Origin of the sequence: Streptomyces sp. NPDC048171 (assembly GCF_043202655.1) — a bacterium.
In the GTDB taxonomy this organism is placed as follows: domain Bacteria; phylum Actinomycetota; class Actinomycetes; order Streptomycetales; family Streptomycetaceae; genus Streptomyces.
Genome location: NZ_JBIDAU010000008.1, coordinates 1 through 43,507 on the forward strand (window position 1 = coordinate 1; position 43,507 = coordinate 43,507).

42 protein-coding genes and 2 pseudogenes are annotated in these 43,507 nt (G+C 73.4%); 26 read left to right on the plus strand and 18 right to left on the minus strand.

What is annotated here, in order from left to right:
* A pseudogene (locus tag ACGF3J_RS22495) lies at positions 1-209 on the minus strand (cytochrome ubiquinol oxidase subunit I); the annotation flags it as partial.
* 9 nt (positions 210-218) lie between these two features.
* On the opposite strand from ACGF3J_RS22495, the gene ACGF3J_RS22500 reads away from it, so the two are divergent.
* A complete protein-coding gene (locus ACGF3J_RS22500; protein ID WP_393854528.1) occupies positions 219-812 on the plus strand; it encodes an RNA polymerase sigma factor in 594 nt (197 codons plus the stop codon).
* The gene (locus ACGF3J_RS22505) at positions 805-1,809 is read left to right on the plus strand and encodes a CU044_5270 family protein (protein WP_393854529.1); all 1,005 of its coding nucleotides are present in this window, start codon (positions 805-807) and stop codon (positions 1,807-1,809) included. The genes ACGF3J_RS22500 and ACGF3J_RS22505 overlap by 8 nt, the downstream gene beginning before the upstream one ends.
* A 16-nt stretch (positions 1,810-1,825) precedes the next feature.
* On the opposite strand, the gene ACGF3J_RS22510 is transcribed toward ACGF3J_RS22505, so the two are convergent.
* Positions 1,826-2,191: a nuclear transport factor 2 family protein gene (locus tag ACGF3J_RS22510; protein WP_161325938.1), complete on the minus strand. Its 366-nt coding sequence runs from the start codon at positions 2,189-2,191 to the stop codon at positions 1,826-1,828.
* Between the two features lie 173 nt (positions 2,192-2,364).
* Between ACGF3J_RS22510 and ACGF3J_RS22515 the strand changes: the two genes are divergently transcribed.
* Entirely contained in the window at positions 2,365-2,649 is a 285-nt protein-coding gene (locus ACGF3J_RS22515; protein WP_365641315.1) for a hypothetical protein, read from the plus strand.
* A 21-nt stretch (positions 2,650-2,670) separates the two neighbouring features.
* On the opposite strand, the gene ACGF3J_RS22520 is transcribed toward ACGF3J_RS22515, so the two are convergent.
* Entirely contained in the window at positions 2,671-4,425 is a 1,755-nt protein-coding gene (locus ACGF3J_RS22520) for an ABC transporter ATP-binding protein (protein ID WP_393854530.1), read from the minus strand.
* A gap of 129 nt (positions 4,426-4,554) precedes the next feature.
* Here ACGF3J_RS22520 and ACGF3J_RS22525 point away from each other — a divergent pair, with 129 nt between their 5' ends.
* The 3 genes from ACGF3J_RS22525 (at position 4,555) to ACGF3J_RS22535 (ending at position 7,300) form a co-directional block, all read left to right on the plus strand.
* Complete coding sequence (locus ACGF3J_RS22525; RefSeq protein ID WP_393854531.1) at positions 4,555-5,643, plus strand: S-(hydroxymethyl)mycothiol dehydrogenase; 1,089 nt, start codon at positions 4,555-4,557, stop codon at positions 5,641-5,643.
* Positions 5,643-6,272 carry an MBL fold metallo-hydrolase gene (locus ACGF3J_RS22530; protein WP_393854532.1) on the plus strand — a complete coding sequence of 210 codons (630 nt, stop codon included), beginning with the start codon at positions 5,643-5,645 and terminating at the stop codon, positions 6,270-6,272. The genes ACGF3J_RS22525 and ACGF3J_RS22530 overlap by 1 nt, the downstream gene beginning before the upstream one ends.
* Positions 6,273-6,373: 101 nt before the next feature.
* A complete protein-coding gene (locus ACGF3J_RS22535; protein ID WP_393854533.1) occupies positions 6,374-7,300 on the plus strand; it encodes an SDR family oxidoreductase in 927 nt (308 codons plus the stop codon).
* Here ACGF3J_RS22535 and ACGF3J_RS22540 read toward each other — a convergent pair.
* The gene (locus tag ACGF3J_RS22540) at positions 7,284-7,823 is read right to left on the minus strand and encodes a hypothetical protein (protein ID WP_393854534.1); all 540 of its coding nucleotides are present in this window, start codon (positions 7,821-7,823) and stop codon (positions 7,284-7,286) included. The two genes, ACGF3J_RS22535 and ACGF3J_RS22540, sit on opposite strands and share 17 nt — an antisense overlap.
* A 49-nt stretch (positions 7,824-7,872) precedes the next feature.
* Between ACGF3J_RS22540 and ACGF3J_RS22545 the strand changes: the two genes are divergently transcribed.
* Both ACGF3J_RS22545 and ACGF3J_RS22550 read left to right on the plus strand, forming a co-directional pair.
* Positions 7,873-8,673 (plus strand): SDR family NAD(P)-dependent oxidoreductase, encoded by an 801-nt coding sequence (locus ACGF3J_RS22545; RefSeq protein WP_161329516.1) that lies wholly within the window; start codon positions 7,873-7,875, stop codon positions 8,671-8,673.
* A gap of 148 nt (positions 8,674-8,821) precedes the next feature.
* Positions 8,822-9,517, plus strand: a complete 696-nt coding sequence (locus tag ACGF3J_RS22550; RefSeq protein ID WP_161329515.1) for a L,D-transpeptidase family protein — start codon at positions 8,822-8,824, stop codon at positions 9,515-9,517.
* 31 nt (positions 9,518-9,548) lie between these two features.
* Here ACGF3J_RS22550 and ACGF3J_RS22555 read toward each other — a convergent pair whose 3' ends face one another.
* From ACGF3J_RS22555 to ACGF3J_RS22570, 4 genes are read right to left on the minus strand one after another with little or no spacing between them, the layout of a single operon-like run.
* A complete protein-coding gene (locus ACGF3J_RS22555) occupies positions 9,549-10,751 on the minus strand; it encodes a Gfo/Idh/MocA family protein (protein WP_161329514.1) in 1,203 nt (400 codons plus the stop codon).
* A gap of 38 nt (positions 10,752-10,789) precedes the next feature.
* Complete coding sequence (locus tag ACGF3J_RS22560) at positions 10,790-12,133, minus strand: ABC transporter substrate-binding protein (RefSeq protein ID WP_161329513.1); 1,344 nt, start codon at positions 12,131-12,133, stop codon at positions 10,790-10,792.
* Positions 12,134-12,143: 10 nt separating this feature from the next.
* Positions 12,144-13,106: a carbohydrate ABC transporter permease gene (locus tag ACGF3J_RS22565; RefSeq protein ID WP_393854535.1), complete on the minus strand. Its 963-nt coding sequence runs from the start codon at positions 13,104-13,106 to the stop codon at positions 12,144-12,146.
* Between the two features lie 16 nt (positions 13,107-13,122).
* Positions 13,123-14,022 (minus strand): carbohydrate ABC transporter permease, encoded by a 900-nt coding sequence (locus ACGF3J_RS22570; protein WP_161329512.1) that lies wholly within the window; start codon positions 14,020-14,022, stop codon positions 13,123-13,125.
* 164 nt (positions 14,023-14,186) lie between these two features.
* Between ACGF3J_RS22570 and ACGF3J_RS22575 the strand changes: the two genes are divergently transcribed.
* Together ACGF3J_RS22575 and ACGF3J_RS22580 are read left to right on the plus strand one after the other, a co-directional pair.
* Complete coding sequence (locus tag ACGF3J_RS22575; RefSeq protein WP_393854536.1) at positions 14,187-15,350, plus strand: ROK family protein; 1,164 nt, start codon at positions 14,187-14,189, stop codon at positions 15,348-15,350.
* 150 nt (positions 15,351-15,500) lie between these two features.
* Positions 15,501-15,686 carry a hypothetical protein gene (locus ACGF3J_RS22580; protein ID WP_393854537.1) on the plus strand — a complete coding sequence of 62 codons (186 nt, stop codon included), beginning with the start codon at positions 15,501-15,503 and terminating at the stop codon, positions 15,684-15,686.
* A gap of 83 nt (positions 15,687-15,769) precedes the next feature.
* On the opposite strand, the gene ACGF3J_RS22585 is transcribed toward ACGF3J_RS22580, so the two are convergent.
* Positions 15,770-17,131, minus strand: coding sequence for a S1 family peptidase (locus ACGF3J_RS22585; protein ID WP_393854538.1), 1,362 nt, complete (start codon positions 17,129-17,131; stop codon positions 15,770-15,772).
* Between the two features lie 153 nt (positions 17,132-17,284).
* On the opposite strand from ACGF3J_RS22585, the gene ACGF3J_RS22590 reads away from it, so the two are divergent.
* Positions 17,285-18,463 (plus strand): MalY/PatB family protein, encoded by a 1,179-nt coding sequence (locus ACGF3J_RS22590; RefSeq protein WP_393854539.1) that lies wholly within the window; start codon positions 17,285-17,287, stop codon positions 18,461-18,463.
* Between the two features lie 57 nt (positions 18,464-18,520).
* A complete protein-coding gene (locus ACGF3J_RS22595; protein ID WP_161331493.1) occupies positions 18,521-18,916 on the plus strand; it encodes a PPOX class F420-dependent oxidoreductase in 396 nt (131 codons plus the stop codon).
* A gap of 7 nt (positions 18,917-18,923) precedes the next feature.
* Here ACGF3J_RS22595 and ACGF3J_RS22600 read toward each other — a convergent pair whose 3' ends face one another.
* The gene (locus ACGF3J_RS22600) at positions 18,924-19,337 is read right to left on the minus strand and encodes a Zn-ribbon domain-containing OB-fold protein (protein WP_125491774.1); all 414 of its coding nucleotides are present in this window, start codon (positions 19,335-19,337) and stop codon (positions 18,924-18,926) included.
* Between the two features lie 138 nt (positions 19,338-19,475).
* On the minus strand, positions 19,476-20,222 hold the full coding sequence (locus tag ACGF3J_RS22605) for a TetR family transcriptional regulator (RefSeq protein ID WP_393854540.1): 747 nt from the start codon (positions 20,220-20,222) through the stop codon (positions 19,476-19,478).
* Between the two features lie 128 nt (positions 20,223-20,350).
* On the opposite strand from ACGF3J_RS22605, the gene ACGF3J_RS22610 reads away from it, so the two are divergent.
* Together ACGF3J_RS22610 and ACGF3J_RS22615 are read left to right on the plus strand one after the other, a co-directional pair.
* Positions 20,351-21,211: a hypothetical protein gene (locus ACGF3J_RS22610; protein ID WP_393854541.1), complete on the plus strand. Its 861-nt coding sequence runs from the start codon at positions 20,351-20,353 to the stop codon at positions 21,209-21,211.
* 10 nt (positions 21,212-21,221) lie between these two features.
* Positions 21,222-21,710, plus strand: a complete 489-nt coding sequence (locus tag ACGF3J_RS22615; protein ID WP_393854542.1) for a flavin reductase family protein — start codon at positions 21,222-21,224, stop codon at positions 21,708-21,710.
* A gap of 14 nt (positions 21,711-21,724) precedes the next feature.
* Here the strand turns inward: ACGF3J_RS22615 and ACGF3J_RS22620 are convergent, their stop codons facing one another.
* Together ACGF3J_RS22620 and ACGF3J_RS22625 are read right to left on the minus strand one after the other, a co-directional pair.
* Complete coding sequence (locus ACGF3J_RS22620) at positions 21,725-22,108, minus strand: hypothetical protein (protein WP_185832296.1); 384 nt, start codon at positions 22,106-22,108, stop codon at positions 21,725-21,727.
* Positions 22,109-22,447: 339 nt separating this feature from the next.
* Entirely contained in the window at positions 22,448-23,365 is a 918-nt protein-coding gene (locus ACGF3J_RS22625; RefSeq protein ID WP_161328879.1) for a MurR/RpiR family transcriptional regulator, read from the minus strand.
* A 192-nt stretch (positions 23,366-23,557) separates the two neighbouring features.
* On the opposite strand from ACGF3J_RS22625, the gene ACGF3J_RS22630 reads away from it, so the two are divergent.
* Complete coding sequence (locus ACGF3J_RS22630; protein WP_163015713.1) at positions 23,558-23,719, plus strand: hypothetical protein; 162 nt, start codon at positions 23,558-23,560, stop codon at positions 23,717-23,719.
* Between the two features lie 139 nt (positions 23,720-23,858).
* Here ACGF3J_RS22630 and ACGF3J_RS22635 read toward each other — a convergent pair whose 3' ends face one another.
* On the minus strand, positions 23,859-24,506 hold the full coding sequence (locus ACGF3J_RS22635) for a nucleoside/nucleotide kinase family protein (RefSeq protein ID WP_393854543.1): 648 nt from the start codon (positions 24,504-24,506) through the stop codon (positions 23,859-23,861).
* 54 nt (positions 24,507-24,560) lie between these two features.
* On the opposite strand from ACGF3J_RS22635, the gene ACGF3J_RS22640 reads away from it, so the two are divergent.
* From ACGF3J_RS22640 to ACGF3J_RS22655, 4 genes are all read left to right on the plus strand, one after another.
* Entirely contained in the window at positions 24,561-25,301 is a 741-nt protein-coding gene (locus ACGF3J_RS22640) for a beta-phosphoglucomutase family hydrolase (RefSeq protein WP_161331962.1), read from the plus strand.
* Positions 25,298-27,652: a glycoside hydrolase family 65 protein gene (locus ACGF3J_RS22645; protein WP_393854544.1), complete on the plus strand. Its 2,355-nt coding sequence runs from the start codon at positions 25,298-25,300 to the stop codon at positions 27,650-27,652. The genes ACGF3J_RS22640 and ACGF3J_RS22645 overlap by 4 nt, the downstream gene beginning before the upstream one ends.
* Positions 27,653-27,837: 185 nt before the next feature.
* The gene (locus ACGF3J_RS22650) at positions 27,838-29,313 is read left to right on the plus strand and encodes a hypothetical protein (RefSeq protein ID WP_393854545.1); all 1,476 of its coding nucleotides are present in this window, start codon (positions 27,838-27,840) and stop codon (positions 29,311-29,313) included.
* A gap of 67 nt (positions 29,314-29,380) precedes the next feature.
* A complete protein-coding gene (locus ACGF3J_RS22655; RefSeq protein ID WP_393854546.1) occupies positions 29,381-29,890 on the plus strand; it encodes a DUF5709 domain-containing protein in 510 nt (169 codons plus the stop codon).
* 34 nt (positions 29,891-29,924) lie between these two features.
* On the opposite strand, the gene ACGF3J_RS22660 is transcribed toward ACGF3J_RS22655, so the two are convergent.
* The gene (locus ACGF3J_RS22660; RefSeq protein WP_161326741.1) at positions 29,925-30,146 is read right to left on the minus strand and encodes a hypothetical protein; all 222 of its coding nucleotides are present in this window, start codon (positions 30,144-30,146) and stop codon (positions 29,925-29,927) included.
* Positions 30,147-30,353: 207 nt separating this feature from the next.
* On the opposite strand from ACGF3J_RS22660, the pseudogene ACGF3J_RS22665 reads away from it, so the two are divergent.
* A pseudogene (locus ACGF3J_RS22665) lies at positions 30,354-31,511 on the plus strand (MMPL family transporter); the annotation flags it as partial.
* Positions 31,512-31,652: 141 nt separating this feature from the next.
* Positions 31,653-32,618, plus strand: coding sequence for an MMPL family transporter (locus tag ACGF3J_RS22670; RefSeq protein WP_392013378.1), 966 nt, complete (start codon positions 31,653-31,655; stop codon positions 32,616-32,618).
* Here ACGF3J_RS22670 and ACGF3J_RS22675 read toward each other — a convergent pair.
* Positions 32,590-33,693 carry a PP2C family protein-serine/threonine phosphatase gene (locus ACGF3J_RS22675; RefSeq protein ID WP_393854854.1) on the minus strand — a complete coding sequence of 368 codons (1,104 nt, stop codon included), beginning with the start codon at positions 33,691-33,693 and terminating at the stop codon, positions 32,590-32,592. The two genes, ACGF3J_RS22670 and ACGF3J_RS22675, sit on opposite strands and share 29 nt — an antisense overlap.
* 75 nt (positions 33,694-33,768) lie before the next feature.
* Positions 33,769-34,983, minus strand: a complete 1,215-nt coding sequence (locus ACGF3J_RS22680) for a glycoside hydrolase family 64 protein (protein WP_393854547.1) — start codon at positions 34,981-34,983, stop codon at positions 33,769-33,771.
* 317 nt (positions 34,984-35,300) lie between these two features.
* Between ACGF3J_RS22680 and ACGF3J_RS22685 the strand changes: the two genes are divergently transcribed.
* Positions 35,301-36,200, plus strand: a complete 900-nt coding sequence (locus tag ACGF3J_RS22685) for a GNAT family N-acetyltransferase (protein WP_393854548.1) — start codon at positions 35,301-35,303, stop codon at positions 36,198-36,200.
* Positions 36,197-36,589, plus strand: coding sequence for a hypothetical protein (locus ACGF3J_RS22690; RefSeq protein WP_393854549.1), 393 nt, complete (start codon positions 36,197-36,199; stop codon positions 36,587-36,589). The genes ACGF3J_RS22685 and ACGF3J_RS22690 overlap by 4 nt, the downstream gene beginning before the upstream one ends.
* Positions 36,590-36,595: 6 nt before the next feature.
* On the opposite strand, the gene ACGF3J_RS22695 is transcribed toward ACGF3J_RS22690, so the two are convergent.
* A complete protein-coding gene (locus ACGF3J_RS22695; protein WP_393854550.1) occupies positions 36,596-37,483 on the minus strand; it encodes a Gfo/Idh/MocA family protein in 888 nt (295 codons plus the stop codon).
* A gap of 416 nt (positions 37,484-37,899) precedes the next feature.
* Between ACGF3J_RS22695 and ACGF3J_RS22700 the strand changes: the two genes are divergently transcribed.
* The 3 genes from ACGF3J_RS22700 to ACGF3J_RS22710 all read left to right on the plus strand — a co-directional run bounded on the left by ACGF3J_RS22700 (position 37,900) and on the right by ACGF3J_RS22710 (position 43,122).
* Positions 37,900-38,817, plus strand: coding sequence for an alpha/beta hydrolase family protein (locus ACGF3J_RS22700; RefSeq protein WP_393854551.1), 918 nt, complete (start codon positions 37,900-37,902; stop codon positions 38,815-38,817).
* Positions 38,818-39,011: 194 nt separating this feature from the next.
* A complete protein-coding gene (locus ACGF3J_RS22705) occupies positions 39,012-41,741 on the plus strand; it encodes a LuxR C-terminal-related transcriptional regulator (RefSeq protein ID WP_393854552.1) in 2,730 nt (909 codons plus the stop codon).
* 118 nt (positions 41,742-41,859) lie between these two features.
* A complete protein-coding gene (locus ACGF3J_RS22710; RefSeq protein ID WP_393854553.1) occupies positions 41,860-43,122 on the plus strand; it encodes a PucR family transcriptional regulator in 1,263 nt (420 codons plus the stop codon).
* Positions 43,123-43,507 lie beyond the last annotated feature (385 nt).

Sequence of the window (43,507 nt, forward strand, 5' to 3'; positions counted from 1 at the left end):
AGCGCCATCACGCCGCCGATGCAGAAGAACGCGAACGACGTCACCAGATACAGCGTGCCGATCGTCTTGTGGTCAGTGGTCGTCAGCCACTTGATGCTCTTGAGGTTCCTCACGCCCCGCCTGTGTCCGAGCCCCGCGGGGACGTCACACTCGTACGACGAGACGAGCGTCACGAAACCACCTGTGACGATCACGAGGGTGCCGGACACGAACACGACATGAGCAACGACGAGATCTTCGCCGCTGCCTACCGCGAGCACTACTGGGCGGTCAGCCGCTATGTGGCGCGACGGCTGGACGGGCGCACCGGCGAGGTCGAGGAAGTGGTGGCGGAGGTGTTCACGGTGGCCTGGCGCCGCCGCGCCGAGCTGCCGCACACCCCGCTGCCCTGGCTGTACGGGGTGGCACGCAACTGCCTGGCCAACGCGGTGCGCGGCCGCGGCCGCCGACGCCGGCTCCTCGACCGGATCGGCAACGACGACGCCGCGCACGGCCGGCACCTCACCTCCGGACCCGAGGCCGAATCGCCCGGCGGCTGGGTGCACGAGGCGCTGGCCAGGCTCTCCGAGAAGGACCAGGAGGTGCTGCGGCTGACCGCCTGGGAGGAGCTCGGCGTGGACGAACTGGCCGTCGCCCTCGGCTGCGGCAGCCGGGCCGCGTCGATGCGGCTGCACCGCGCCCGCGCCCGGCTGAGAACGGAGATCGACCGCATGGGCCGGCCCTCCACGGCCGTCCCGCACGCCGCACGGCGGCCCCCGCACCCGGCGACCACCGCCGACGCCATCCCCGCGAAGGAACACGGCCATGGCTGACGAACTCGACCTCCTGTGCCGGGCCAACCCGGTCCCCGCCGACACCCCGCACCTCGGCGACGGCCCTCTCGGCCCCCGCGCCGAACGCCACCTCGAAGGGCTGCTGCACGGGCCGGCTGCCCCGGACCGGCCGTCCCGGTGGTGCGCGCGGCCCGCCCGGCGCCGCGTCCGCGTGGCCTGGGCCCTGGCCGCCGGCGCCGTCGTCGCCGTGACCGTGTCTGCGCTGCTGCTCGGCGGCCCCGGCACCGCGCCCGCCGTCGCCGCGCCCCGCCCGCTGGCCGTGCTCGCCGACGCCAGGCCCCTGCCGCTGGACCGGCTCGCCGAGCGTGCCGAACGGGCCGCGGCGGACGGCGGACCCGCACTGCGCAAGGGCACGCACGTGCGGTCCTGGAGCCTGGGCATGTCCGACGACGCACCCCCGGTCACGCTCCCCGAGGAGCGCGTCGTGCGCTGGACGGCCGACGGCCGTCACACCGAGCTGGTCGTGGCGACCGACCCGCGCCACCCGGGACGCCCGGTCCTCGGCGAGGACGAGGACGGCACGCCCCGCCTGGTCGAGGACGGCCACGTGATCAGCCGCCGGACCCACCCGCCGAGCTGGAGCGACGCCCCGCCCGAGTCGCCGCCGCCGCACGACGCCGCACGCCTGCGCGCGTACCTGGAGGAGGCACAGCACAGCGAGACCCTCGACACCCCTGAGCTGCTCGACGCCATCGCGCTTCTGCTGGACCACTGGACCCTGGGCGCCCGCGAGTCGGCGGCGCTCACCCGGCTCCTGGCGGACGAAGCAGAACTGCGTCCGGCCGGACGGGTCACCGACCGCCTCGGCCGGCCCGGCCACGCCTACGTGTACGAGGGGACCGGCGTGCGCCGCATGCTGATCGTGGCCCCGGCCACCGGCGCCGTCCTCGGCCTGGAGACCACCTTCACCGCGGACCAGCCCGAGTACGGCGTGCGGGCCGGCGACGTCATGGAGTACCGCGCCTGGACCCGCTGACCCGCGGTGCCCCGGGCTACTCGTCCCAGGCCTGGACGGTGGTCTGCTCCACGATCTCCCCGTCCCGCAACGACAGCATCGACTCGGCGAGGACCCGCACACCGTCCGGATACGTGCACTCCTCGGTGAACGCGACGTTGTCACCCTGGACGACACAGCGTTCCATCCGGTGGGTCATGTCCCGGCTGTAGACGTCGTCGAGCATCTCGGCGATCTCCTGCCGGCCGTGCAGCACCTTGGGACGGCTCGGCTGGTCGTACCGGTCGACGATGCGGACCCGGGCGTCCCGCGCGTACAGCGACACGAGCGGTGCCGCCGAGTCTCCTTCGATGCCCCGGCGCAGCGCTTCCGCGTCGAAGCCCCGGCCTGCGGTGGTACCCATGACGACCTCCTCGGAGGGACCGGGCCCGAAGGGAGAACGGGCCGTCGTGGCCCTCACCTCCGAGCTTCCTCCGTCCGGGCTCCCGGGGCAATCGCGGCCGGACCACTGCTCCTCACGAGTGAGCGGAGTGGGCCGCCCGTGTCCGCCCGCGGCCCGTCGGCGTTGCGCACGGCATGATCTCCACACGACGTATCGTCGCCGTTGTCGGGCTCGCCGCCGGTGTCACCGCTCTCGCCGCCCCGATGGCGAGCGCGGCAGGCGGCAGCCCGCTGGGCACCGAGAAGCTCAGCGTGACCAACACCCTCGACTCGCTCGCGGTGGGCGACATGCCCGCCGAGGACCGTGCCCAGGTGCCGCTCCCCTCCCAGCAGCTGAACCGGCTCAACGACCTCGACCAGCTCCAGCAGGTCACCGACCTGGTGTCGCCGCTGTTCGGTGCCGTCCCCGCCCTGGGCTGACCCCCTCCGAGGCCGGCGCGCTCAGCCGCCGGCCGCCAGGAACTGGGTCGCCGCCAGCTCCGCGTACAGCGGATCCGCGGTGACCAGTTCCCGGTGCGTGCCGACCGCGCGGACCCGCCCCGCGTCCATCACCACGATCCGGTCGGCCGTCGTCACCGTGGACAGCCGGTGGGCGACGACCAGCACCGTCGTCGTCCGCGCCACCTCGGCCACCGTGTCGCGCAGCGCCGCCTCGTTCACCGCGTCCAGCTGCGAGGTGGCCTCGTCGAGCAGCAGCAGCCGGGGGCGGCGCAGCAGCGCGCGGGCGATCGCCACCCTCTGTCGCTCCCCTCCGGACAGCTTGGTGCCGCGGTGACCCACCAGCGTCTCCAGACCGTTCGGCAGCCGGGCGACCAGAGCGTCGAGGCGGGTGGTCCTGAGGACCGTACGGACGGCGTCCTCGTCCGCCTCGGGACTGCCCAGCAGCAGGTTGTCCCGCAGCGAACCGGACAGCACCGGGGCGTCCTGCTCCACGTAGCCGATCGAGGCGCGCAGCGAGGCCAGTTCCCACTCCGCCAGACTCCGGCCGTCCAGCGTGATCTCCCCGGAACCCGGGTCGTAGAACCGCTCGATCAGCGAGAACACGGTGGTCTTCCCCGCCCCCGACGGGCCGACGAACGCCGTCAGCCCGCGGCCCGGCACGTCGAAGGTCACCCCGTGGTGGACGTACGGCAGATCGTCGGCGTACCGGAAGCGGACGTCGCGGAAGGAGACGGACGCCGGTTCCGCGCCCGGCGAGGGCAGCGGAGCGGGGTGGAGCGCCGGCTCGGCGGGCAGCCGCATCGCCTCGTGGATCCGGGCGAGCGCCGCCCGGCCCGTCTGGTACTGCGTGATCGCGCCGACGACCTCCTGTATCGGTGACATCAAGTAGAAGACGAACAGCAGGAACGCCACCAGCGTGCCGATGTCGATCGCGCCCGTCGCCACCCGCGCCCCGCCCACCGCGAGCACCGTGATGAACGCGATCTGCATCGCCAGCCCCGCCGTGTTGCCCGCGGCGGCCGACCACTTGGCCGCCCGCACGCTCTGCCGCCACGACTCCTCGGCGGCCTCGTGCAGCGCACGCTCCTCCCGGGGCTCGGCGCCGGACGCCTTCACCGTGCGCAGCGCCCCCAGGATCCGATCCAGCGCGGCGCCCATCACCCCGACCGCGTCCTGCGCCTGGCGGCTCGCCCGGTTGATGCGCGGCACGATCAGGCCCAGTACCAGTCCGGCCCCGACGACCACGGCCAGCGTGACCCCGAGGAGCACCGGGTCGACGACGCCCATCATCACCAGCGTCGCCACCAGTGTGAGCCCGCCGGTGCCCACGCCGATCAGGGAGTCGGTGGTGACCTCGCGCAGCAGGGTGGTGTCGGAGGTGATCCGGGCCATCAGGTCGCCGGGCTCGGTGCGGTCCACCGCCGAGACGCGCAGCCGCAGCAGATACGACGACAGTGTGCGCCGCGCCCCGAGCACCACCGACTCGGCGGTGCGCCGCAGCACGTACGAACCGAGCGCCCCGAGCGCCGCGTTGGCGACCACGAGCCCCGACATGGCCAGCAGCGCACCGGTGATGGCCCGGTCGTGGGCCAGGTCGTCGATCAGCTCCCGCGCCACCAGGGGCAGCAGCAGCCCCGTGCCGCCGGTGACCAGCGAGAGCAGGGCGCCCGCGAACAGGGCGCGCCGATGCGGCCGTACGTACGACAGGAGAAGCCGCCAGGCGGGCGGACCGGCTTCCGGATCGGCGGCGCTCACGGGACTCCTTCGGCAGGCGGACGACGCCTCAGGCTACGTGGACCCCGCAGGGCGCCGAAGCGCCCCTCACCGATCTGTTGCGCGTAGGGTCGGGAGGAACGCTGAACGGCCGAGGAAAGGGTCACAAGCATGGCGCAGGAAGTACGCGGCGTGATCGCACCGGGCAAGGACGAGCCGGTCCGGATCGAGACGATCGTCGTGCCCGATCCCGGCCCCGGCGAGGCCGTGGTCAAGGTCCAGGCCTGCGGGGTGTGCCACACCGACCTACACTACAAGCAGGGCGGCATCAGCGACGACTACCCCTTCCTGCTCGGCCACGAGGCCGCCGGTGTCGTGGAGTCGGTCGGCGCGGACGTCACCGACGTGGCCCCCGGCGACTTCGTGATCCTCAACTGGCGTGCCGTGTGCGGCACCTGCCGGGCCTGTCTGCGCGGTCGCCCCTGGTACTGCTTCGACACCCACAACGCCGAACAGAAGATGACCCTCGCCTCGACCGGGCAGGAGCTGTCCCCGGCCCTCGGCATCGGCGCCTTCGCCGAGAAGACCCTGGTCGCCGCCGGGCAGTGCACCAAGGTCGACCCGGCCGTCTCCGCACAGGTGGCGGGTCTGCTGGGCTGCGGGGTGATGGCCGGCATCGGCGCCGCCATCAACACCGGCAACGTCGGGCGCGGTGACACCGTCGCCGTCATCGGCTGCGGCGGCGTCGGCGACGCGGCCATCGCCGGCTCCCACCTGGCGGGGGCCGCGAAGGTGATCGCCGTGGACATCGACGAGCGCAAGCTGGAGACCGCCCGCTCCATGGGCGCCACCCACACCGTCAACTCCCGCGAGACCGACCCCGTCGAGGCCGTCCGCGAACTGACCGGCGGCTTCGGCGCCGACGTCGTCATCGAGGCGGTCGGCCGTCCCGAGACCTACCGGCAGGCCTTCTACGCCCGCGACCTGGCCGGCACCGTCGTCCTGGTCGGCGTGCCGACGCCCGAGATGAAGCTGGAACTGCCGCTGCTGGACGTCTTCGGGCGCGGCGGTTCGCTGAAGTCCTCCTGGTACGGCGACTGCCTGCCCTCCCGGGACTTCCCGATGCTCATCGACCTGCACCTCCAGGGCCGCCTGGCGCTGGACAAGTTCGTCACCGAGACCATCCGGCTGGACGAGGTCGAGCAGGCCTTCGACCGGATGCACGCCGGTGACGTGCTCCGCTCGGTGGTGGTGCTCTGATGACCGCGCGCATCGAACGCCTCGTCACCTCCGGCCAGTTCAAGCTCGACGGCGGTACCTGGGACGTCGACAACAACGTCTGGCTGGTCGGCGACGACCACGAGGTGGTCGTCATCGACGCCGCCCACGACGCCGACGCGATCGCCGAGGCGGTCGGCGACCGGCGCCTGACCGCCATCGTCTGCACGCACGGCCACAACGACCACGTGGGCGCGGCGCCCGCCCTGTCCGACCGCACCGGCGCCACCATCTGGCTGCACCGCGACGACCTGCCGCTGTGGCGGCAGACCCACCCCGACCGGGACCCCGACGCCTGGCTGACCGACGGCCAGGTCATCGAGGCGGCCGGCGCCGACCTGACCGTCCTGCACACCCCCGGGCACGCCCCCGGCGCGGTCTGCCTCTACGACCCGGGCCTCGGCACCGTCTTCACCGGCGACACCCTCTTCCAGGGCGGCCCCGGCGCCACCGGCCGGTCCTACTCCGACTTCCCGACCATCATCGACTCGATCCGCGACCGGCTGCTGGTGCTCCCGCCGGAGACCGAGGTCCGCACCGGACACGGCGACGCGACCACCGTCGGCGCCGAGGCCCCGCACCTGAAGGAGTGGATCGACCGGGGGCACTGACCCCCTGCGGGACACGCGGAAAAGGTGACAGAAGATGTCCGGCTTCCCGGGCACCCTCGGACCCGACAGCATTCGTGCGGGAGAGGAACGGGAAGCCGGACATGGCACAGGAACCGAAAAGGCCGCTGACGGGCAGGGTCGCACTCGTTGCGGGAGCCACCCGGGGCGCCGGACGCGGCATCGCCGTCGAACTGGGCGCGGCCGGCGCCACCGTCTACGTCACCGGCCGCAGCACCCGCGCCCGGCGCTCGGAGTACGACCGCCCCGAGACCATCGAGGACACCGCCGACCTGGTCACCGAGGCCGGCGGGCACGGCATCGCGGTCCCCGCCGACCACCTCGAACCGGAGCAGGTCGCCCGGCTCGTCGACCGCATCGCCCGCGAGCAGGCCCGCCTGGACATCCTGGTCAACGACATCTGGGGCGGCGAGAACCTCTTCGAGTGGGACAGGCCCGTTTGGGAGCACGACCTCGACAAGGGGCTGCGGCTGCTGCGCCTCGCGGTCGAGACGCACGCCGTCACCAGCCACCACGCGCTGCCGCTGCTGCTGCGCGGGTCGGGCGGACTGGTCGTCGAGGTCACCGACGGAACCGACGACTACAACCGCGACCACTACCGCAACTCCTTCTTCTACGACCTGGCCAAGACGTCCGTCGTGCGCATGGCCTTCGCCCTCGGCCACGAACTCGGACCGCGCGGCGCCACCGCCGTGGCACTGACCCCGGGCTGGCTGCGCTCCGAGATCATGCTCGACCACTACGGCGTACGCGAGGACAACTGGCGCGACGCCCTCGACCGCGTCCCGCACTTCGCCATCTCGGAGACGCCCCGCTACGTGGGCAGGGCCGTGGCCGCGCTGGCCGCCGACCCGGACGTGGCGCGGTTCAACGGCCGCTCCTTCTCCAGCGGGGGGCTCGCCCAGGAGTACGGCTTCACCGACCTCGACGGCAGTCGCCCGGACGCCTGGCGCTACCTCGTCGAGGTCCAGGACGCCGGCCGTCCTGCCGACGTCACCGGGTATCGCTGACGGGCGGCAGCGCCCACCGGGCGCCGTGCCCCGGCGGCAGGGCCAGATCCTCGCGCACCGCCGCGTAGTAGTCCTCCCGCGCGGCCCGGTGCCGCTCCAGGAGGGCCTGCCAGGCGGCGGGGTCACGCGTCTCCTCACGCAGGAAACGCTCCATGTCGAGCACCGCTACGACCCACACCCGCGCCTTCTCCACCACCTGCCTGCTGCCCAGCAGCAGCAGCGCCTCCCCGGCGGGATCCCGCGACACCGCCGCCTCTGCCTGCGCGGCGGCGGCATCGCGCGGGTCGAGGGGGTGCGGGTGCGGGTCGTTGCCGAGGTGGGCGGCTATCCGGTAGGCCAGCGTGACCGAGGTCTTCAGGACCCGCGCGTAGTCGGCGTACACCGCCAGCCTGCGCTCCTCCCAGCGGGCCTCGGTCTCCCGCCGCAGCCGGGCCCGGTCACTGCGGACCACGGCGAGATACGAACCGAGCGCGCCGATCACGACACCCAGGAGCGCGGGGAGTTGCTGCAGAAATGCGGACATGGCGGCACCGTAGCCGCCCGGTGATCGCCCCGGCACTACGGTCGGGCCCATGACGGACATCAGGCGTTTCACGGACCACGGAGTACTCGTCACCGGCGCGGCCCGGGGCATCGGCGCGGCCACCGCACGCCGGCTGGCCACCGAGGGGGCGAAGGTGCTGCTGACCGACATCGACCTGCCCGCGGCCCGGCGCACGGCGGACGCGCTGACCGAGCAGGGACTGACCGCCGAGGCGTTCGCCTGCGACGTCGGCGACCGGGCGTCCGTCGAAGCGGCCGTCGCGCACGCAGTGGACACCTTCGGCGCCCTCGACGTACTGGTCAACAACGCCTACGCCTGCACCCCCGACGCCCCGCTCTTCGAGGACGAACCCGACGAGGTCTGGGCCCGCGACCTCGACGTGACCCTCACCGGCGCCTACCGCTGCTGCCGCGCCGCGCTGCCCCACCTGGCCGCCACCGGACGGGGCGCGATCGTGAGCGTCGGCTCGGTCAACGGCGTCCAGGACTTCGGCAACCACGCCTACAGCGCCGCCAAGGCCGGCCTCGGCTCGCTGACCCGCACCCTCGCCGGACACGCCGCCGCGCGCGGCGTCCGCGTCAACCTCGTGACGCCGGGCACGGTGCGCACCACGGCCTGGGAGGGCCGGGACGAGGAACTGGCGGCGGTACGGGACCTGTACCCGCTGGGCCGGGTCGGCGAGCCGGAGGACGTCGCGGCGGCCGTCGCCTTCCTGGCCTCGCGCGACGCGTCGTGGATCACCGGCACCACGCTGGCGGTCGACGGCGGTCTGACCGCCGTCAACACGGGGTTCCGGCAGGCCATGCGGGCGTGGGGCGGGACGGACTGAGGGATGGCGGAAACCCGATGGCGTTCGTCACGCTTTCGTGGCGAGTGGGCGCGGCAGGGCAACCGAATCCGCCCGGCGGCTGTCTATCAGGCAGGGGGACGCACCACGGCGACCTCCCACCACCTCACCGCTTCGCGAAAGGCCGGCCATGGGGGACATACGCAGACGAGCAGTCGTCGCACTCGGGGTCACCGCACTGGTGGCACCGCTCACGCTCGTGCTCACGGCCGCGCCGGCCCAGGCCGCGAGCTGCACCGCGACGACGGGCCCGTACCAGAAGAAGGTGGAGAAGTTCCTCGGCCGTCCGGCCGACGGCAAGCAGTCCACCGCCGACTGCAAGGCCATCCGCGCCTTCCAGACCAAGCACGGCATCACGCCGAACGCCGGCTATGCGGGACCCATCACGTGGGGCGTGATGGACCTGATGACGAAGCAGAAGGCCGTCGGCAAGAACCCGAACAAATCTGGCAAATGCCCGGTCAACAAGGGTCGTATCGCCTGCGTCGACCTCACCCTCCAGCTCAGCTGGATCCAGGACGGCAAGAAGCTGGTCTACGGCCCGGTGCCGGTCCGCACCGGCCGCAACGGCTACGAGACCCGTACCGGCCTGAAGAAGGTCTACTGGCGCAACCTCAACCACCACTCGACCATCTACGACGTGCCGATGCCCTACAGCCAGTTCTTCGACGGCGGCCAGGCCTTCCACTCCGTCGGCGTCAGCGTGTGGAGCCCGCCCGGCTCGCACGGCTGCGTCAACATGACGAAGACCGACGCCAAGAAGTACTGGTCGCTGCTGAAGAAGAACGACGACGTCTACGTGTACGGCCGCAAGCCGGGCACCTGAGACCGGCGGGCACCCGGCTCGCGTGGCGGCCTCACGGCCGCGGCGCGTCCCCGAAGTCCGGGATCTCCAGCCTGACCCCGCCCTGCCGCGCGGACTCGTGCGCGACGATGCCCGGCAGGGTGTAGCGGGCGGCGACCCACGCGTTCACGGACGGCAGTGTCCGGGAGTTCACGGCGGTCACGAAGTCGTCCACCAGGAAGTGGTGGCTTCCCTCGTGCCCGTTGTGCAGGTGGTCGAAGGCCCGGGGCAGCCGCGCCCGGTCGTGCACCGGTGCCGAACCCGAGGTGAAGGCGGCCCGCAGCTCCGGCGCGATGTGCTGGAGCGAGGGGTCGTCCGGCGCCATGGTCGGCTTGGGCTCCAGCAGCTCGCTGATGTCCTCGACCCCGGTCTTGTCCTGCCACAGCGCCACGGTCGCCAGCTGCTCCATGCTCGCCTCCGTGCCGAAGAACCGGAAACGGGACTCCCGGATGTGCGAGGGGTAGCCGACACGGCGGAACTCGTTGGTGCGGAACGACCCGCCGCCGGCCACCTCGAACAGTGCCGTCGCGTTGGACACGTCGTTGTCGAACCGGCTGACCGACCGGTCGAAGACGCCGTCGCCGCGCTCGTCCACCACACCGAGGGCCGAGACGCTCACCGCGTGCGTCCCCCACGCCCCCAGCACCCCGCCCACCGAGTGCGTCGGGTACAGCAGCGGCGGATAGCTGGCGGTGGCCTTCCACTCCTCGCCGCCGCTGTACTGGTACGCCTCGTAGAACCCCAGGTCCATGTCGTGGACGTAGTCGCCCTCGGCGTAGAAAAGCCGTCCGAAGGCCCCCTCGGCGATCTTGTTGCGGGCGTGCACGGTCGCCGGGTTGTACTGGCTGGTCTCGCCCATCATGTACGTCAGCCCGGTCGCCTTGACCGCGTCGATGATCTCCGCGATCTCCTGCGTACTGATCGCCATGGGGACCGCCGAGTACACGTGCTTGCCCGCGCCCAGGCCCTGGAGGACCAGCGGGCCGTGGGTCCAGCGCTGGGTGAAGACCGCGACGGCGTCGACCGCCGGGGACTCCAGCATCGCCTCGTAGCTGGGAAAGGTGCCGGCGAGACCTTCGGCGGCGGCGAGCCGCTCGGCCCGCTCCGGCAGCAGGTCGGTGACGTACACGTCGCGCACACCTGGGTGGGCCAGGAACAGCCTGGCGAACTGGCCGGAGAACTGGCCGGCACCGACGATGCCGAGGGAGAACGTCATGGATGGGATGCCCTTCACTGGTCGAGTCACCGGCCGAGTCACCGGCCGAGGATGAGATTGATCTGGTCGTTGGTCGCGTCGAGGCTGCCGACCGGCTTGCCCCCGCCGTAGACGTCCTGCATGGCGGGCTGCATGAGGGCCAGCACGTCTGCGGCGTTGTCGGTGATCGGATAGGTGAAGGTCAGGAAGTCCTCCGGGTCGTCGACGGGCCGCGTGAAGGCCGACACGTCGACGCCCTTCTTCTCGTACGCCGCGACGGCCGCGTCGGTGCCCTCCGGCGTGGCCGGGAAGACGATGCCGTACCGGCCCACGGTGCGCTGGCAGTCCTCGGAGGCCAGGTACTTCACCCATTTCAGGGCGCCCGGCTTGTTGCGGGCGTTCTTGGTGACGGAGTCCGCGAGGCCGTTCATCATCGTGGCCCGCTCGCCGGTGGGGCCGGCCGGGTTGACGGCGGTGGCGATGTCCATGTCCTGGAGACCGGCGTAGGTCGAGATCATCCACGCCCCGTCGAAGGCCGTCGCCGCCCGGCCCGCGGCGACCTGCGCGTTGGCCGGGTTGGACTTGGAGCTGTAGTCGCTCAGCGGGGCCATGTAGCCCTTGTCCGCCAGCCCGAAGTACCAGTCGACGACCGACTGGAAGGTGGCGTCGTCGTACCGGTACTCGGTACCCCACCGCTCCTTGTCGGTGTAGGTCCAGCCCGCGGACGCGGCGAAGTGGCTCCAGGTGGTCTGGCCGTCGCCGTCCCCGCCGCCGCCCGAGGCGAGGCCGTAGACCTTGACGTTGTCCTTGTCGAAGCCGGGTTCGTCGCCCCGCCTGCCCCGCTCGTCCACGGTCAGGTGCGCGACGGCCTTCTCGAAGCTGCCGCCGTCCTCGGGGTTCCAGGAGAGCCCGTTCAGCTCGTCGGCGCTCAGTCCGGCGTCCTTCGCCATCCCCTCGTTGTAGAAGAGGGCGACGGTGTCCCAGTCCTTCGGGGCGCCGTAGCGGTGACCGTCCCGGCCGAGCCAGCCGGCGGCCAGGCCCGGCTGGTAGTCGGCGTCCTCGATGCCGAGGCCGTCCAGCGGTTGCAGCACCTCCAGGTCGGCGAACTGGCCGAACTTCTGGACGTGGTCGGTGAAGACGTCCGGCTGGGTGCCGGCGATGAGACTCGCGGTGAGCTTGGTCCAGTAGTCGTCCCAGCCCATCTGCGTGATCTTCACGTCCAGGCCCGGGTTGCGCCGCTCGAAGTCCTTCGCGCACGCCTGGTACGCGGGCAGCTGGTTGGCGTCCCACAGCCAGTACGTGACCGTGTTCCCGGAGCCCCCGGTGGAGCCGCCCTGCGCGCAGCCGCTCACCAGGGACAGTGCCAGCGCCCCGGTCAGCGCCGCGACCGTACGAAATCGCATGACCGTCCCCTCACTTGATGCCGGTGAAGCCGATGGTGCTGACGATGCGGCGCGCGAAGGCGCCGAAGAGCAGCAGCATGGGCAGGGCCGCGATGAGCGTGGCCGCCATCAGCCCGGACCAGTCGGTGCCGCTCTGCGGGTTCTGGGCGCGGAAGACGGCCAGCGCCACGGTCAGCACGCGTGAGCTGTCGCTGTAGGAGACCATCAGCGGCCAGAAGTAGTCGTTCCAGGACGTGATGTACGTCAGTACGGACAGCGTCAGGACGGGTGTCGACGCCATCGGCAGCAGGACCCGGAAGAAGATCCGCACCTTGCCCGCGCCGTCCAGCAGGGCCGCCTCCTCGACCTCCCGGGGGACGTTCATGAAGAACTGCCGCAGGAAGAACACCGCGAAGGGCGTCATGAACATCGTCGGCAGGGCGATGCCCAGCAGCGAGTCCACCAGGCCGAGTTCCTTGATGAGCACGAAGTTCGGCAGCAGGGTGAAGATGGCCGGCACCATCAGCCCGGCCAGGAACAGGGCGAACACCGCGTCCCGGCCCCGCCAGCGCAGCCGGGCGAAGGCGTAGGCGGCCATCGCGGAGAAGAGGATCTGGCAGACGGTGACCAGGGTCGAGACGAGTACCGAGTTGAGCAGGTACCGCCAGAACTTCAGCCCGCCGCCCGCGCCGCCCTGCGCGATCGCCTCTTCGGCGGACTGCAGGCCCAGGGCCCGTTCGAAGCCGCCGGTGGTCGGGTCGACCGGCAGCGGGTCGGCCGGGTGCGCGGCCAGTCCCGTGTTGGTGGACAGCGCGGTGCGCAGGATCCAGTAGAACGGCAGCACGGTGATGAGCACGATCGCGGCCATCACCGTCCAGGCCGCGATCCGCCCGGGGGAGAGGCGGCGCTTGTCGCGCCGTGCCGTCGCCGGGCCGGCCGCGGGGGCCGTCCGGGTCACCGGGGGCGGGCCGGCCACGGAGGTCGTCTCGGTCATCTCGGTCTCCTCCCGGTCAGCCGAGGTCGGTCTGTCCGGCCCGGGTGATCCGGTACTGGACGAAGGTGATGGCGCTCAGCACGACGAGCAGCGCGACGGACATGGCCGAGGCGTAGCCGAACTGGAAGCGGCCGAAGGCGGCGCCGTAGATGTAGTACTGGAGCACGTTGGTGGCGTTGGCCGGGCCGCCGGCGGTGGTCACGGCGACGGTGTCGAAGACCTGGAACGAGCCGATCACCGTCATGATCAGGACGACGGCAAGGACCGGTCGCAGCAGCGGCATCGTGATCCGCCGGAACATCCGCCACTCGCTCGCGCCGTCCACCTTCGCCGCCTCGTACATGTCGTTGGGGATGGCCTGGAGCCCCGCGAACAGCAGCAGCGCCGTGTAACCCACGTGCCGCCACACGTTGATCAGGGCGATGACCGGGACCGCCCAGGTCTCGTCGGCCAGGAACGGGATGCGGTCGAGTCCCAGGCCCGCGACGATCTCGTTGCCGATGCCGAGCTGGGTATCCAGGATCCACAGCCAGACGACGCCGGCCACCACGTTGGACATCAGGTACGGCGTGAGCACGATCCCGCGCAGCACCGAGGACTGCGTCAGCCGCTGGAGCAGGACGGCGATGGCCAGGGCCGAGACCGTCTGCACCCCGATGTTGACGACCACGTAGACGACGGTCACCCGCAGCGAGTCCCAGAAGATGGGGTCGTGGACCATCCGCACGTAGTTGTCCAGGCCCACCCACTCCGCGGGAGTCAGCAGGTTGAAGCTGGTGAAGCTCAGATAGACGCCGCGTAGGGTCGGCCAGAGGAGGAAGACCACGAAGCCCAGGAGCGCCGGTGCGACGAACAGGGCGGCGAGGCGGCCGTCACCCCGTGGGCGGGACGGCGGACTGTTGGAGACGACGGTCATCGGGGGACTCCCTCGCAGGGGCGGCGGCTCGTCCTGGCGCCACATACTTTTGAGGCGGAACAATTAAGCCGTCAAGGGGCGTGCAAACATCTTTTCCGGGCCAGCTGTCCGGTCGTAGTCTGGCCAGGTTGTTTCCGGTACGGAAAAAAAGGGGTTCGATCTTCATGGCCGCAGCCGCTTCCAGCTGGCCCCCGCTGAGCCCCGGTGAGCGTTCCGTGGCGATCGAGGTACTCGTGCACGGCCCGTTGTCCCGGACCGAGATCGCCCGGCGGCTGGGTCTGTCGCCCGGCAGTCTCACCCGGCTGACCAAGCCGCTCATCGAGTCACGGCTGCTGGTGGAGGTCCCCGAGGCGGGCGGGGTGGCCGAGGTGCGGCAGGGTCGCCCGTCCCAGCCGCTCGACGTGGTGGCGGACTCCCGCTACTTCGTCGGCTTCAAGATCACCCAGGACATGGTGTACGGCGTCGTGACCACCCTGCGCAGTGAGATCGTCGCGCGGCACGACCGGCCGCTGACCACCCGCGATCCCGGCGAGGTCGCCGCGCTGCTGGCCCGGATGACCGACGAGCTGTCGCGCGGGCGCCCCGGGGTCGCGGGGATCGGCATCGGTGTCGGCGGACTCGTCGAGGGCCGGGCCGTGGTCGGCGAGTCACCCTTCCTGGGCTGGCGGGGCGTGCCGCTCGCCGCGCTCGTCGAGGAGCGGACCGGGCTGCCGGTGGTCGTGGAGAACGACACGGCCGCCTTCGTGGAGGCCGAGACCTGGTTCGGGGCGGGGCGCGGTCTGGACCGGTTCGTCGTCCTCACCATCGGCGCCGGAATCGGCTACGGGCTCGTGCTCGGCGGCCGGCGGGTGCCGTACGCGGGGGACGAGGACCGGGGCTTCGGGCGCCACTGGATCGTCGACCCGCACGGCCCGCTCACTCCCGACGGGCGGCGCGGCAGCGCGGTGTCGCTGCTGACCATCCCCAACATCCGCTACCAGGTCAGGGCGGCCACCGGACATGACCTGACCTGGGAGGAGATCCTCGCGGCCGCCGCCGCCGAGGAGCCCATGGCCGCCCGGGTGATCGAGGAGGCCGGACGCGCGCTGGGCACGCTGGTGGCCCAGATCGCCAACTTCGTCATGCCGCAGAAGATCCTGCTCGCGGGGGAGGGGGTGGGGCTGATGGACGTGGCCGGAGAGGTGGTCGAGGGCGCCGTCCGCGACAATCGGCACCCGCAGGCCGCACCGGTCGCCCTGGAGACCAAGGTGTCCGACTTCCACGACTGGGCGCGCGGCGCGGCCGTACTGGCCATCCAGGTACTGGTGCTGGGGGCGGCGCAGGCATGAAGTCGGCACCCGTGTGCGGTGGAACACATGGGGCGGTGACGAACTCGCAGGTGGGCCTTGACAGATGGGTCGTACGACGTGACCAGCAACACGGTCCGAAATGTCCGTTTGGCTCGCGATTACTCACATCGTCTTCACGCCCGTCGCCGTATGCTTCACAGCATGTCCACCACTGTTGAAGCCTCCTCCGAGCGATCGGCTGCCGAGGTCAACGAGGAGATCCGGGCCCTCTGGCTCCGGTCGGGCGGGACACTGAGCGTCGAGCAGCGCGCGGAGTACCAGCGGCTCGTCATGGAGTGGGCCAGCGCGGCCCCGGAGGCCGCGAAGGCCGCCTGACCGCCGTCCGAGCCTCCTCGGCGCATCGGCGCCCCCGGCCCGCGGCGTCCGCCCCACGCGGACGCCCTTCTCGTCGCCCCGGCTCAGCCCCACGTCGCCGAATAGTGCCGCCGGTACGCCTTGCGGTCCGCCTCGGCACGGATCCACCGCGTGGCCACCAGAGCCATGAGACTGCCCGCCACGACCAGCAGACCCGGGCCCACGTTGCGCCGGTCCGTCAGCCGGGCCAGCAGCGTCGAGCCGTCGACGCCCGTCACGGGAGCCGCCGCCCCCGGTGCCGCGGCGCCGGGAGCACCGCCACCGGCGGCCGGCGCCGAGGGTGCGGCGCCCGGTCCGGACCCCTGCTGCCCGGCGACGATCAGGCGGACGCCGAGCGACTCCATGGCCTCCGGCAGCGGCTGGAAGAACGTCGTGCCGCCCTTCGCGCAGTCGCCGTTGCCGCCCGAGGTCACTCCGAGCGCGACGCCCTCGGAGAACATCGGCCCACCGCTGTCCCCGGGTTCGGCGCACACGTCGGTCTCGATCAGCCCGCTGACCGTGCCCTCCGGGTAGTTGACCGTCGCGTCCAGTGCTGTGACCTGCCCGTCCCGCAGCCCGCTGGTGCTGCCGCTGCGGAACACCCGCTGTCCGACGGCCGGTTCGCCGGTGCCGGTGATCCGCACCCCCTTGCCGTCGCCCACCGCCACCACGTCGGCGCCGTCGCCCGCCTTGCCGTTCGCGTACTCCACCAGGGAGAAGTCGTCCCCGGGGAAGCTGCCCGCGACCGTCTTGCCGACCTGCCGGTCACCCCCGCCGTCACGGAACCAGACCGACCCCGTCGGTCCGCAGTGACCGGCGGTCAGGATGAACTCGCTGCGCCCGTCGGTCACGTTGAACCCCGCCGAACACCGCCCCGCCGTGGACAGGATCGGCACCGCGCCGTTCAGACGCGTGGTGAACGCGCCCTCGGTGCGCTCCATGCGGACGAAACCGCCGATGCCCTCCGCCACCCCCGTCAGCCGCGACCAGTCCGGCGTGGAGACGGTGCGGTCACCGCGGACGACCACCTCGTTCGACCGGTAGTCGAGCGCCCACGCCGTGCCCGGCACCCGGGGCGCCGAACGCAGCGTCGAGGTCGCCGACCTCAGCTCCGACATGCTGTGCCGTACGACCTTCGCCTCGGCGCCGGCCCGCCGCACGGTCTCCGCCGTGCGCTCGTCGGTGACGGCGACGACCGGCCGCCCGTCGGCACCGACCCAGTGGCCCGCCGTGCGCTCGTCGCCCAGCTCCGACACCAGGCCGGCACCGGCGCCGGACGCCGTCTGCGCCAGGGTGCGCGGCGCCGCCGACACGTCGGGCGGCTCGCTCGCCACGGCCCGGGTGACCATGGTCCCCCCGACCAGCAGTCCGCCGACGGCCGCCAGCCGTGCCACTCGCCGGACCATGCGTCGTCGTGCGTGCCTCATGCGTGCGCTCCCGAACCCCGACACGCGGTGTCACCACCGCGGGGGCCTCCGGACGTCGAGCGCCCTCCTCCCATACGGGGACGGACACGCGGGTGTTCACCGGGCCGGCGGCCTTGTTTCCCCGCTCCGGCGGGGCGGCCTATCTTGTGCCCCATGACCCGCATTCCGCACGACCGGCCCGGTGACCCCGACCCCCTGCGCGCCCTCACCCTGGACCAGCTGCGCCGCCGTACGAGCATGAAGTGGCGCACCTACCCGGCGGACGTACTGCCGCTGTGGGTGGCCGAGATGGACGTGCCGCTCGCCCCCGCCGTCGTGCGCGCGGTCACCGAGGCCATGCACCTCGGCGACACCGGCTACCCCGTCGGCACCGCCTACGCCGAGGCCCTCGCGGACTTCGCCGGCAAGAGGTGGGGCTGGGACGACCTGGCGGTGGAGCGCACGGCGATCGTGCCCGACGTGATGCTGGGCGTCGTCGAGATGCTCAAGCTCGTCACGGGGCCCGGCGACCCCGTGATCGTCAACCCGCCCGTGTACCCGCCGTTCTACCAGTTCGTCGGCCACCTGGACCGGCGGATCGTCGAGGCGCCCCTCGGCCCCGGCCTGCGGATCGACCTCGGGGCGCTGGAGGAGGCGTTCCGGCGGGCCGTGGCCGGCGGTGGGCGGGCCGCCTACCTGCTGTGCAGCCCGCACAACCCGACCGGCACCGTGCACACCGCCGACGAGCTGGCCGCCGTCGCCGCCCTCGCGGAGCGCCATGGCGTCCGGGTCGTCGCCGACGAGATCCATGCGCCGGTCGTCACCGGGGACGCGCGGTTCGTGCCCTACCTGAGCGTCCCCGGCGCCGGGCGCGGGCTCGCGCTGATGTCCGCGTCCAAGGGCTGGAACCTGGCCGGACTGAAGGCTGCGCTCGCCCTCGCCGGCCCCGGGGCCGCCGACGACCTGGCCCGGATGCCGGAGGAGGTCGGCCATGGCCCGAGCCACGTGGGTGTGCTCGCCCACACCGCCGCCCTGCGCGAGGGCACCGACTGGCTGGACGCGGTACTCGCGGGGCTCGACGAGAACCGGCGGCTGCTCACCGGCCTGCTCGCCGAGCAGCTGCCCGGGGTCGTCCACCGTGCCGGGGAGGCGACCTACCTGGCATGGCTCGACTGCCGGGCGCTCGGTCTCGGCGACGACCCGGCGCGGGTCTTCCTCGACCGGGGGAGGGTGGCCCTCAGCTCCGGCATCCCCTTCGGCACCGGCGGAGCGGGGCACCTGCGGCTCAACCTGGCGACCTCGCCGGAGGTGATCACGGAGGCGGTGCGGCGGATGCGGGCGGCCCTGGAGTGAGGGACGGGGTGACGGATGACGGTGTGAACCGGGGGCCTGGCCCTAGACTTCGGGACCATGGACGACGCGTCACTGGACCGGCTCGGCGCCGGCAAGTACCTGCTGGTCACCACCTACCGGAAGAACGGCACCCAAGTGGCCACCCCGGTGTGGGTGGTACGGGACGGCGACGCGCTCGGCGTCTGGACCGCCGCCGACTCCTGGAAGGTCAAGCGCGTGCGCAACCGCGCCGACGTGCTGATCGGCCCCTGTGACGTGCGCGGTCGGCCGACCGGCGACCAGGTGCCGGGGACGGCGGAGATCTGCGACGCGGCCACCACCGCCCGCTACCGGAAGCTGCTCGCCCGCAAGTACGGCGTCCTCGGCAGGCTCACCCTCTTCGGCAGCCGGCTGCGCCGGGGGCTGGACGGCACCCTGGGCATCCGCATCACGCCCGCCCCGCCCGGGCCCTGACCGCCCCTCAGGTCCAGGCCCGGTACGGCTCGTCGACCAGCTGGAAGACCGGCTCGCCCCGCACCGGGTCCTTGGCCGTGGACAGGCGCACCCGGTCGCCGCTGTGGATGCCGATGAGCGGGCCCATCACGCGGCCGCGCAGCACGAAGCCCTCGGCCATCTCTATCAGGGACACGTTGCGCGCGGCGGGGCTGTTGCGGTGCACCACCGTGGCGTGGCGCACCGTGCCCGTGCCCTCGCTGCGTTCGGTGCGCAGCTCACTGCCGCGACAGACCGGGCACAGCACCCGGTGGTACATCGCGGTGCCGCACCAGGTGCAGCGCTGGAAGAAGACGGCCTCGGTGTCTGGCGCCTGCGGGTCGAGCACGCCCGTCGGGGAGCCGGCTGTCCGCTGAGCGACGTTTCCTGAGTGGTGGTACACGCTGGTCAACTCCCTGCACTCGGGCCGGAATCCCGCGTGCGCGGTCGCCGGGCACGCGTGTGCGCGGCTGGTCCGTGCCACCGTGCACGCGACTGAGCGTATGGCACTCAGTGTCACACGTAAAGGCACTCCGTACCCTCAATTGGGCGTGCGGTCGTCCGTGAAGGCCGTCTCGATCTCCCGGAGGACCTGCCACAGCGGCGTTCCGCGCCGCGTGGCCACGACCACCAGGTCCTCGGGCGACCCGCCCCGGGGTGCCGGCGGGACGTCGCCGAACGTGGCCTGGGCGTAGCCCAGCGCGTGGTCCACCGCGGCGCCCGCGTCATCCCGCCCGTCCGAACGGAGCCAGCTCCGCAGGGCGTTGTTGTGCGCCGCGACCACCGCGGCAGCGATCACGTCGGCGCGCAGCCGGCCGTCCGGCCGTCCGCCCAGGCGCCCGCGCAGATACTCGGCGAGGGCCCGCTCGTAGCGCCACACCACCGACAGCTCGTAGGCGCGCAACCCGGCGACCTGCTTGGTGAGGTGGTAGCGCTGCACCGAGAAGTCCGGGTTCTCGGCGTACATGCGCAGCACCAGACGGGCGGCGTCGCAGACCCGCCGCACCGGGTCGGCGTCCTCGGGCGAGGCCGCCAGGAAGGCCGTCATGTCGGCCAGGCAGCGCTCGTGGTCCGGGAAGACCACGTCCTCCTTGGACGGGAAGTAGCGGAAGAAGGACCGCCGTCCGACGCCGGCCAGGGCGACGATGTCGTCGACGGTGGTCTGTTCGTAGCCGCGCTCCAGGAACAGCCGGAAGGCCGCCGCGACCAGCGCCTCCCGCATCGGCGGCCGGGCACCCGCCGCGTCCGTCCCGTCCCCGCGGCGGGGCGCCGCACTGCTGGTGCTCATGAGGGGGAACGTAGCAGTTCACCGCCGTGCATGGCACTGAGTGCAGCCCTGAGAGGGAACTGAGTGCGCTCGTTACCAGGCTGTCCCGGTCGCATACGATCACTTCCGATCAGCAACGAGGAGTCCGCATGCCGTCCGCCCGCCCCCGCCTCCTGTACGTCACCGACCTGGCCTACGAGGCACGCGGACGGCGTTACTGCGACGAGGACATCTTCCTGACCTCCCGGCTGCGCGAGGAGTTCGACCTGGCCCTGTGCCACCCGCGGGACGCCGCCGCACTGCTGGACGCCTTCGACGCCGTCGTCGTCCGCAACAGCGGTCCGGTGCTCGGCCACAAGGACGCGTACGACGCCTTCCGCGAGCGGGCCGCAGAGCGCGGAACCCTCGTCTACAACCAGCTCACCGGCCGGGCCGACATGGCCGGCAAGCAGTACCTGCTCGACCTGACCGCTGCCGGCTTCCCGGTCATCCCCACCGCCGACCGGGCCGAGGACCTGCACCTGCTGCCCGTGGCCGACGAGTACGTCGTCAAGCCCAGGCGCGGCGCGGACTCGGCGGGCCTGCGGATCGTGCCCGCGAGCCGGGTGCGCGAGGCGCTGGCCACCGGCGCCGGGGATCTGCTCGTCCAGCCGCGCGTGGACTTCGCCTACGAGGTGTCCTTCTACTTCGTCGACCACGACTTCCAGTACGCCCTGTACGCGCCGCGTCCCGAGTGGCGCTGGCAACTGGAGCCGTACGACGCCACCGTGGCCGACCTCGGCTTCGCGCGGCGGTTCGTCGAGTGGAACGGCGTCGACCACGGCGTCCAGCGCGTGGACGCCTGCCGGGCGCCCGGCGGTGAGCTGCTGCTGGTCGAACTGGAGGACCTCAACCCGTACCTGTCGCTCGACGCCCTGGACGAAGCGGGCCGCGACGCGTTCGTCGGCGCCCTGCGCACCGCCCTGCGGCGCCTCCTGGCGACCCGGCCCGCCGAGGCCGACAGGACCTAGCATGGCGGTCATGGCCGCCATGGACGTCTTCCTGCACCGGCTCGACCCCGACATGTGCGTGGTGACGGCCGCGGCGGGCGGGGAACGGGCGGGGTGCCTGGTCGGGTTCTCCTCGCAGTGCTCCATCGACCCCGTCCGGTACGTCGTGTGGCTCTCCGAGGTCAACCGGACCTACCGGGTGGCGTCCTCCGCCGACGTCCTGGCCGTGCATCTCCTCGCCCGCGACCAGCGCGGGACCGCCGAGCTGTTCGGCGGACGGACCGGCGACGATGTCGACAAGTTCCACGGGGTCCGTCGGCGCGAGGGGTACGGCGGGGCCGTCGTGCTGGAGGACGCGGAAGCGTGGTTCGTTGGGCGGGTGGTGGCGCGGGCACCCGGGGGCGACCACGTGGGTTTCGTCCTCGAACCGGTCGAGTGGGGCGGGCGCGAGGCGTCCGCCGGACCGCTGCTGCGCCTCGACGACGCCCGCGCCATCCGCCCCGGCCACCCGGTGGACTGACCCGGGCGCGGGGGTCAGCGTCCGGCGGAGCCCCGTTCGACCAGGGCCTCGGTGACGGCCCGCACGCTGCGCGCGATGTGCTGCAACTGGAGCACCTCCGCCGCGTACAGCTTGATGGTGTGCTCGATGACCCCCTCGTGCAGACCGAGCCGCGGCAGGTCCGCCCGCGCGGTCTGCAGCGCGGTGCGCGCCACCCGGATCTCGTGCTGCACCTGGATCTGCGCGTGGCGGGCGAGCAGCACGGGGTGCCGGATCAGCGCCGGATAACCGGCGTACCGGGCCGGCACCAGTTCGCGCAGCCACTTGGCCGCCGAGCGTTCCCAGTCGTAGCTGCCGGGGGCCTTGACCTGGCAGGGCCAGTCCGGGCTGATGCGCGTGGTCGTCAGGGGCATGATCATCGCTTCCGGGTGTGCGGCGTCGACGGGGTGGGCGACGGGTGGGGGCGGTCCCGGTCCAGGGGACGACCGGGACCGCCGCGGGCGCTCGCGCTGGCGATGCCCGACCGGAACATCCCGGTGCGCCGGAGCGGGTAGGAATCGGCGTCCGGAGATGTTCGCGGCAGGTGTGGACGCGGTCCGGGACGGCCGGGTCGCGATCCGTGAGCAGTATTTATATATGCCATCTGCTTTGCAAGACGTATGAAAACATTCATGCCTGCTTTGCCGTGGATGGCCCCCGTATGCGCCGACCAATCTCCACGCCGCCCCCTCGTCGAGGAGACGACCCGTCCCCGCGGCTCAGTCGCGCAGGAAGAAGTGGTGCTGGTCGGCGACCTGCTCGTACTCCTCCAGCCGCGCCTGCGTCCGCTCCGGATCGGCGTCGGTCATGGCCTGGAGCAGCGCCGCGCACATCACGCCCGGGGCGGCGTAGGAGTCGAAGACCAGCCGCGAGCCGGTGCCGGTGGCGAAGGTGACGTCGGCCTCGTCCACCACCGGGCCGAGCGCCAGGTCGGTGATCAGCGCCACCTTGAGCCCGGCACCGCGTGCCACGCGCACGGCGCCCAGGGTCTCGTGGGCGTGCCGGGGCATGGAGAACGCCAGTACCCAGGTGCCGCCCGCCTCCCGGGACTGGAGCAGGGCGTCGTAGGCGACGGTGCCGCCCCGGGTCACCAGGCGTACGTCCGGATGGACCCGGCGGGCCGCGTAGGCGAAGTACTCGGCGAGCGAGACGGAGATGCGCAGCCCGAGGACGGTCAGCGGTGCCGAGGCGGCCAGCTTGCGGCCGACGTCGATCACCCGGTCCGCGTCGGCGAAGTCGCGCCGCAGGTTCTCCAGGTTCTCGATCTCGGCGTCCACGGCCGCCTGGAGTTCGTTGCCCCGGTTCTCCTCGGCCGCGACCGTGCCCCGGCTGCCCAGCGCGATCGACTGGAGCCGCTCGCGCAGCGCCGGGTAACCGCTGAAGCCGACCGCCGACGCGAACCGCGTCACCGAGGGCTGGCTCACCCCGACCCGGTCGGCGAGGTCGGTGATCGACAGGAACGCCGCCTCGTGCAGGTGCTCGATCAGGTACTGGGCGATGCGCCGCTGTCCCGGGGAGAGGCGGGGCCGGTCGAACAGCGTCCGGAGCCGGGAGGTGGGGGAGGCCGCCGCCTCCGGGGCCGCCCGTCCCGAGGTGATCGCCGATGCCTGGGCGCGTGCCTGCTGCGGCGATGGCACGGGTGCGCATCCTTTGTCTCCCACGAAGGTCAACATAGCTCACCCCCCGTGGTGGGCACGGCGGTCCGGCGAGCCCGCCCGGCGGGGGATAGCGGCGCGCCGTCCGGGAACCCGCCGCGTCGGAAGGTCCCGCCGGCCCGTGCGGCCCGCGGACACGAAACAGCACGCGGACACGGACGAGGAGCCCCAGTCATGACCGTCCCGGAAGAGAACCGGCCGAAGACCGACACCACCGAAGCAGCCCCGGACCGGCGCGAGGACGAGCCGCCGCGCCCGCCGGGCGGCACCGGCCGGACCCTGCGCGAGGCCCTGGAGGAGGCGCACGTCCGCCCGGACGACTACGCCGAGGAGTGACCCGCCCGCCGGGGCGAGCGAGGCGGGCGACGACGGGAACGCCGGACGGGCCTGGGGGTGTCGTTCGGATCCGGCACCGCGCAACGGCGCCTTGCAAGCGGCCAGACCCCGCGACCCGGCAAGATCCGAACGACACCCCCTAACCGCCCAGCACCTCCGCCGATACCACCAGGTCGGCCCGGTGCCCGCTCGCGGCGACCAGGTCCGCGTTGGCCTGGTCGGTGCCGAGGGCCCAGGCGCGCGCCTGTTCGGGGGATTTGCCGAACCGCTCGTGCCGGGCGATCAGCCGGCGGATCCGCTCCGCCTCGGTGAGCCCGCAGAACCACACCTCGTCGAGCCGGGACCGCACCCGCTGCCACGCGCCCGTCCCGAGGAGCAGGTAGTTGCCCTCCGTCACCACCAGCCGCGCCGACGGCGGCACGGGCACGGCCCCGGCGAGGGGCTGCTCCAGCACCCGCTCGAAGCCCGGCGCGTACACGATGCCGTCGCCGTCCTCCTCGCGCAGCCGGCCCAGCAGCGCCGCGTACCCGGCCGCGTCGAAGGTGTCCGGCGCGCCCTTGCGGTCGCGCCGGCCCAGCCGGTCCAGTTCGGCGTCCGCGAGGTGGAAGCCGTCCATGGGGACGTGCGCCGCCCAGGGATCGCCCGCGCCGTTCAGCTCCCGCACCAGACGCTCGGCGAGCGTCGACTTCCCGGCGCCGGGGGAGCCGGCGATGCCCAGGACCGCGCGCCGTCCGCCGGACGGGAGGGCGCGGGCACGGGCGAGGAGGTCGTCGAAGGTCAGCGGCACAGCGCACAGTGTGTCACCCGATGGGACGTGCCCCGGCGGGGAAGTGTGGGGTGTATGAGTACGCAGCTGGGACTTCCCGACGCCATCCAGGCCTGTCTCTTCGACCTCGACGGGGTCGTCACCAGGACGGCGGTGGTGCACGCCGCCGCCTGGAAGGAGACGTTCGACGCCTTCCTGCGAGAGCGCGACGGCGCGGACTTCCGCCCCTTCACCGACTCCGACTACGACGAGTACGTCGACGGCCGCCCCCGCGCCGACGGCGTCCGCTCCTTCCTCGCCTCCCGGGGCGTCGAACTGCCCGAGGGCGGACCCGACGACCCACCGGACGCGCCCACCGTCAACGGCGTCGGCAACCGCAAGAACGAACTGCTCCTGGCGAAGATCCGCACCGACGGCGTGGAGCCGTACGAAGGCACCCTGCGCTACATCGACGCGGTCCGCGCCGCCGGGCTCGCCACCGCGATCGTCTCCTCCAGCGCCAACACCCGGGACGTGCTCCGCTCCATCGACGCCGAAGGGCTGTTCGACGTGCGGATCGACGGCGTGGTCGCCCGTGAACGGAAACTGCCGGGCAAGCCCCACCCCGACACCTTCCTGGCCGCCGCCCGCGACCTCGGCGTCGACCCCTCCCGTGCCGCCGTCTTCGAGGACGCGCTGGCCGGCATGGACGCGGGGCGCTCCGGACACTTCGGCTTCGTCGTCGGCGTCGACCGCGTCGGCCAGACCGACGCCCTCTACGCCCACGGCGCCGACCGCGTCGTCAAGGACCTCGACGAGCTGGGAGGCCGCGCGTGATCACCAACCGGACGTACACCGTGGAACCGTGGCGGGTGCGCGAGACCTCCATCAACCTCGACCTCCTGGCCCAGAGCGAGTCCGTCTTCGCCCTGTCCAACGGGCACGTCGGCTGGCGCGGCAACCTCGACGAGGGCGAACCCCACGGCCTGCCCGGCAGCTACCTCAACGGCGTGTACGAACTGCACCCGCTGCCGTACGCCGAAGCGGGCTACGGCTACCCCGAGGCCGGCCAGACCGTCATCAACGTCACCAACGGCAAACTGCTGCGGCTCCTCGTCGACGACGAGCCCTTCGACCTGCGCTACGGACGGCTCCGCAAACACGAACGCACCCTGGACCTCAGGCGCGGCGTCCTGGAGCGGACCTGCGAGTGGACCTCCCCGGCGGGTACGACCATCCGGGTGCGCTCCACCCGGCTGGTCTCCCTCGCCCAGCGCGCCATCGCCGCCGTGGAGTACGAGGTCGAGCCCCTCGACAGCCGCACCCGGGTGGTCATCCAGTCGGAACTCGTCGCCAACGAGAGCCTGCCCCACCCCGACGGCGACCCCAGGGCGGCCAAGGCCCTCCAGTCCCCGCTGGAGCCCGAGGAGCACATTGCCCTGGGCACGCGGTTGCTCCTGGTCCACCGGACCCGGGAGAGCGGGCTCAGGGTCGCGGTGGCGGCCGACCACGTGGTGGACGGCCCCGACGGAACCGGCACCAGCGCGGAGAGCGTCGACGACGTCGCCCGGCTGACCATCACCTCGGTCCTCGAGCCGGGACAGCGGCTGCGGGTGCAGAAGACCGTCGCCCACGGCTGGTCGGGCGCCCGCTCCCGGCCCGCCATGGGCGACCAGGTCGACGCCGCGCTGGCCGCCGCCGCGCACGGCGGATGGGACGGCCTGGTCGCCGAACAGCGCGCCTACCTCGACAACTTCTGGGCCAGCGCGGACGTCGAGGTGCACGGCGACGAGGAGATCCAGCAGGCCGTGCGCTTCGCGCTGTTCCACGTGCTCCAGGCCGGGGCCCGCGCCGAGAAGCGCGCGATTCCGGCCAAGGGACTCACCGGTTCCGGATATGACGGGCACGCGTTCTGGGACACCGAGATGTTCGTGCTGCCCGTCCTCACCTACACCGCCCCCAAGGCCGTCGCCGAGGCCCTGCGCTGGCGACAGGACACCTTGCCCGCCGCCCGGGACCGCGCCACCCAACTCGGGCTGAGCGGCGCCGCCTTCCCGTGGCGCACGATCGACGGGTCGGAGGGCTCCGCGTACTGGCCGGCCGGCACCGCCGCGTTCCACGTGGCCGCCGACATCGCGCACGCCGCGGTCCGCTACACGGCGGCGACCGGCGACACCGACTTCGAACGCGACACCGCCCTGGAACTGCTGGTGGAGACGGCACGCCTGTGGCGCTCCCTGGGCCACCACGACCACCACGGCGTCTTCCACATCGACGGCGTCACCGGCCCGGACGAGTACAGCGCCATCGCCGACGACAACACCTACACCAACCTCATGGCCCGCTCGAACCTCCTCGCCGCGGCCGACGCCTGCGAACGCCACCCGGACGAGGCGACCCGTCTCGGTGTCGACGACGAGGAGAGCGCCGCCTGGCGGGACGCCGCCGAGTCCATGCACATCTCGTACAACGACGAGATCGGCGTCCACGAGCAGCACGCGGGCTTCACCCGCTACCAGCGCTGGGACTTCGCCTCGACGGCCGCCGACCAGTACCCGCTGATGCTGCACTTCCCCTACTTCGACCTGTACCGCAAGCAGGTGATCAAGCAGTCCGACCTGGTGCTGGCGATGTACACCTGCGGCAGCTGGTTCGACGCCCACTGCGACGAGGACCAGATCGCCGCGAACTTCGCCTACTACGAGCCGCTGACCGTGCGGGACTCCTCGCTGTCCGCGTGCTGCCAGGCCATCGTCGCCGCCCAGACGGGACATCTGCGCCTGGCCTACGACTACGCCGCCGAGGCCGCCCTGATCGACCTGGCTGACCTGGAGCACAACACCAGCGACGGACTCCACATCGCCTCGCTGGCCGGCACGTGGATGGCCCTGGTCGCGGGGTTCGGCGGCACTCGCAGGGAAGGCGACTGCCTCCGGTTCACCCCGCGCCTGCCCGAGAAGTTCAGCCGCCTCGCCTTCCGGCTCCAGTTCCGCGGCCGGTGCCTGAGCGTGGAGATCGACTCCGACCGGGCCACGTACACGCTGCTGACCGGTGATCCCCTGATCATCCGTCACCTCGGGACGGAGGTCCACTTGAACGGGGACGGTCCCGTCACCCTCCCCGTCCCCGCGCCGAAGCGGCGCCCCACACCCGAACAGCCCCTGCACCGGCGCCCCAACGAGCCCTGACCGGAGGGCGGCGAGCCCTCGGACACCGTGACGCACGACACTGCCCGACTGGCCGAGTTCTATCCGGCACTTCGCCGGGCCGCGGGTTAGTTTGACCTTGATTTCCGGGTTTCCGGGCTCCCGCCACGGGCGGCAGGAGGTGAGGACCGAGCGGCCCCGCGAGGTGCGGGGGTGAGGGGTGCACGATGGCCGGCGGCGCGAACGCCATTCTCGTGGGCAGACGGCGGGGCGAGACGGCGATGTCCGGCACCCCCCGACGCCTGCCCGTGGACCTCCTGCTCGCGGCGGTGGCCGCCGTCTTCACCGTCGCCCAACTGGTCCTGGTTCACCCGTCGATGGGCCTCGGCTGGGACGAGACGGTCTACGTCAGCCAGGTCACCACCCATCACCCCGCCGCCTTCTTCAGCGCACCGCGTTCCCGGGGCGTCCCCCTGCTGGTGGCGCCCGTCGCCTCCTGGTCGGCCTCCACCGAACTGCTGCGCGTCTACCTGGCCGTGCTCTCCGGGCTGGGTCTGTATCTGGCCCTGCGGGCCTGGCGGGGCCTGTTCCCGTCCCACGTCCTGGCCACGGCCGGAGCCTTCTTCGCCACCCTGTGGGTGACCCTCTTCTACGGTCCGCAGGCCATGCCCAACTACTGGGTCGCCATCGGCGCCCTGATCTGCGTGGGCTGCTTCCTCCGGGTCCTGCGGGGCGAGTCCGGCCGGCGTGCGCTCTGGGGCGTGGCGGCCGGCGCCCTCCTGATGGCCCTGATGCGGCCGACCGACGCCGTCTGGGTGGCCGTACCCCTGCTGCTGCTCGTCCTCCTGCGCCGCCACTGGACGCTGCTGCTCGCGCTGGCGGGGGGCCTGGCCGCCGGGGGACTGGAGTGGGTGATCGAGGCGTACGCCTGGTACGGCGGCCTCGGCGAGCGGCTGTCCAGGGCCTCCGAGATCCAGGGCGGCCTCGGCTGGAACTTCGCCGTCGACGACCAGATGCGCAGCCTGGGCGGACGCGGACTGTGCCGCCCCTGCACCGGAGCGATGCCGAACCCGCTGGTCACCCTGTGGTGGGTGGTGCTCCCGCTGGTCGCCGCCCTCGGCGTCGCCGTCGCGGTCCGGGCCCGGCGGACCTCGACGGCTCTGGTCCCCTTCGCCTGCGCCGTGACGTCCGCGCTGCCGTACCTGTTCATGATCGGGTATGCGGCGCCCCGCTTCCTCCAGCCCGCCTACGCCCTGCTGGCCGTCCCCGTCGCCGACGCGCTGTGGCGCCTGGTCAGGAACGGGCGCGGCCGGTGGCGGCCGGTGCTCGCGCCGCTGGTGGCACTCGCCCTGGCCGGGCATCTCGCGGCCCAGACGGCGGTTCTCACGGGCACCGTGAACCGCAATGTCGACAGCCGCCAGGACTGGACCCGTGTCGCCGACGAGCTGCACCGGCTCGGGGTGCGCCCGCCCTGCCTGATCACCGGCCACGAATCGATCCCCATCGGCTACTACACCGGCTGCTCGTCCGGCGAGACCAGCGGCAACAACGGGAACACCACCGCCGCCGAGATCGTGGACACCGCCTCCAGGATCCCGGTCGCCGCGATCACCGGCCCGGGCGGTACCGCGCCCGGCTACGCCCGCGACTGGACCCCGCACCGCATCACCGACCTGAGCATCCGCGTCGCACCCCCGGGTTAGAGATCGCGTATCGGGAAACGCGAACCGGGCAACGAGACGTCCGACGCAGCGCGAGAGGGAGGCAGCGATGGGCACCGACCCCATGGCCGACGACGCCTACCAGCCCACCGGAACCAACGAGGAGCAGGCCGACGCCGCGCCCCTCGACCTCCAGGACGCCGTCGACGAGCGGACCTACGACGACACGCTCGACGAGGGCTACTCCCCGCCGGAGAAGCCCCTCGGAGTGAACCGGCACGGCACCACGGCCGCCGAGCAGCACGACGGCGAGAGCCTCGACGAGCGGCTCGCCGAGGAGGTGCCCGACGTCGCGGTGCCGGACGGCGACGGCGTGGGCGACCAACCCGGCGGCGAGGGGGAACCGGTCGACCCGGAGGCGGGCACGGAACGCTCGGGGCGCCTGGTCGCCCCCGACGAGGGCGTACGCGGCGACACCACCAAGGAGACGGTCGCCGAGGACGTGGGCATCGACGGCGGGGCCGCCGGCGCCGAGGAGGCCGCCATGCACGTCGTACCGGACGAGCCGGAGCCCGCCGGCCCCGAGGACGACGGGACGGTCCCCGGCATGACGGGCTGACCCGCCGGGGCCGGGCGAACCCGGGCCCGCAGGGTCAGGGCAGCAGCTTGTCGAGGGCCGCGGGGCCCTCGTCGGCCAGCTTCCGCCTGGCCCATTCCAGGTTCTTGGGCGTGACGTCCCGGCCGGCCGCCAGGACGAGGTCCTCCGGGGACACCTCCGTGCCGGTGCGCGCGTGGAGCAGGTCGTCCGGGGTGGCGCGGTCGTCGCCGCCACGGGCTTCGGACGGTCGGGAGGCGTCGGGCTGTGAAGTCGACATATCGGTGCTCCTCGGATCCGGATCGCTGCTTCGGTGCCGTGCTGTTGTCGGTCCCGAATATCCCGATAACACCATTCAATGCGGATTCCGCCCGCGCATCCGGAGTGCCGGACGGTCCGACGTGCCGCCGAGGGAGCCCCGGCGTGTAATGGAGGGCACGCGACATCGGACCGATCGAACCTGTCGCCCGGCAGAAGGACCACGGCCATGGCACGAAGGCGCACCGGCGCCGCGGGACGGGGGAGAGGCGGCGGGGGAGGGCTGCGGCGCTGGGGCGAGTGGTGCGCCCGGCACGGAGTGATCGTCGTCGTCGCCTGGCTGGCCGCACTGGTCGCGCTGACCCTGACGAACCGCTCCTTCGGCGGCGACTACGCCGACGACTTCAACCTGCCCTCCTCCCAGTCCCAGCAAGGCCTGGACGTCCTGGAGCGGCACGATCCGGCGGCCGGCGGCTACAGCAGCCAGATCGTCGTGCACGACGACAAGGCGCTGACCTCGTTCGGCTCCCAGATGTCCACCACGGTGAGCGATCTGGGGAAGCTCCCGCACGTCCTGTCCGCCCAGAACCCGCTCACCGCACCCCCGCAGTCCGGTTCCTCCCAGCAGAACGTGGGCCCCGTCTCGACGGACGGCCGCACCGGATACATCACCGTCCGATTCGACATCCAGCCCGCCCAGCTGGGCGACGGCTACCTCGACGGCGTGGACGACGCCGTCGCCCCGCTGCGCTCGGCGGGCGCCGAGGTCGAGTACGGCGGATCGCTCGGCGAGCTGGCCCGTCCGGCGGCCGACGACCGGGTGAGTGAACTCATCGGCTTCGGCGTCGCCGTCGTCGTCCTGCTGATCGGCTTCGGCAGCGTGATCGCCGCGGTCGCGCCCCTGGTCACCGCGCTGATCGGGGTGGTCGGCGGGCTGGCCTGCCTCGGCCTGCTCGCGGCGGCGTTCACCTTCGCCACCGTGTCCCCGACCCTGGCGACCATGATCGGCCTGGGTGTCGGCATCGACTACGCCCTGTTCCTGATCACCCGGCACCGGCAGAACCTCATGGACGGCGCCGACCCGGTGCGGGCGGCCGGTCACGCCACCGGCACCAGCGGCCGGGCGGTCCTCGTCTCCGGCTGCACGGTGATCGTCGCGCTCCTCGGCCTGTACGCGTCCGGGGTGTCCTTCATCGGCAAGCTCGGCATCGCCGCCGCGGTGACCGTCGTCTCGGCCGTCCTCGGCGCCCTCACCCTGGTGCCCGCCCTGCTCGGGCTCGTCGGCCGGCACATCGACCGGCTGCGGGTACGCCGCCCGGTCGCCGAGACCGACGCCGAGCCCGGCACCGAACCCCACGGCACCTGGCACCGCTACGCACGGCGGGTGGAGCGGCGGCCCTGGCGCTTCCTGGCCGCGGGCGTGGCGGCCCTCGTCGTGCTGGCCGTCCCCGTGTTCTCCCTCCAGCTCGGCCACATCGACGACGGCGCCGACCCCACGTCCTTCACCGACCGGCGGGCCTACGACCTGATGTCCGACGCCTTCGGGCCCGGCTCCAACGGCCCGCTCACCGTCGTCGTCGACCAGAGCGGCGTGCCCCAGTCGCAGCGCTCGGACCTGTCCTCGCAGGTCACCAAGAGCCTCGACGGCGTCTCGGGCACGGCCGCGGTGACACCGGTGACTCCCACCCAGGACGGCGACGTGCTGCTCGCCACGGTGTACCCGAAGGAGGACCCGCAGAGCGCCGCCACCACCGACCTGGCCAACCGGCTGGTCGACAGCACCCTGCCCGGCGCCGTCGCCGGCACGGACGCCGAGGGCTACGTCACCGGGGCCACCGCCTCCCAGGTGGATTTCCGGGACATCGTCGCCGAACGCCTGCCGCTGATCATCGGCGTCGTGGTCGCGCTCGCCTTCCTGATCATCCTGGCGGTCTTCCGCGGCCCGCTGGTCGCCCTCAAGGCCGCCGTCCTCAACGTGCTGTCGATCGCCGCCTCCTACGGCGTGGTGGTGGCCGTCTTCCAGTGGGGGTGGGGCGGACCCGCGCTCGGGGTCTCCGGCACCGTGCCCATCGAGAGCTACGTCCCGATGATGATGTTCGCGATCATCTTCGGACTCAGCATGGACTACGAGATCTTCCTGCTCTCCCGGGTCCACGAGGCCTGGCTGCGCACCGGGAACGCGAAGGACTCGGTGGCCCACGCCCTGGAGATCACCGCGCGGGTCATCACCTGCGCGGCGCTGATCATGGTGAGCGTGTTCGCCGCGTTCATCATCAGCGACAACATCGTGGTCAAGATGCTCGGCCTCGGCCTCGCCGTGAGTGTGCTCATCGACGCCACGATCGTCCGCCTGCTCCTGGTGCCCGCCGTGATGACGCTGCTCGGACGGCACGCCTGGTGGACGCCCCGGTGGCTCGACCGGATCCTCCCGCACATCGACGCGGAGGGCGAGCACGAAGGAGGCGTCAGCCCCGGGCGGGCGGCGCGGGGGTGAGGACGAGCATCGTCACGTCGTCCTGCACGTCCGGGCAGAACCGCAGGAGGTCGGCCCAGACCAGCCCGGGGAGCGCGGACGGATCGGCGCCCGCGAGCGCGGCCAGCCGTTCGGCCAGCGGATAGAAGGCGCCGCCGTCGCCGCGGGCCTCGACCACGCCGTCGGAGGCCAGGAAGAGACGGTCACCGTGGCGCAGCGGCACCGTGCACACCTCGATGGCTCCCGCGTCCGCAAGTCCGAGCCCGAGCGGCGTCCACGGGGCCACCTCCAGCTCCGTGGCCCGCCCGTCCCGCAGCAGCAGCGGCGGCGGGTTGCCGCAGACCACGACGCGCACCTCCAGGCCGTCCGCGGAGAACTCCAGCAGCGCGGCCGTCGCGAACAGCTCCGCGTGCCGCGCGTCCGCCGAGTCCACCAGCAGCCTGCGGTCCATCCGCCCCGCCACCGACGCGAGGTCCGGCCGGTCCAGCACCGCCTCCCGGAACGCGCCCAGCAGCGAGGCGACCGTCGACACCGCCGACAGCCCGTGCCCCTGTACGTCCCCCGTCACCACCCGTACGCCGAACGGGCCGTCCCGCACGTCGAAGAAGTCGCCCCCGACCAGCGTCCCGCGCTGCGCCGCCCGGTACAGCCCGGCGCAGCGCACCGCCCCCACCCGTTCGGGCAGCGGGGGCACCACCGCCCGCTGTGCGGCCTCGGCGACCGCGCGCTCCAGCCCCAGCTGGGCGTCGCGCCGGCTGCGCACGAAGGACACGAACACGCTCAGCACCGCGACGAAGACGACGGTCAGCAGGTCGGCGTCGCCCGGCCGGTCGAGCTGGAACACCGGCACGGTCAGCAGCGTGATCACGGCGCCGCACAGCGCGGCCGTCGCCAGCGGACCGTACGACAGCACGGCCAGCGGCGGGATGGCGCCCAGCAGGAAACCGATGTCCAGACGGTCGTCACTGAGCAGCGTCGCCAGGCAGATCAGCAGGATGAGGGCCGGCGGCAGCAGCCGCACCCAGCGGGGCGGCGGGGCCCCGCTGAGCCAGCTCCGCCGGTCCTCACCGGGGTGCAGCGGCGGGCCGGACACCATTCGCACACCACCACGCTCCTACGCCGCCCCGCCGCCCGCACGCCGAACCGCGCCGGCCGCGCCCGCGGCGCGCGGCTAGAACGCGGTCAGCGTGAGCCGGAAGCCGGTCGGCGCCGTGTCCTGGATGTACGAGGCGAAGTCGGCCACGTCGTCGAAGGCGAAGCCGTACGCCCTGCCGTCCTCGGTGGCCGCGTGCACCGCCCTGGAGTAGTGGTTGGTCAGGCCGGTCCCGTAGAACGTCGCCGGGTCGGTCGTGGGCTGCTCGGCGGAGGACACCAGCGTGGAGCGGTTGAAACCGGCGCCGAGGACCGCGGCGACGGGGCCGGTCGTGCCGTCGTTGGGCGCGGCGAGGGCACCGTCGCAGAACAGCACGTCCCGGGTGGACGGCCTGGCGAAGGACACCTGGGCGGGACCGTCGAAGGTCAGCCGCCCGCCGCGCACCCGGCCGGTGAAGGTGCCCGCGTTGGTGGTGATCCGCAGGTCCTTGCCGGTGTAGGTGCTCCAGACCTCGTCGATGTACGGGGCGAGGTAGTCCTTCGCGAACAGACCGGCGTCCAGCCCGTGCCCCGGGGCGATCACCCGGGTGTCGTCCACGACGAGCGGCGCGAACTCCTCCACCCGGCGCAGCGCGTCGAACACCGCCGCCCGGCCGCCCGGCCGCACGGTCCCGGTGGTCTGGTCCTTGGCGCCGGTCAGCCGGATGGCGAGCGGCACGCTGAACATGTCGACCATCGTGGTGTTGCAGAACATGCCGGAGGAGTTGTAGGTGAATTCGGCGCAGTCGTGCAGCACGCCGTGGTTGGGGTCGGACTCCACCCAGCCCGCCGGGTACTGCAGGGCGGGGTTTCCGGCGCCGTCCGCGACCACCTTGAACTTCAGCTTCTCGCCGAGGGACACGTAGATCCGCCCGGAGAGGTACGGCAGGTTCAGCTTCGTCTCACCGCTGCCGGCGAGGCCGATGGCGTAGTCGGTGTATCCGTCGGCGCCGTTGTCCGACAGCGCCACCGGGGCGACGGTCCCGTCGGGGGTGACGCGCACCTGGCGGCCGTCCAGGTTGCCGACGATGTAGACGTGGACGTCCGCGTTGCGGAAGGTGCCGGTGCTGTTGACGATCGTCAGCGGCAGGGCACCGGCGGCCTTGGCCGCGGGGGAGTCCGCGGCGTCGTCCGAGCCGACGCCGGCGAGGGCGTGCGGGGCGACGGCCGCCGCGACGGGCGCGGCCACGACGGCTCCGCCGAGGGCGACGAGCAGCTTGCGACGGGCGAGCGGACGCTGGTGACGAGCAGTCATGTGGGGGGTCTCCAGGGTGATCGGGACATGACGGCGTGGGAGTGGGGATCCGGCAGGGCTCCTGAGAGCGCTCTCACGCGGTGCGCCGATGGTACGCACGGGGGACGGGCCGGCCAACCGGCTCCGTGTGCCCCCAAGTGCGTTGCGCCTGATGGGACTTGGTGGCCCGGTCGCCGGGGAGGAACGCTTAACCGGTGCTTAAGGCCCGCTTAATCCCGCCTCGAAATCCGATGGCCCCTCGCGGACGGCTCCCGTACCGTACGGCCGACGCGAGACCGTCCGGGTCACGCGAGCGCCCGTCGCACCCCGGAGGTTCCGTGACCGAGCCGGTCATCCGCACGCTCGACGAGAGCGACGTCGCCCTTTTCGACGCCATGCCCGACCCGCTGGGCGCCCGTGAGGGCCACCGGCTCACCCGGCACCGCCCCGACTGGAAGCGGGTCGCTGTGCGCGACGGCACCGTGGTCGCCCGCGCCGCCTGGTGGGGCGGGCCCGACGACACCGAACCCGTCAACGTCAACTGGTTCGACGTGGCCGAGGGCGAGGAGGACGCGGGAGCCGAACTCCTGCGCACCGCCCCCTGGCAGGTCGAACTCGAACTGAACGCGCCCGGCAGCTGGCGCGAGGACCCCGCCCGGCGGGCCGCCGTCGAGGCCCGCCTCACCGCGGCCGAGGCGGCCGGTTACGCCCCCCTGGCCGAACGCTTCCTGTACCGGTGGACCCCGGAGTGCGGGCTCCCCGCCCGCCCCGGACGCCTGGAGTTCCGGCCCGAACCGGACGACGCGGTGTTCCTCGACGCGCTGCGCCGCATCCACTCCGCCACGCTCGACGCCCACGCGCTGAGTGAGATCGAGGAGCACGGCCTCGACCGGGCCGCCCAGGCCGAGCTGGACTTCTTCCACTGGTGCCCCTCGCCGCGCGCGTGGTGGCAAGTGGCGTACACGGCCAAGGGCGAGCTCGCGGGCATCCACATCCCCGCGCACAATCCGTCCGGCCCGTGCGTCGCCTTCATCGGCGTCCTGCCGGAGCACCGCGGCCGGGGGTACGCCTACGACCTGCTCGTCGAGTGCACCCACGTCCTCGTCGAGCGGGGCGCGGAGTTCGTGTCCGCCGCGACGGACCGGGGGAACCACCCGATGGCCGCCAACTTCGCCAAGGCCGGCTACCCCGTGGTGCGCGAGCGGATCAACTTCCGACCGCCGGTGGCGGGCCGGTGATCGCCGGAGTGCGTGGCGGAGACGGTGCGGGGTTCGACGGCGAGACCTGGCAGGTGCGCTCCCGCGACTCCGGTGAGGGGGCGGCGGGCGCCCTGGTCGGGGAGATCCTGATCGACGACGCCGACTTCCCCTGGCTGTCGGGACGGTTCCGGCCCGGACCGGCCCACGCCGCGGTCCAGGACCTGTTCGCCCGCGAACTCGCCCTCGTGGAACGGGACGACGCGGGCCACCGGGCGGAGTGGGAAGAGGTCTGCGCCGAGATCGAACGGCGCGTGCGGCTGCTCTCGCCGGACGGCCCGGTCGCCGAGTTCCTGCTGCACATCGAGGGCGACCGGGCGTGGTTCCGGTGGAGCGACGAACCGTTCGAACGGGCGGGCGACGACGGCTGAGCCGGGTCACCGGCGGTCGGTCAGCAGGGCCTCCGCGTCGGCGAGGATCTCCGTGACCCGCAGCCCGAACGCCGCGTCGCACGGCGACGGCCGCCCACCGCCCGCCGCTGCGAGCAGCGCGTCCGCGGCCCGCCGCAGCGCGGGCACCGGCCCCTCCACCGCCTCCGGCAGAAGCGTCACACCGGCCCGCCCGCGCAGTTCCACCGTCGCCCCGGCCGCGGCGGGCGGCGCCGTCAGGCTGAGCGTGAGGGTGCTCGACGCCCCGCCGGAGTGGTCCAGGACCAGATGGACCGTGTCCCCGGGACCCGGCACCGCCGCCGACACGCGCCGGACGTCCCCGAGGACCGGCAGCAGCACGGACAGGGCGTGCGGACCCACGTCCCACAGGGCGCCCTTATCCCGGCGCCACGGCGAGTGCGCGAAGGGACTGTCGTCGCCGCCGAAGACGGAGCCGAGCCACTGCGCCCGCGCGGTGAACCAGCCCTCCTCCTCGGCCTGTTCGGCGATCCACGTCTCGGTCTCGGGCTGGAACCGGGTGGTGAAGAAGACGACCGAGGCCACGCCCGCCGCACGCACCGCCTCCACCACCACCCGCCCCTGCGCCACCGTCGGCGCGAGCGGCTTGTCGAGCAGGAGATGGCGCCCGGCCCGTGCCGCGCGCACGGCCAGCTCGGCCTGCACGCCCGGGGGCAGCGCCACGGCGACGGCCTCCACGTCGGCGAGCAGGGTGTCGACGTCGTCGTAGGCGCGGGTGCCGTGCCGCTCCGCCAGCTCCTTGGCGGCGTCCGGACGCCGCCCCCACACCCCGACGAAGTCCAGGCCGTCGTGCCCGCCCAGGGCCGGGGCGTGTGCCATGGCGGCCCAGGGGCCGGTGCCGAGCAGTCCGATGCGCATGCCGTCGCCTCTCCACGGTGCCGGACCCGCTCGGGGGCCCGCCGACGTTCCACATGACGACCGGGGTGTCACAGCCCGGCCGACGCCGAGCGTGTCACACCGGGCAGGCCCGCGGACAGCGTGCCGACCCGAGCCCGGCGCGGGGCCGCCGCGGGCCCCCGGCGGCCCCGGCCCGCCCCACCGCGTCGCCCTCACGCCGGCCGCGGGTGGCCCTCGGGTCGCCCGCCGATCGCCCCTCGCGTCGCACGAGACCGGTGATTCTGCCGATCCCTCTCGCCGCACCGCCCCTCGACAGTGGCACCGCCAGCTCATCGGCGACGCCCACCGGCGGATGTCCCGGGACGCGACCCCACGTGTACCGGAACGTGTGCGACCACCGGCCGGGCCGCTCGCCACGACAGAGAGGACCACCCCTCGTGCAGCAGAACCCCCACACCCACGCCGCGCCCCGGTCCCGGAGCACCCGGCGGCGGCTCGCCGGACTCGCGGCGGCCGTGACCGCCGTCCTCGCGCTCGGCACCCTCACCGGGCCCGGCGCCCAGGCCGCCGACAACCCCTACGAGCGCGGCCCGGCCCCCACCGTGTCCAGCATCGAGGCACTGCGCGGGCCCTACTCCGTGGCGGACACCAGCGTCTCCTCGCTCTCGGTCACCGGCTTCGGCGGCGGCACCATCTACTACCCGACCAGCACCAGTGACGGCACGTTCGGCGCCGTCGTGATCTCGCCGGGCTTCACCGCGTACCAGTCCTCCATCTCCTGGCTCGGCGCGCGGCTGGCCTCGCAGGGCTTCGTCGTCTTCACCATCGACACCAACACCACCCTCGACCAGCCCGACTCCCGCGGCCGGCAACTGCTCGCCGCCCTGGACTACCTGACCGGACGCAGCTCCGTGCGCGGCCGGATCGACAGCAGCCGGCTCGGCGTCATGGGCCACTCGATGGGCGGCGGCGGCAGCCTGGAGGCCGCCAAGTCCCGGCCGTCGCTGCAGGCGGCGATCCCGCTCACCCCCTGGAACACCGACAAGAGCTGGCCCGAGGTCAGCACACCCACGCTGATCTTCGGCGCCGACGGCGACACGGTCGCCCCGGTGTCCTCGCACGCCGAACCGTTCTACTCCGGCCTGCCGTCCGGGACGGACCGCGCCTACCTGGAGCTGAACAACGCCACGCACTTCTCGCCGAACACGTCGAACACGACGATCGCGAAGTACAGCATTTCCTGGCTCAAGCGGTTCATCGACAACGACACCCGCTACGAGCAGTTCCTGTGCCCGCTGCCCCGCCCGAGCCTGACCATCGAGGAGTACCGGGGCAACTGCCCGCACGGTTCCTGACGGTCCGTCCGGTACCGGCCGGCGGTGGTCGCGGGGACGTCGCGGCCGCCGCCGGTTCGCTGTGCCGGGGCACGGCCCCGGCCCCGGCCGGCTGGGCGCCGGCACACCGGTGCAGGTGGCAGGGCCGATGAGCCGTCCGGCGACTGCGGACCGATGCCTTCCGCACCAGGTTACGCGCGCGTAACCTCCCGGGGATGACCGGAGAGACGACCGTTCGTACGGCCGTGCGGATCCACGGCCGGAGCGCACAACAGGACGCGGTGCGCGCGCTGTTGGACGGGCTGCCCGCCCGGGGCGGCCACCTCGTGGTGACCGGAGAACCCGGACTGGGCCGGACCACCCTGCTCCAGTGGGCCGCCCGTTCCTTCCGGGCCGGCCCCGTACTGCGCCTCGGACCCGGACCGGACGCTCCCGCCACCGCCGAGCACCTGCTCGACACCCTGAGGGAGGTGCCCGGCCCCGCCCCGGTGCTCGTCTGCGCGGACGACGCCCACCTGTGGGACACCCCGGCCCGGATCGCGCTGAGCCGCGCGACGCAGCGCCTGCGACCCGCCGGCCCGACCGGAGTCCTCCTCGCCGTCGCCGGACACCGGGCCGCCGATCCGGACTTCGCCCACCTGCCCGCCGTCCGCCTGGACCCGCTGAGCCCGCCGGTGGCCGCCGACCTGCTCGACGACCTGACCGACGGCGCCGTGGCGCCGGCCGTCCGCGAGCGGCTCCTGGCCGAGGCCGAGGGCAACCCGGCCCTGCTGCACGCCCTGGTCCGCCGGCTGTCACCCGCCGAACTGCGCGGGCACCTGCCCCTGCCCGGCCCCCTGGCCGACGCGGCGACCCTCGCCGAGGTGGCGGGCGATGCGCCGGCCGGCCCCTGCGGCGACGCGCGGGACCTGCTGCTGACGGTGGCGGCCGCCGTGCGCGCCGCGGACGGGCCGGACGCCGACGCCGGGCTGGTCCTCGACGCCGTGCGCCGCCTGCGCCCGGAGCCCGGGCCGGGCCCCCGTCCGGCACCGCTGCCCGAGCAACTCGCCCTGGCCGGCGACCGGCTGCGCTTCCACGGCGCGCTGGTCCGCCGCGCGGTCCTCGCCACCGCCGCGCCGGACCGGCGCCGCGCCGCGCACCGCGCGCTGGCCGACGTACTGGAGCCGGGCGGCGACCTGCTCCCGGCGCTGCTGCACCGGTCCTGGTCAGTGGCCGGACCGGCGCCCGCACCCCGGCTGGCGGACCGGTTGGCGGCGGCGGCCGACGGCACGGTGTCCGCGCCGTACGGGCTGCGCGCGACGGCGTACGCCCGTGCCGCCGAGCTGACGGTCGACGCGGCCACGCGCGCCGAGCGGTACACGGCCGCGGCCGAGCAGGCCCTGCTCGCCGGCCGCCCCGAGCGGGCCCGCCCGCTGCTCACCGCCGCCCGCGACACCGCCGCCCCCGCCGCTGTGCGGGGCCGGGCCGAACTGGTGCGGGGACTGACGGAACTGCGGGACGGCCCCGTCGGCGACGCCCACCAGTCCCTGCTGCTCGCCGCCTCCCTCCTCGCCGCCGACGCCCCCACCGCCGCCGACACCGCCACCCTGGCCGCCGCCGACGCGGCCTGGGCGGCGGGCGACCTGCCGGCGTGCCTGGCGGCACTCGCGCCGGAGCCGCGGAACACGCTCCCCGGCCACCTGAACCCCGCACCCCCGCGCGCCGCGGGACACCTCGCAGCCGCCGTGCGTGAGCACCGCGTCGGTATGCGGGCGATGCTCGAAGGGCGGATCGACCGGGCCGTCGCGCCGCTCGGGCAGGTGGTGGAGCGGGGGAGGACCGACGACCGCCCCGAAGGGCTGCTGCGATCGGCGGCGGCCGCGCTGCTGCTCGGCGACGTGGACGCCGCCCGCCGGGGCGGGGCCCGGGCGCTGGCCGCCGCCCGCCGGCTCGGGTCGGACGCACTGGTGCCGCAGGCGCTGGAGTACCTCGCCTACGCCGAACTCCGCGCCGGGCGGCACCCGCAGGCCCGCACCCACGCGGAGGAGGGACTGCGTACCGCCCTGCGCGCCGGACAGCGCAACACCGCGGCCCACCACCGGGCGATCCTCGCCCTCGCCGCGTCGATCGAGGAGGAGCCGGACGTCGTCGCCCGGCACGTCACCGCCGCGCTGAACACCGCGCGGCGCCACGGGCTGGCCCAGGTGGCCACCCTCGCGGAGTGGGCGACGGCCCGGGCCGACCTCGGCCGGGGACGCCCCTTCGACGCCGCCGACCGGCTCGGCCTCCTCGTCCTGCCGGGACCCGGACGCGGTCACTTCGCGGTGTGGCGGCTCGCGGTCCCGTGCTTCGTGGAGGCCGCCGTCCTCGCCGGACGCCACGAGGAGACCCGCGAGGTGCTCACGGACTTCGCGGGCTGGGCGGCGTTCGGTGCCGACCCGCAGGCAGCCGCCCAACTGGCCCGCTGCCACGCCCTCCTCGCCCCGCCGGACCGCGCGGACGGCCTCTACCGGCACGCCCTCGCCCGGCACGACGAGGCGGGCGGCGACTTCGAACGGGCCCGCACCGCGCTGCTCCACGGCAAGTGGCTGCGGCGCCGCCGCAGACCCCGCGAGGCCCGCGGCCGGCTCGGCGCCGCGCTGGCCGGCTTCGACCGCTGCGGCGCCGGCGTCTGGGCGGCGCAGGCGCGCGGTGAGCTGCGCGCGCTGGGGGCGCTGTCGGACGGCGCGGACACCGGGACACTCACCCGTCTCACGCCCCAGCAACTGCGCATCGCGCGGCACGTCGCCGAGGGCGCCACCAACCGGGAGGTCGCCCTGACCCTGGCGGTCAGCACCCGCACCGTCGACTACCACCTCCGCAAGGTCTTCGCCGCGCTCGGCGTACGCTCCCGCCTGGAGCTGGCCCGCATGGTCGAGCAGGCCGAACAGGCCGAACCCGTCGAAAAGACCGGTGCACGCCCCTAGGGACCGACCGGACGGTATGCCATCCTTCGGGGCAGGACGAGTCAGGGGGCAGGCCCGGCGCGGGCGGGACGGTCCGCCGCGGGGCACCTCCGCGAGCCCTGCCCTGGGGAGGACCGCGATGCAGCACGCCGTACGGTCACGAGCAGCGATCCGCATCGGGCTGACGCCCGTGCCACGCCCGCGGACACCGAGCGTCGCGTCGTTGATGGACGCCGACGCCGTACGCGTCCTGCACCGGGCCGCCCGCGCCCTGCTCGACGACCTGCCCGACCTCACCGACCGGCTGGTGGCCCTGCTGGAGGAGCAGGAACCGGCCTACCGCACGGCCCTCACCAAGGATCCCTCGGCGACCTGGCAGGAGGCCCACCGTTCGCTGCGGCACAGCGTCGCCTCGCTGCTCGACCCGCGCGGCGCGCGGGACGCCGCCCGGCGCTGCTCCTGGCGGATCGGCGCCGCCCGTGCAGAACAGGGCCTCCCGCTGGACGCCCTGCTGCACGCCTTCCGCCTCGGCGGCTCCCTGGTGTGGCAGCGGCTGGTCGAGGAGACGTCCAGGACCGCGCCGGAGGACGTCCGCCTGCTCGTGCACGTGGCCGCCGACGTGTGGAACTTCGTCGACGAGCACTGCACGCTCGTCGCGGACGCCTACCGGCAGACCGAGTGGCAGCTCGGCCGGCGCCGCGAGAACCGGGCCCGGCTGCTGGCGGCCGGCCTGCTCGACGGCACCAGCCGCATCGCCGACCTGCCGGAGGCCGCCCAGGCGCTGGGCCTGCCGGAACAGGGCCGGTACGTCGTGGTCGCGGTCGCCGGAGGACCGACCGTCCGTCCCGACGCGGCCCGCGCCGCCGCCCTGCCGCCGGGCACCCGTGTCCACTGGCACGCGGGGGCGGAGGTCGACTACGGCATCGTCCTGACGGACGCCGCCGACGGGCTCCCCGAACCGCACAGCCCCTTCCCCGGCCTGCGTATCGGAGTCGGCAGCCCGGTCGACGGGCTCGCCGCCGTCGGCGACGCCCGCCGGTTCGCGGACACCGCCCTGGAGATCTGCCCGCCGTCCGGCGGCACGGTGCTGCTGGCCGACGAGCTTCCCGCCGCCCTGGTCGTCTCCAGCCCCGAGCTGGGCCGGGCGCTCGCGGACCGGGTGCTCGGCCCCCTGCTCCGCCTGGAGGCAGCCGACCGCGAGGTGCTGCTCGACACCCTCACCACGTGGCTGGACTGCGACGGTTCGGCCCAGCGGGCCGGCGAACGCCTCTACTGCCACCGCAACACGGTCCTCAACCGCCTCCGCCGCTGCGAACAACTGACCGGCCGCTCCCTGGCCCGCCCGGCCGACGTCGTCGAGATCAGCCTGGCGCTGACGGCACGACAGGTACTCCACGACTGACCCGGGCGAGCCCGGGCCCCGCACGGACGGTGGGCGTGGCGGCGGCGTCGAGCGTCGACCCGCGTCCCACACGCACCGGCACCAACCGTTACCCCGAGGCGGACCCCGCCCGCCGCCGCGCGCGGCGGGCGGGCCGTCGCGCGCCGTGTGGAGCGGCGACCCGCTCCCGCCGCGCGAACGGGTACTCCGTCGCCCCGCGGGGCAGGCCTGCCCCGCTCACCGCCCGGGCGCCCCGACCCGCTCCCGCCCACGGGTGTGCCCAGCCGGCCCCGACCGCAACCGGACTCCCGCCCGCTGCTGTGGTCCCGTGGGTTGCTGGGTTTTCGTCGCGCGGTGGGTCAGGTTGCGGCGGTGCGACCGGGCTCCTGCCCGCTGCTGTGGTCCG

Bases quoted from the DNA above. Each gene is read 5' to 3' on its own strand.
- ACGF3J_RS22680 (WP_393854547.1), bottom strand. From the start codon at position 34,983: ATGACTGCTCGTCACCAGCGTCCGCTCGCCCGTCGCAAGCTGCTCGTC.
- ACGF3J_RS22590 (WP_393854539.1), top strand. From the start codon at position 17,285: ATGACCCGCATTCCGCACGACCGGCCCGGTGACCCCGACCCCCTGCGC.
- ACGF3J_RS22540 (WP_393854534.1), bottom strand. From the start codon at position 7,823: ATGTCCGCATTTCTGCAGCAACTCCCCGCGCTCCTGGGTGTCGTGATC.
- ACGF3J_RS22505 (WP_393854529.1), top strand. From the start codon at position 805: ATGGCTGACGAACTCGACCTCCTGTGCCGGGCCAACCCGGTCCCCGCC.
- ACGF3J_RS22545 (WP_161329516.1), top strand. From the start codon at position 7,873: ATGACGGACATCAGGCGTTTCACGGACCACGGAGTACTCGTCACCGGC.
- ACGF3J_RS22710 (WP_393854553.1), top strand. From the start codon at position 41,860: ATGCAGCACGCCGTACGGTCACGAGCAGCGATCCGCATCGGGCTGACG.
- ACGF3J_RS22500 (WP_393854528.1), top strand. From the start codon at position 219: ATGAGCAACGACGAGATCTTCGCCGCTGCCTACCGCGAGCACTACTGG.
- ACGF3J_RS22595 (WP_161331493.1), top strand. From the start codon at position 18,521: ATGGACGACGCGTCACTGGACCGGCTCGGCGCCGGCAAGTACCTGCTG.
- ACGF3J_RS22695 (WP_393854550.1), bottom strand. From the start codon at position 37,483: ATGCGCATCGGACTGCTCGGCACCGGCCCCTGGGCCGCCATGGCACAC.
- ACGF3J_RS22535 (WP_393854533.1), top strand. From the start codon at position 6,374: ATGGCACAGGAACCGAAAAGGCCGCTGACGGGCAGGGTCGCACTCGTT.
- ACGF3J_RS22555 (WP_161329514.1), bottom strand. From the start codon at position 10,751: ATGACGTTCTCCCTCGGCATCGTCGGTGCCGGCCAGTTCTCCGGCCAG.
- ACGF3J_RS22525 (WP_393854531.1), top strand. From the start codon at position 4,555: ATGGCGCAGGAAGTACGCGGCGTGATCGCACCGGGCAAGGACGAGCCG.
- ACGF3J_RS22670 (WP_392013378.1), top strand. From the start codon at position 31,653: ATGTCCGACGCCTTCGGGCCCGGCTCCAACGGCCCGCTCACCGTCGTC.
- ACGF3J_RS22570 (WP_161329512.1), bottom strand. From the start codon at position 14,022: ATGACCGTCGTCTCCAACAGTCCGCCGTCCCGCCCACGGGGTGACGGC.
- ACGF3J_RS22640 (WP_161331962.1), top strand. From the start codon at position 24,561: ATGAGTACGCAGCTGGGACTTCCCGACGCCATCCAGGCCTGTCTCTTC.
- ACGF3J_RS22675 (WP_393854854.1), bottom strand. From the start codon at position 33,693: ATGGTGTCCGGCCCGCCGCTGCACCCCGGTGAGGACCGGCGGAGCTGG.
- ACGF3J_RS22605 (WP_393854540.1), bottom strand. From the start codon at position 20,222: ATGAGCACCAGCAGTGCGGCGCCCCGCCGCGGGGACGGGACGGACGCG.
- ACGF3J_RS22550 (WP_161329515.1), top strand. From the start codon at position 8,822: ATGGGGGACATACGCAGACGAGCAGTCGTCGCACTCGGGGTCACCGCA.
- ACGF3J_RS22630 (WP_163015713.1), top strand. From the start codon at position 23,558: ATGACCGTCCCGGAAGAGAACCGGCCGAAGACCGACACCACCGAAGCA.
- ACGF3J_RS22705 (WP_393854552.1), top strand. From the start codon at position 39,012: ATGACCGGAGAGACGACCGTTCGTACGGCCGTGCGGATCCACGGCCGG.
- ACGF3J_RS22620 (WP_185832296.1), bottom strand. From the start codon at position 22,108: ATGATCATGCCCCTGACGACCACGCGCATCAGCCCGGACTGGCCCTGC.
- ACGF3J_RS22650 (WP_393854545.1), top strand. From the start codon at position 27,838: ATGGCCGGCGGCGCGAACGCCATTCTCGTGGGCAGACGGCGGGGCGAG.
- ACGF3J_RS22585 (WP_393854538.1), bottom strand. From the start codon at position 17,131: ATGAGGCACGCACGACGACGCATGGTCCGGCGAGTGGCACGGCTGGCG.
- ACGF3J_RS22660 (WP_161326741.1), bottom strand. From the start codon at position 30,146: ATGTCGACTTCACAGCCCGACGCCTCCCGACCGTCCGAAGCCCGTGGC.
- ACGF3J_RS22615 (WP_393854542.1), top strand. From the start codon at position 21,222: ATGGCCGCCATGGACGTCTTCCTGCACCGGCTCGACCCCGACATGTGC.
- ACGF3J_RS22530 (WP_393854532.1), top strand. From the start codon at position 5,643: ATGACCGCGCGCATCGAACGCCTCGTCACCTCCGGCCAGTTCAAGCTC.
- ACGF3J_RS22565 (WP_393854535.1), bottom strand. From the start codon at position 13,106: ATGACCGAGACGACCTCCGTGGCCGGCCCGCCCCCGGTGACCCGGACG.
- ACGF3J_RS22575 (WP_393854536.1), top strand. From the start codon at position 14,187: ATGGCCGCAGCCGCTTCCAGCTGGCCCCCGCTGAGCCCCGGTGAGCGT.
- ACGF3J_RS22510 (WP_161325938.1), bottom strand. From the start codon at position 2,191: ATGGGTACCACCGCAGGCCGGGGCTTCGACGCGGAAGCGCTGCGCCGG.
- ACGF3J_RS22580 (WP_393854537.1), top strand. From the start codon at position 15,501: ATGCTTCACAGCATGTCCACCACTGTTGAAGCCTCCTCCGAGCGATCG.
- ACGF3J_RS22610 (WP_393854541.1), top strand. From the start codon at position 20,351: ATGCCGTCCGCCCGCCCCCGCCTCCTGTACGTCACCGACCTGGCCTAC.
- ACGF3J_RS22560 (WP_161329513.1), bottom strand. From the start codon at position 12,133: ATGCGATTTCGTACGGTCGCGGCGCTGACCGGGGCGCTGGCACTGTCC.
- ACGF3J_RS22655 (WP_393854546.1), top strand. From the start codon at position 29,381: ATGGGCACCGACCCCATGGCCGACGACGCCTACCAGCCCACCGGAACC.
- ACGF3J_RS22515 (WP_365641315.1), top strand. From the start codon at position 2,365: ATGATCTCCACACGACGTATCGTCGCCGTTGTCGGGCTCGCCGCCGGT.